Source organism: Pseudoalteromonas sp. OANN1 (genome assembly GCF_024124685.1).
GTDB classification, from domain to species: Bacteria; Pseudomonadota; Gammaproteobacteria; order Enterobacterales; family Alteromonadaceae; genus Pseudoalteromonas; species Pseudoalteromonas piscicida.
Window position 1 is genome coordinate 230686 of record NZ_JAMXSE010000003.1, and the last position, 57671, is coordinate 288356.

General features: G+C 43.9%; 56 protein-coding genes and 1 tRNA gene (2 of these 57 only partly in view). 30 read left to right on the forward strand and 27 right to left on the reverse strand.

The window, feature by feature from the left end:
* Together hflK and hflC are read left to right on the forward strand one after the other, a co-directional pair.
* Positions 1 to 794: the 3' portion of an FtsH protease activity modulator HflK gene (hflK, locus tag NH462_RS04390; protein WP_099030575.1), read on the forward strand. 382 nt of this gene lie to the left of the window's left edge; 794 of the gene's 1176 nt are visible here — the last part of the coding sequence; its start codon lies off the left edge, out of view; the stop codon is at positions 792 to 794.
* A 5-nt stretch (positions 795 to 799) separates the two neighbouring features.
* Complete coding sequence (gene hflC / locus NH462_RS04395; protein WP_253104374.1) at positions 800 to 1678, forward strand: protease modulator HflC; 879 nt, start codon at positions 800 to 802, stop codon at positions 1676 to 1678.
* Between the two features lie 310 nt (positions 1679 to 1988).
* On the opposite strand, the gene NH462_RS04400 is transcribed toward hflC, so the two are convergent.
* A complete protein-coding gene (locus NH462_RS04400) occupies positions 1989 to 3149 on the reverse strand; it encodes a DcaP family trimeric outer membrane transporter (protein ID WP_253104376.1) in 1161 nt (386 codons plus the stop codon).
* Between the two features lie 319 nt (positions 3150 to 3468).
* On the opposite strand from NH462_RS04400, the gene acs reads away from it, so the two are divergent.
* The gene (gene acs / locus NH462_RS04405) at positions 3469 to 5409 is read left to right on the forward strand and encodes an acetate--CoA ligase (RefSeq protein ID WP_253104379.1); all 1941 of its coding nucleotides are present in this window, start codon (positions 3469 to 3471) and stop codon (positions 5407 to 5409) included.
* Positions 5410 to 5495: 86 nt separating this feature from the next.
* Complete coding sequence (locus NH462_RS04410) at positions 5496 to 6149, forward strand: response regulator transcription factor (protein WP_010377395.1); 654 nt, start codon at positions 5496 to 5498, stop codon at positions 6147 to 6149.
* A 47-nt stretch (positions 6150 to 6196) separates the two neighbouring features.
* Here NH462_RS04410 and NH462_RS04415 read toward each other — a convergent pair whose 3' ends face one another.
* The 3 genes from NH462_RS04415 to NH462_RS04425 are packed head-to-tail and all read right to left on the reverse strand — an operon-like array spanning position 6197 to position 8500.
* Positions 6197 to 7381: a VWA domain-containing protein gene (locus NH462_RS04415; protein WP_010377399.1), complete on the reverse strand. Its 1185-nt coding sequence runs from the start codon at positions 7379 to 7381 to the stop codon at positions 6197 to 6199.
* 2 nt (positions 7382 to 7383) lie between these two features.
* Positions 7384 to 8220, reverse strand: coding sequence for a MoxR family ATPase (locus NH462_RS04420; RefSeq protein ID WP_253104483.1), 837 nt, complete (start codon positions 8218 to 8220; stop codon positions 7384 to 7386).
* A gap of 43 nt (positions 8221 to 8263) precedes the next feature.
* Entirely contained in the window at positions 8264 to 8500 is a 237-nt protein-coding gene (locus NH462_RS04425) for a DUF1653 domain-containing protein (protein WP_010377401.1), read from the reverse strand.
* A gap of 84 nt (positions 8501 to 8584) precedes the next feature.
* Between NH462_RS04425 and NH462_RS04430 the strand changes: the two genes are divergently transcribed.
* From NH462_RS04430 to rpoS, 10 genes are all read left to right on the forward strand, one after another.
* Positions 8585 to 9055 carry a DUF2947 domain-containing protein gene (locus NH462_RS04430; protein WP_045962078.1) on the forward strand — a complete coding sequence of 157 codons (471 nt, stop codon included), beginning with the start codon at positions 8585 to 8587 and terminating at the stop codon, positions 9053 to 9055.
* 84 nt (positions 9056 to 9139) lie between these two features.
* Positions 9140 to 9784 carry a hypothetical protein gene (locus NH462_RS04435; RefSeq protein WP_253104382.1) on the forward strand — a complete coding sequence of 215 codons (645 nt, stop codon included), beginning with the start codon at positions 9140 to 9142 and terminating at the stop codon, positions 9782 to 9784.
* Positions 9785 to 9816: 32 nt separating this feature from the next.
* Positions 9817 to 10110, forward strand: a complete 294-nt coding sequence (gene ftsB, locus NH462_RS04440) for a cell division protein FtsB (RefSeq protein ID WP_010605642.1) — start codon at positions 9817 to 9819, stop codon at positions 10108 to 10110.
* Positions 10094 to 10792, forward strand: coding sequence for a 2-C-methyl-D-erythritol 4-phosphate cytidylyltransferase (gene ispD / locus NH462_RS04445; protein ID WP_253104384.1), 699 nt, complete (start codon positions 10094 to 10096; stop codon positions 10790 to 10792). Before ftsB ends, ispD begins: the two co-directional genes overlap by 17 nt.
* On the forward strand, positions 10785 to 11261 hold the full coding sequence (gene ispF, locus NH462_RS04450; protein ID WP_253104387.1) for a 2-C-methyl-D-erythritol 2,4-cyclodiphosphate synthase: 477 nt from the start codon (positions 10785 to 10787) through the stop codon (positions 11259 to 11261). The genes ispD and ispF overlap by 8 nt, the downstream gene beginning before the upstream one ends.
* The gene (locus tag NH462_RS04455; protein ID WP_253104390.1) at positions 11258 to 12295 is read left to right on the forward strand and encodes a tRNA pseudouridine(13) synthase TruD; all 1038 of its coding nucleotides are present in this window, start codon (positions 11258 to 11260) and stop codon (positions 12293 to 12295) included. The genes ispF and NH462_RS04455 overlap by 4 nt, the downstream gene beginning before the upstream one ends.
* Before the next feature lie 35 nt (positions 12296 to 12330).
* Positions 12331 to 13071, forward strand: a complete 741-nt coding sequence (gene surE, locus NH462_RS04460; RefSeq protein WP_253104393.1) for a 5'/3'-nucleotidase SurE — start codon at positions 12331 to 12333, stop codon at positions 13069 to 13071.
* A 9-nt stretch (positions 13072 to 13080) separates the two neighbouring features.
* Complete coding sequence (locus tag NH462_RS04465) at positions 13081 to 13719, forward strand: protein-L-isoaspartate(D-aspartate) O-methyltransferase (RefSeq protein ID WP_253104396.1); 639 nt, start codon at positions 13081 to 13083, stop codon at positions 13717 to 13719.
* 124 nt (positions 13720 to 13843) lie between these two features.
* Positions 13844 to 14665 carry a peptidoglycan DD-metalloendopeptidase family protein gene (locus NH462_RS04470; protein WP_010377411.1) on the forward strand — a complete coding sequence of 274 codons (822 nt, stop codon included), beginning with the start codon at positions 13844 to 13846 and terminating at the stop codon, positions 14663 to 14665.
* Between the two features lie 63 nt (positions 14666 to 14728).
* Entirely contained in the window at positions 14729 to 15709 is a 981-nt protein-coding gene (rpoS, locus tag NH462_RS04475) for an RNA polymerase sigma factor RpoS (RefSeq protein ID WP_017217021.1), read from the forward strand.
* Between the two features lie 88 nt (positions 15710 to 15797).
* Here the strand turns inward: rpoS and NH462_RS04480 are convergent, their stop codons facing one another.
* From NH462_RS04480 to pepA, 3 genes are all read right to left on the reverse strand, one after another.
* Positions 15798 to 18647 carry a valine--tRNA ligase gene (locus NH462_RS04480; RefSeq protein ID WP_253104399.1) on the reverse strand — a complete coding sequence of 950 codons (2850 nt, stop codon included), beginning with the start codon at positions 18645 to 18647 and terminating at the stop codon, positions 15798 to 15800.
* A gap of 20 nt (positions 18648 to 18667) precedes the next feature.
* Positions 18668 to 19114, reverse strand: coding sequence for a DNA polymerase III subunit chi (locus NH462_RS04485; protein ID WP_010377414.1), 447 nt, complete (start codon positions 19112 to 19114; stop codon positions 18668 to 18670).
* Between the two features lie 747 nt (positions 19115 to 19861).
* A complete protein-coding gene (gene pepA, locus NH462_RS04490) occupies positions 19862 to 21373 on the reverse strand; it encodes a leucyl aminopeptidase (protein ID WP_010377415.1) in 1512 nt (503 codons plus the stop codon).
* Positions 21374 to 21569: 196 nt separating this feature from the next.
* Between pepA and lptF the strand changes: the two genes are divergently transcribed.
* Both lptF and lptG read left to right on the forward strand, forming a co-directional pair.
* On the forward strand, positions 21570 to 22682 hold the full coding sequence (lptF, locus tag NH462_RS04495) for an LPS export ABC transporter permease LptF (RefSeq protein WP_045988567.1): 1113 nt from the start codon (positions 21570 to 21572) through the stop codon (positions 22680 to 22682).
* Positions 22679 to 23746 (forward strand): LPS export ABC transporter permease LptG, encoded by a 1068-nt coding sequence (gene lptG / locus NH462_RS04500; protein ID WP_010377420.1) that lies wholly within the window; start codon positions 22679 to 22681, stop codon positions 23744 to 23746. The genes lptF and lptG overlap by 4 nt, the downstream gene beginning before the upstream one ends.
* Positions 23747 to 23839: 93 nt before the next feature.
* On the opposite strand, the gene NH462_RS04505 is transcribed toward lptG, so the two are convergent.
* Positions 23840 to 24337, reverse strand: coding sequence for an RDD family protein (locus NH462_RS04505; protein WP_253104402.1), 498 nt, complete (start codon positions 24335 to 24337; stop codon positions 23840 to 23842).
* Positions 24338 to 24654: 317 nt separating this feature from the next.
* Between NH462_RS04505 and NH462_RS04510 the strand changes: the two genes are divergently transcribed.
* The 3 genes from NH462_RS04510 (at position 24655) to NH462_RS04520 (ending at position 28518) form a co-directional block, all read left to right on the forward strand.
* Positions 24655 to 24739, forward strand: a tRNA-Leu gene (locus NH462_RS04510).
* Between the two features lie 540 nt (positions 24740 to 25279).
* Positions 25280 to 26671 (forward strand): diguanylate cyclase, encoded by a 1392-nt coding sequence (locus tag NH462_RS04515; protein ID WP_019647236.1) that lies wholly within the window; start codon positions 25280 to 25282, stop codon positions 26669 to 26671.
* A gap of 44 nt (positions 26672 to 26715) precedes the next feature.
* A complete protein-coding gene (locus tag NH462_RS04520; RefSeq protein ID WP_253104405.1) occupies positions 26716 to 28518 on the forward strand; it encodes a HAMP domain-containing sensor histidine kinase in 1803 nt (600 codons plus the stop codon).
* Between the two features lie 400 nt (positions 28519 to 28918).
* Here the strand turns inward: NH462_RS04520 and NH462_RS04525 are convergent, their stop codons facing one another.
* The 7 genes from NH462_RS04525 to NH462_RS04555 form a co-directional block, all read right to left on the reverse strand.
* Positions 28919 to 30751 carry a DUF885 domain-containing protein gene (locus NH462_RS04525; RefSeq protein ID WP_253104407.1) on the reverse strand — a complete coding sequence of 611 codons (1833 nt, stop codon included), beginning with the start codon at positions 30749 to 30751 and terminating at the stop codon, positions 28919 to 28921.
* 79 nt (positions 30752 to 30830) lie between these two features.
* Positions 30831 to 31967, reverse strand: coding sequence for a radical SAM family heme chaperone HemW (hemW, locus tag NH462_RS04530; RefSeq protein WP_253104410.1), 1137 nt, complete (start codon positions 31965 to 31967; stop codon positions 30831 to 30833).
* On the reverse strand, positions 31964 to 32557 hold the full coding sequence (locus tag NH462_RS04535) for an XTP/dITP diphosphatase (protein ID WP_253104413.1): 594 nt from the start codon (positions 32555 to 32557) through the stop codon (positions 31964 to 31966). The genes hemW and NH462_RS04535 overlap by 4 nt, the downstream gene beginning before the upstream one ends.
* 7 nt (positions 32558 to 32564) lie before the next feature.
* On the reverse strand, positions 32565 to 32999 hold the full coding sequence (locus tag NH462_RS04540) for a DUF4426 domain-containing protein (protein WP_253104416.1): 435 nt from the start codon (positions 32997 to 32999) through the stop codon (positions 32565 to 32567).
* A 10-nt stretch (positions 33000 to 33009) separates the two neighbouring features.
* The gene (locus NH462_RS04545) at positions 33010 to 33543 is read right to left on the reverse strand and encodes a YggT family protein (protein ID WP_010379021.1); all 534 of its coding nucleotides are present in this window, start codon (positions 33541 to 33543) and stop codon (positions 33010 to 33012) included.
* A 9-nt stretch (positions 33544 to 33552) separates the two neighbouring features.
* Positions 33553 to 34374, reverse strand: coding sequence for a pyrroline-5-carboxylate reductase (proC, locus tag NH462_RS04550; RefSeq protein WP_039494449.1), 822 nt, complete (start codon positions 34372 to 34374; stop codon positions 33553 to 33555).
* Positions 34375 to 34387: 13 nt separating this feature from the next.
* Positions 34388 to 35071 (reverse strand): YggS family pyridoxal phosphate-dependent enzyme, encoded by a 684-nt coding sequence (locus NH462_RS04555; RefSeq protein WP_253104419.1) that lies wholly within the window; start codon positions 35069 to 35071, stop codon positions 34388 to 34390.
* A 30-nt stretch (positions 35072 to 35101) separates the two neighbouring features.
* On the opposite strand from NH462_RS04555, the gene NH462_RS04560 reads away from it, so the two are divergent.
* Genes NH462_RS04560 through NH462_RS04570 form a run of 3 tightly spaced genes read left to right on the forward strand, consistent with a single transcriptional unit; the run spans position 35102 to position 38149 of the window.
* Entirely contained in the window at positions 35102 to 36148 is a 1047-nt protein-coding gene (locus NH462_RS04560; protein ID WP_010379026.1) for a type IV pilus twitching motility protein PilT, read from the forward strand.
* 14 nt (positions 36149 to 36162) lie between these two features.
* Entirely contained in the window at positions 36163 to 37284 is a 1122-nt protein-coding gene (locus NH462_RS04565; RefSeq protein WP_253104422.1) for a PilT/PilU family type 4a pilus ATPase, read from the forward strand.
* On the forward strand, positions 37262 to 38149 hold the full coding sequence (locus tag NH462_RS04570) for a hypothetical protein (protein WP_253104425.1): 888 nt from the start codon (positions 37262 to 37264) through the stop codon (positions 38147 to 38149). Before NH462_RS04565 ends, NH462_RS04570 begins: the two co-directional genes overlap by 23 nt.
* 12 nt (positions 38150 to 38161) lie before the next feature.
* On the opposite strand, the gene NH462_RS04575 is transcribed toward NH462_RS04570, so the two are convergent.
* From NH462_RS04575 to NH462_RS04605, 7 genes are all read right to left on the reverse strand, one after another.
* Positions 38162 to 39202, reverse strand: a complete 1041-nt coding sequence (locus NH462_RS04575) for an alpha/beta hydrolase (RefSeq protein WP_253104429.1) — start codon at positions 39200 to 39202, stop codon at positions 38162 to 38164.
* Positions 39203 to 39420: 218 nt separating this feature from the next.
* The gene (ruvX, locus tag NH462_RS04580) at positions 39421 to 39870 is read right to left on the reverse strand and encodes a Holliday junction resolvase RuvX (RefSeq protein WP_017217006.1); all 450 of its coding nucleotides are present in this window, start codon (positions 39868 to 39870) and stop codon (positions 39421 to 39423) included.
* 42 nt (positions 39871 to 39912) lie between these two features.
* Complete coding sequence (locus NH462_RS04585; RefSeq protein WP_010379034.1) at positions 39913 to 40470, reverse strand: YqgE/AlgH family protein; 558 nt, start codon at positions 40468 to 40470, stop codon at positions 39913 to 39915.
* Positions 40471 to 40489: 19 nt separating this feature from the next.
* Complete coding sequence (gshB, locus tag NH462_RS04590) at positions 40490 to 41449, reverse strand: glutathione synthase (RefSeq protein WP_010379037.1); 960 nt, start codon at positions 41447 to 41449, stop codon at positions 40490 to 40492.
* A 57-nt stretch (positions 41450 to 41506) separates the two neighbouring features.
* Complete coding sequence (gene rsmE, locus NH462_RS04595; RefSeq protein WP_253104431.1) at positions 41507 to 42241, reverse strand: 16S rRNA (uracil(1498)-N(3))-methyltransferase; 735 nt, start codon at positions 42239 to 42241, stop codon at positions 41507 to 41509.
* A gap of 62 nt (positions 42242 to 42303) precedes the next feature.
* Positions 42304 to 42801, reverse strand: a complete 498-nt coding sequence (locus NH462_RS04600) for a hypothetical protein (protein ID WP_010379041.1) — start codon at positions 42799 to 42801, stop codon at positions 42304 to 42306.
* An 11-nt stretch (positions 42802 to 42812) separates the two neighbouring features.
* The gene (locus NH462_RS04605) at positions 42813 to 43706 is read right to left on the reverse strand and encodes a hypothetical protein (RefSeq protein WP_029215930.1); all 894 of its coding nucleotides are present in this window, start codon (positions 43704 to 43706) and stop codon (positions 42813 to 42815) included.
* 79 nt (positions 43707 to 43785) lie between these two features.
* Between NH462_RS04605 and glnE the strand changes: the two genes are divergently transcribed.
* Positions 43786 to 46584, forward strand: a complete 2799-nt coding sequence (gene glnE / locus NH462_RS04610; RefSeq protein WP_253104434.1) for a bifunctional [glutamate--ammonia ligase]-adenylyl-L-tyrosine phosphorylase/[glutamate--ammonia-ligase] adenylyltransferase — start codon at positions 43786 to 43788, stop codon at positions 46582 to 46584.
* Positions 46585 to 47025: 441 nt separating this feature from the next.
* On the opposite strand, the gene NH462_RS04615 is transcribed toward glnE, so the two are convergent.
* From NH462_RS04615 to tolC, 5 genes are all read right to left on the reverse strand, one after another.
* Positions 47026 to 47514 (reverse strand): hypothetical protein, encoded by a 489-nt coding sequence (locus NH462_RS04615; protein WP_145957339.1) that lies wholly within the window; start codon positions 47512 to 47514, stop codon positions 47026 to 47028.
* Between the two features lie 41 nt (positions 47515 to 47555).
* Positions 47556 to 48401 carry a hypothetical protein gene (locus NH462_RS04620; RefSeq protein ID WP_010379046.1) on the reverse strand — a complete coding sequence of 282 codons (846 nt, stop codon included), beginning with the start codon at positions 48399 to 48401 and terminating at the stop codon, positions 47556 to 47558.
* 269 nt (positions 48402 to 48670) lie between these two features.
* On the reverse strand, positions 48671 to 49279 hold the full coding sequence (locus NH462_RS04625; protein ID WP_010379047.1) for a TcpQ domain-containing protein: 609 nt from the start codon (positions 49277 to 49279) through the stop codon (positions 48671 to 48673).
* A gap of 19 nt (positions 49280 to 49298) precedes the next feature.
* The gene (gene lpxL / locus NH462_RS04630) at positions 49299 to 50222 is read right to left on the reverse strand and encodes an LpxL/LpxP family Kdo(2)-lipid IV(A) lauroyl/palmitoleoyl acyltransferase (RefSeq protein ID WP_010379048.1); all 924 of its coding nucleotides are present in this window, start codon (positions 50220 to 50222) and stop codon (positions 49299 to 49301) included.
* A 105-nt stretch (positions 50223 to 50327) separates the two neighbouring features.
* Entirely contained in the window at positions 50328 to 51674 is a 1347-nt protein-coding gene (gene tolC / locus NH462_RS04635; RefSeq protein ID WP_010379049.1) for an outer membrane channel protein TolC, read from the reverse strand.
* 247 nt (positions 51675 to 51921) lie between these two features.
* Between tolC and NH462_RS04640 the strand changes: the two genes are divergently transcribed.
* From NH462_RS04640 to parC, 7 genes are all read left to right on the forward strand, one after another.
* Positions 51922 to 52524 (forward strand): NUDIX domain-containing protein, encoded by a 603-nt coding sequence (locus NH462_RS04640; protein WP_010379050.1) that lies wholly within the window; start codon positions 51922 to 51924, stop codon positions 52522 to 52524.
* A 22-nt stretch (positions 52525 to 52546) separates the two neighbouring features.
* Positions 52547 to 53002 (forward strand): DUF1249 domain-containing protein, encoded by a 456-nt coding sequence (locus NH462_RS04645; protein WP_010379051.1) that lies wholly within the window; start codon positions 52547 to 52549, stop codon positions 53000 to 53002.
* The gene (locus NH462_RS04650; RefSeq protein WP_010379052.1) at positions 52989 to 53762 is read left to right on the forward strand and encodes a metallophosphoesterase; all 774 of its coding nucleotides are present in this window, start codon (positions 52989 to 52991) and stop codon (positions 53760 to 53762) included. The genes NH462_RS04645 and NH462_RS04650 overlap by 14 nt, the downstream gene beginning before the upstream one ends.
* Positions 53747 to 54310 carry a YqiA/YcfP family alpha/beta fold hydrolase gene (locus NH462_RS04655; protein WP_010379054.1) on the forward strand — a complete coding sequence of 188 codons (564 nt, stop codon included), beginning with the start codon at positions 53747 to 53749 and terminating at the stop codon, positions 54308 to 54310. The genes NH462_RS04650 and NH462_RS04655 overlap by 16 nt, the downstream gene beginning before the upstream one ends.
* 65 nt (positions 54311 to 54375) lie before the next feature.
* Positions 54376 to 56265 carry a DNA topoisomerase IV subunit B gene (gene parE, locus NH462_RS04660; RefSeq protein ID WP_010379056.1) on the forward strand — a complete coding sequence of 630 codons (1890 nt, stop codon included), beginning with the start codon at positions 54376 to 54378 and terminating at the stop codon, positions 56263 to 56265.
* A gap of 1 nt (position 56266) precedes the next feature.
* On the forward strand, positions 56267 to 57376 hold the full coding sequence (locus tag NH462_RS04665; RefSeq protein WP_253104437.1) for a PQQ-dependent sugar dehydrogenase: 1110 nt from the start codon (positions 56267 to 56269) through the stop codon (positions 57374 to 57376).
* An 8-nt stretch (positions 57377 to 57384) separates the two neighbouring features.
* Positions 57385 to 57671, forward strand: partial view of a DNA topoisomerase IV subunit A gene (gene parC, locus NH462_RS04670; RefSeq protein WP_010379058.1) — the beginning only. It continues 2017 nt past the right edge of the window; the window shows 287 of its 2304 coding nt (coding positions 1–287); it begins with the start codon at positions 57385 to 57387; its stop codon lies beyond the right edge, outside the window.

The following is a 57671-nucleotide window of genomic DNA, read 5'->3' on the forward strand; positions in this document are numbered from 1 at the left end:
TTATGCTTACGGAAGACGAAAACGTAGTAAGCGTTGAGTTTGAAGTGCAATATCGTGTTGTAGATCCAACGCTTTATCGTTTTAGTGTGACCGATGCTGACCACAGCTTACAACAAGCGCTAGACAGTGCACTGCGTTACGTTGTGGGTCATTCTCGCATGGACCAAGTGTTAACTACAGGTCGTGAAGTGGTTCGTCAGCGCACTTGGGAAGAGCTAAACAGTATTATCGAACCATACAATCTTGGTTTGATTGTTACAGACGTTAACTTTAAAGACTCGCGTCCTCCTTCAGAAGTAAAAGACGCATTTGATGATGCGATTGCTGCGCAAGAAGATGAAGAGCGCTTTATCCGTGAAGCAGAAGCTTATGCGAAAGAAATTGAACCGCGTGCGCGTGGTCAAGTAACTCGTATGACGCAAGAAGCAGAAGCTTATCGCGAACGTATTATCCTTGAATCTCGAGGTGAAGTGGAGCGCTTTGAAAAGCTACTGCCAGAATACCAAGCGGCGAAAGAAGTAACGCGTAAACGCTTATATATTGATGCGATGGAGCAAGTTTTAGGTCGAAGCTCAAAGGTATTGGTTGATGTTGAAGGTGGTAATAACATGTTGTATCTACCGCTTGATAAGATTATGCAATCACATAACAATGCTTCGTCACCAGTTCGTTTACCAAATCAAAGTGAAATAGAGCAACTTCGTCAAAGAATTGAAGGTAACCAGCAGCAAAATAGTTCTGTCAATTCAGGCGGTGATAGATTTAACCGCGACAGATTTGGTAACGGGAGATAATCAATATGAAGAATTTTAGTCTACTTCTATTAGTCACTGCCGTGATCATGTCTTTCTCAGGTATCTTTGTAGTAAACGAAGGTCAAAGAGCGATCGTACTGCTATTTAGCAAGGTACAAAAAGATGAGAATGGCGATGCGTTGGTATATGAACCTGGCCTTCACCTGAAAGTGCCTTTCTTTAGCCAAGTACGCAAATTAGATGCACGTATCCAAACACTTGATGGTCAACCTGATCGCTTTGTAACGAGCGAGAAAAAAGACTTAATTGTGGATTCGTATGTAAAGTGGCGCGTAAACGATTTTAGCTCTTATTACCTACGTGCGCGTGGCGATAAGCAATATGCTGAAACGCTACTAAAACAAAAGGTCAATAACGGTCTAAGAACAAACTTCGGTTCGCGTACTATCAAAGAGATAGTATCGGGTGAACGTAGCGAGCTAATGGAGGAAGCGTTAGTTCAAGCGTCAGAAAGTGCAACTGAGCTTGGGATTGAAGTACTTGATGTCCGTGTTAAGCAAATTAACCTACCTAACGAAGTAAGTAACTCAATCTACCAGCGTATGCGTGCGGAGCGTCAAGCAGTGGCGAAAGAGCACCGTTCTGAGGGTCAAGAGAAGGCGGAGACCATCCGTGCTAATGTTGACCGTCGTGTTACCGTTATGCTTGCAGATGCTGAGCGTAATGCTCGCGCGGTTCGCGGTCAAGGTGATGCAACGGCGGCAAACATCTATGCAAACGCGTATAACAAAGACCCTGAGTTTTTCGGGTTTGTTCGTTCGCTTGAAGCATATAAAAATACCTTTAAAGATAAGAATGACGTTATGGTGTTATCACCGGACAGCAAGTTCTTTGATTATATGAAGGATGCAAAAGCACAATAAGATGATGCTTTTGAGATAATTGTAAAACCCCGCTAGCCAGCGGGGTTTTTTATTGGCGCGATATGGTCACAAACGTTAGACCATGAAATCCCACGAGTAGTCGCGACCTTTTATGCCGAAAAACACACCATAGCTGCGACGTTATGTCGCGAAAAAGCACACCGTAGCAGCGACTTTAAGTCGCCAAGAAACACATCGTAGCAGCGGACTTTATGTCGCGAAAAAGCAAATCGTGACCAACAATAAAAAAGCGGCCAATAGGCCGCAGTTAGGAAGTGAATTGGTACTAGCCTATTAAAATAACAAAACCTTAAAACACGTACTTCACTGAAAGTTGTAGTCTGTCTAAATCACCTTCAAAGCCACTTTCTGTTTCCCGAGTACCCATCTTATATTCAGCACCAAAGGTAAGTTTTTTCACAGGAGAATAAAGTAGGTTTGCGCTGTAACTCATACTTGATTTTGTCGGATCGCCAGTCACCGCCAGCAAACCGCTTTCGTTATCAGCATTAAAGAAAGAGTATAAGAATGTTGAGCGGAACTGTTCATTCCAGCTATGTTGATAAGCGATAAAGCCCGACGTCGAGTCAATTGCATGTAACGAGTTACCGTCGTATACCGCGCCATTAGCAACGTTTAGGCCTACGTAACGACCAAGCCCTTGACCTTGGGTCAGCATAAATTTCAAGTTATTGTCACCAAAATTAACACGACCGGACGCACTGACCCCAAATGAGCTTTCAGACTCATCAGCTCCACCGACTTTATAGGTAATTTGGCGCGCAAGTGCCGCTACCGCAATATGACCCCAATCAGCATTGTGTGTGTAACGTGCAGTGAAATCAGGCATGCTAGCGTCATCAGTGACGACACGGCCACTATCTGCAGTGGTAACTGTGCTTTCTGGGTTTTCAATAGAGAAAGACCAGTTTCCAGTGGTGTATTTAGCCATGGCTTGGCGTACGAAAACGGTGCCTTCAGCTGGGCCGACGAAGTCTAAAGTCTCTGGTAGCGCACTAACATTTTGGAAGTTTGACCAAGCTTGACCGAACAAGAAGCCCTTGTAGCTCACAAAGGCTTGGCGAATACGAGGTGAGTAGGAGTTACTAACACGCTCATTTCCTCCAGATGTAGAAATAAAGTCTAGCTCGATTTTAGTTTTGATACTGCTGCCATCATCGAGCTTAGTATCGGTCCCGAAGCTAAAGCGAGATTGGCGAGCGTGCATATCAAATACAGCGTCGCTATCTGAGTTAACCCCGACCGGGGTCGTACCAGGAACGTAAAAGTCTCGGCCGATATTTTGCGCCCCCAGCGCGCCGTCAGAAAAATCACTCCAAATGGCATCAAGCTTGATATAACCACCATAGTTAACTTTAGTATCGCCAATCTCAGCCGCAGTGGCAGGGAGAGTGCAGAGACTACTGATAGCAACTGCGAGCAGTTTTTTATTAATGTTATTCGTTGTCATAATCCAGTTCCTCAATAGCTGTGCTTTGCAGTTGGCAGCAGCTGACATTCATTTTAATCATCACTAACTGTTGTTTAAGGTTGGTTTTTACTCAATTACCTATTGGTCTATTAGACTAAGGTGGCATACGGTAAATGAGTGGAGGATAAGGCGAACATAACGTTTGTATCAAATTAGGTACGATTGGTAAGTTGTATGAAACTTTTACGTTTGCAGGTGTTCTACAACTAAGGTCTAATACTTAAACACCCAAGGCTGGGTGATCCTTAGGAAAAGCGTGTCTAGCAGACCTAGACCTCTAAATATAATGGAGATGACTATGTCACAGAGCATTTATCCAGTTCCTGAAAAAATCAAGAACGCAGCATTAATCAACGACGAGCAATATCAAGAACTATATCAAAAGTCGGTTGATGACCCCGCAGAGTTTTGGAAAGAGCACGGTCAACGTTTAGATTGGTTCAAACCTTATAGTAAAGTTAAAAATACCTCATTCGACAAAGGCCATATCAATATTAAATGGTATGAAGACGGCGTATTAAATGCCTCTTATAACTGTATCGATAGACACCTCGAAAAGCGCGCCGATAAAATCGCATTGATTTGGGAAGGCGATAACCCAGAACAAACAGAAAATATTACCTACCAACAACTACACGATGAAGTCGCAAAGCTTGCCAATGGCCTTAAGAGTCTAGGAGTTGCAAAGGGTGACCGCGTCGCTATCTACATGCCGATGACTCCACAGGCGATTTATGCCATGCAGGCCTGTGCAAGAATTGGTGCTATCCATTCCGTTGTGTTTGGGGGCTTTTCACCTTCAGCGATTGCAGACCGTATCAAAGATTCTGGCGCCAAAGTTGTCATCACCTCAGATGAAGGTCGTCGCGGTGGTAATTGTGTGCCGCTTAAGGCAAATGTCGATGAAGCGGTAGCGCAAGCTGGCGTCACCACTATCGAGCATGTGATTGTACATCAATTAACAGGTGGCGATGTTGAATGGAATGCTCACGATGTATGGTGGCATGAATTAGTTGCTGATAAACCTGCCGAATGTGAACCTGAAATGATGAATGCGGAAGATCCGCTCTTTATTCTTTATACCTCGGGCTCTACCGGTCAGCCGAAAGGGGTAGTGCATACTACGGGTGGATACCTAGTGTATGCATCAATGACCCATGAGTATGTATTCGACCTTCAAGAAGATGATATTTACTGGTGTAGCGCGGATGTGGGCTGGATCACGGGTCACAGTTATATTGCTTATGGTCCACTAGTAAATGGTTGTACTCAAGTTGTATTCGAAGGCGTGCCGACTTATCCAACGTCTGGTCGCATGGGTGAAATCGTTGATAAACATGGTGTTACTATTCTCTATACTGCACCTACCGCGATCCGTGCGTTGATGGCGAAGGGTGATGAGCCGACAGCAAGTTCTAAGCGTGACAGTTTACGTATTTTGGGTTCGGTCGGTGAGCCAATTAATCCAGAGGCTTGGTCTTGGTATTATGAGCAAATTGGTAATAGTGATTGTCCTATCGTAGATACTTGGTGGCAAACCGAAACGGGCGGCATCATGATCACGCCACTACCTGGCGCTACTGCACTTAAGCCGGGTTCTGCGACCCGTCCATTCTTTGGTATTGCTCCTGCACTATTTGACGCGGAAGGTAATACGCTGACAGGCGCGACCGAAGGTAATCTGGTGATTTTGGATAGCTGGCCTTCACAAGCCCGTACGGTTTATGGCGACCATGAGCGCTTTGAACAAACGTACTTCTCGGCTTATCCTGGCGTTTATTTTACGGGCGATGGTTGTCGCCGTGATGAAGACGGTTACTACTGGATCACAGGTCGTGTGGATGATGTACTTAACGTTTCAGGTCACCGCCTCGGTACTGCTGAAATTGAAAGTGCGCTAGTCGCTCACGAAGCGGTTGCTGAAGCGGCTGTGGTAGGCTATCCACACGACATTAAAGGCCAAGGGATCTATGTCTATATCACGCCAAATGAAGGGGTAACGGTATCTGACGAGTTAACTAAAGAGGTGAGAAATTGGGTGCGTAAAGAGCTAAGCCCAATTGCAACCCCTGACATGATCCAATGGTCTCCAGGTTTACCTAAAACCCGCTCTGGTAAAATCATGCGCCGTATTTTGCGTAAAATTGCAGCCAACGAGTATCAACAGTTAGGTGATACTTCTACACTTGCCGATCCAAGTGTGGTTGATGAATTAATCGAGAATAGATTGAATCGTTAACTGAATAACTTGAATTGCGACCTAATATAAACATACTATAACGGCTGTTATCTTTACGATAACAGCCGATTTTTTAGGAGCATAGCATGTATCAGTTTTTAATCGCGGATGATCATCCTCTATTTCGAGAGGCGCTTAAGGGGGCTCTAAAAGCGCAGTTTGAAGGACTAGAGGTATTCGAATCTGAAAACTTTGACACTACGCTCTCGGTCTTACAACAACAAGAAGAACTAGACCTACTCCTGCTCGATTTACATATGCCGGGCAATGGTGATTTATATGGACTAATTCGGATCCGTGAGGATCACCCAAGTCTTCCAGTTGTTGTGGTTTCGGGAAGCGAAGACCTCTCTATCATTTCTAAAGTGATGGGATACGGCGCGATGGGTTTTATCCCAAAAGCGGCGTCAGTAGAACAAATTACCGAAGCCATAGAGCAAGTGCTCGAAGGTGACACGTGGTTGCCTGAAGGCATGAAAGACAAAGTGGCTGAACTCGAAGGGGAAGACAAAGAGCTTGCCCAACAAGTGGCCTCGCTCACGCCACAGCAATATAAAGTGCTGCAATATTTACACGAAGGCTTGCTGAATAAGCAAATTGCCTATGAGCTAAATATTTCAGAGGCAACGGTGAAAGCACATATCACCGCTATCTTCAGAAAGTTGGGTGTCTATAACCGTACTCAAGCCGTATTGATTGCTTCAAAACTACAACTAGAACCTATCGAAGCGAATGACTAATTTCGCATCATTGCTTGCAAGGTGCTTACCTTGCAAGCAGCACTGCTTTAGCTCAATTCTTTAAACGCCTGACTTAGACCCTCTATTGTTAGCGGATACATTCTGTTTTGCATCAATTGATTTATTAGCTCTATTGAATGGTAATAAGACCAATAGCTTTGCGGCTGAGGATTAAGCCAAGCCACCTTACTGAAGTGATTGGTTAAACGATTCAGCCAAGTGGCGCCTGCTTCTTGATTCCAATGCTCTACGCTACCGCCGGGATAGGTGATTTCATAGGGGCCCATTGTCGCGTCACCAACAAATATTAGCCGATAGTCTGAGCCGTAACGGTTAATTAGCTGATAAGTATCAAGTAATTCGCTGTCACGACGGTCATTATCGTGCCAAACATGTTCGTACACACAATTATGAAAGTAAAAAAACTCAAGGTGCTTAAATTCACTGTGTGCGGCACTGAATAGTTGCTCACAAAGCTGGATATGGTCATCCATAGAGCCACCAATATCAAACAGCATCAATACCTTCACAGAGTTATGTCGCTCAGGAGCCATTTTCACATCCAACATGCCGCCTTGTCTTGCGGTTGCGCGAATAGTTTCATTAAGGTCGAGCTGATCACTTGCTCCGCTGCGCGCAAATTTACGCAATTGCTTGAGTGCAAGCTTAATATTGCGGCTGCTGATGTCGGTATTACTGTCGAGATTACGATACTGCCGCTTATCCCATACTTTTACGGCTTTCCGGTGGCGATTTCCATCTTGGCCAATGCGGATCCCTTCAGGATTATAGCCGTAAGCGCCAAAGGGGGAGGTGCCCCCTGTACCAACCCATTTATTGCCGCCTGCGTGACGTTTTTGTTGCTCAGCCAAGCGTGCTTTTAACGTTTCAAGGAGCTTATCGAGTCCACCCATGGCGTTCAGTTTGGCTTTTTCTTCTTCAGACAGTGATTTCTCAAACTCTTTACGCAACCAATCCTCTGGCAATTGCTGCTGTTGAAGTTGTGAGAAGAGGTCTATTGACTCTATTCCCTCAAAGTAATCAGCAAACGCACGGTCGAATTTATCAAACAAGGTCTCATCTTTCACGAAGATGGTTTTTGCCAAAAAGTAAAAGCCGTCTAGATCGGCAAAGCAAACTTCTTTATCCAGCGCCTCTAAACAGTCTAGTAATTCGCGCAGGCTCGCTTTGATACCGTAACGTCTAAGCGTGAGTACAAAATCGATGAGCATGATCAGCGGCGGCTCATAAAGGCGAGCTTCTCAACCAAAGAAACATCTTGCTCGTTTTTAAGTAGCGCACCAAATAACGGCATTAGGCCACCTTGGTTAGATTTGTCATGCAACGCGTCAGGGGAAATATCTTCAGCTAATAGTAGTTTTAACCAGTCGAGTAGCTCACTCGTACTTGGCTTTTTCTTTAGGTTTGGTGTGTCGCGTAATTGGAAAAAGCTTTCGAGTGCTCGTTGTACTAAATTCGCTTTAATATGTGGAAAATGCACGCCTACAATTTGCAGCATCTCTTCTTTGCTCGGAAAGTCGATGTAGTGGAAAAAGCAGCGGCGTAAAAAGGCATCTGGTAGCTCTTTTTCATTGTTTGAAGTGATAATAACGATGGGGCGCACCTTTGCCTTTACTTGCTCGTTAGTTTCGTAGACATGAAACTCCATTTTATCGAGTTCTAACAGTAGATCATTGGGAAACTCAATATCGGCTTTGTCGATTTCATCAATCAGCAGAACGGGGCGCTTTGTGGCGGTAAATGCCTGCCACAGCTTACCTTTGATGATGTAATTGCCAACGTCATTAACGCGAGGATCGCCAAGTTGACTATCGCGTAAACGCGAGACCGCATCGTATTCGTACAGGCCTTGCTGGGCTTTGGTTGTTGACTTTATATGCCATTGGATTAGTTCGGTATCTAAACTTTTTGCCAGTTCTTCGGCGAGTAAGGTCTTGCCTGTGCCTGGCTCACCTTTAATGAGGAGGGGTTTTTCTAAAACGATGGCCGCATTCACGGCCTGTTGTAGAGCAGAGGTAGCAATATATTGATCAGTACCTTTAAACATAATTCAACTTCTTGTGGTCAGATGAGATAGGGTCATCTTGCCACAATCAGCTTTTCGCTGCCAACCCCGCTTCGGTTTCGATTAAGGTGAAGCGAGGCACCGCTTCGCCTTCGACCATAACGTCTTCTAAAAACATTTCAAGTGGTCGAACCCAAAAACTCATATCTCCATATAGGGTTTGATAAACCACTTGCTTCTCTTGCGTTTCACTGTGCGTTGCCAAGGCGTGCACTCGATATAATTTTCCTTTGTAGTGGCGGTAAATTCCAGGTGTGATATCCACTAATTCAAGCTCCAAAAAATAAAAGCCGTACGTGACGGACTGAAATGTTATAATCCGTGCCATTAAGACTGAAGGTGTTTAAAGATGAATTATATTGCGCTGGACGATTATAAGAAAGCTTGGGTTTTCAAACATAAAGATCTTCCAATCGAAGAATCCGACCTGGCATTGATAAAACCAATGTCAGCGGCGCGCGCTGCGGTGCTTTGGAGCACTATGGTAAGCAACGAAAAAGATCACCCTGATTTCTTTGATAAAACAGATTGGGTTGGTAAAGCGGACTCATGGCAAGAAACCCTCAATTGGGAGCAGCCGTGGGAAGCAGGAGAAGCATTTCCTGAAACGATCGAGCAATTTCTTGATTGGCAAGCCAATACCACCGTGTATTTTTGTCTCTCTCGAGATGATGTGATCGAGACCCGCTTTGACGTGTTTAAGCGATGTTGGCAGAACTTTATGTTTTTGACTGACGGTAGTTTCTTAATAGGAAAAAAACGCAGTTCGGTAGTACAATTTATGGCTGAGGGGCAAGCAAAATTAGGAACCAAGCCGTAAGCAAGTACAACAGAGCGGTTTGCTTTGATTTGAAACATGGCTAGTGTATAAAGGATGTACACCAGTCTACTAAAGTAGATTGCATTGACGGGAGGCGTTTTGGAGCAACAGCAAAATACAATCTGGTATGACGAAGCATCTCGCCTTGTATTTGCCGAGCTTGTAAACGTATTTTATGCCAGAGAGTTGCCGAAACTTGCTGAACTCTCAGATCATACTCGCCTTCAGCGTTTGTTAAACAGCCTGCCGTATTATGTTGAGCGCGCGGCCACACATATTATTCATGGTGATGTCCCGCTTGAGCTAGATAGTTTCAATGGATGTTGGTTAGCAAAGCAAAAATCACAGCCTAAATGTGATGACGCTGCCAACGCAGCATTTTTTACCACTAAGGTGAAAGTGGGGCTGGTGGTTCCCGTGCTATATGCAGACTCGGCGGGGACAACCGTAAGGCTCGACAGTGTCGACCAAGTGAATGAGGCTGACAAATTGCACTGCAACCAATTTGGCTGGTTTAGTGTTAATGGTAATAGCTTACAAGCAAGCGACGAAGCGCGTGTACAGTTGCTAAAACCAACGAAAGCGTTAATGACAGCGGCTTGTTGTGGCCATACTTGGTATTTTGGTAAGGCGGTAGTACCACGAAGACTGACGCTAAGAGAAATGTTACTTGCCAGCGCGATTAATTGGCCACAAGTACAAAAAACAAAAACGAGTCAACTATCCTAATCGACTCAAAAAACAGAAGTTTGGATTAAGCAATGCGATTTTTTCAGTTAGCGCTGTTGGTTTTAGCGCTATTTATTCAGTACAGACTTTGGTTCGGCCACAATGGCGTGGAGGACTACACTCGGATAAAATCCGTGGTTAAATCGCACCAAGAAACCAATGCTAACCTCAGTAAACGAAATAAATTATTAAAAGCGGATATCGAAGATTTAAAACTCGGTCTTGAAGGGGTTGAGGAGCGAGCTCGTCATGAACTCGGCATGATTAAACCCGGCGAAACTTTTATCCGTGTATTACCGAAAGTACCTCATGAAAAGAAACGATAAACTTGCAGTCGTCATCCCCGCAGCTGGGGTTGGCAGTCGTATGCAGGCGCAGATGCCTAAACAGTATATTCCACTATTAGGTAAACCGATTTTAGTACACACACTGGAAAAACTAGCTGGACTTGAATGCGTCGATCAATTTATGGTCGCCGTTTCCAAAGAAGATGGATATTTTTCATCGGCGTTACTGCCTGATAGCCGTTTTAGCCATTGTGAAGGTGGACAAGAACGTGCTGATTCCGTTTTACTAGCGTTAAAAGCGTTAGCACCAAGTCGCCCTGACTGGGTGTTAGTTCATGATGCAGCTCGACCTTTAGTAGCGCTGGATGATATTCATCAGCTGATTTCACAATGTATAAATCAACAGCAAGGTGGCATACTGGCTGCCAAGGTTAAAGATACCATCAAACGTGGTGCGGAGTTGGTACAGGAGACCGTACCTAGAGCTTCGTTATGGCAGGCTTTTACGCCTCAAATGTTTAGGTATGAAGAGTTATTGGCGGCATTGGAGCTTGGGCTTTCTCAAGGTGCACATATCACAGATGAAGCATCTGCGATGGAATTACAAAATCGGCCAGTCCAACTCATTGCCGCGCGTACGGATAACATTAAGATCACGACGCCGGAGGATTTACCTCTGGCGGAGTTTATAATTCAACAACAAGGTAAACAGCATGATTAGAATTGGCCACGGATTTGATGTTCATAAATTTGGTGGAGCTGGCCCATTGACAATTTGTGGGGAAAAAATCCCTTACGAACAGGGCTTTATTGCTCACTCCGATGGTGATGTGGCAATTCATGCATTGTGTGATGCCTTGTTGGGGGCACTTGCGCTGGGAGATATTGGTAAGCACTTTCCTGATACCGCGAGTGAATTTGAAAATATCGACAGTCGTATTTTATTACGCCGCGTGATGGAACAAGTGAAAACGCTTGGCTATCAAATAGGCAATATCGACGTCACAGTTGTCGCACAAGCACCAAAGATGCGACCACATATTGATGCGATGCGCACTAACCTTGCTGCGGACTGTGAAGCGCAGCTAGACCAAGTTAATGTTAAAGCGACTACCACTGAAAAACTGGGTTTTGAGGGACGTAAGGAAGGGATCTCAAGCCATGCTGTGGTGCTATTGGTAAAAGCATGAAGACACTCAATTATCTTTATGGTAAACCGTTATCTGACGGCGATTATAAGTCACAACCAGAAGACTTTAGAGTCGAAGAAATTTTAGATATTCCTTTTACTGGCGAAGGTGAGCACGTTTGCTTGCAGATCATTAAAAAGGGAGAAAACACCGCTTTTGTCGCTAAAAAGCTTGCAGAATTTGCTCAAATTTCACCGCGAGATGTCAGCTATGCAGGAATTAAAGATAGACACGGCGTATGTACGCAGTGGTTTAGCGTGCCGGTGGCAATTAAAAAGTCGTTAGATTTTAGTGCATTAAATAGTGGCTCTATTTTTGTGGTGCAGCAAATACGGCACAATCGAAAGTTAAAAACAGGTTGTCACAAGGGCAATCGCTTTGCCATTACCCTCAGAAACGTGAATGCTCCACTTGATATTCTGTCGCGTATTAATGCCGTACGCCAAGGGGTTCCTAATTATTTTGGAGAACAACGTTTTGGTCATGATGGCCACAACTTAGCCATGGCAGATAGGTTATTTGACGGTGAAAATATCCGCGATAAAAAGCTCCGAGGGCTAGTGCTTTCAGCCGCTCGCTCTCATCTGTTCAACGAAGTCGTCAGTCGCCGCGTGGCAGAGCATGGTTTGGCAACGACTTGGCACCGTGAAATCTTTTTACTGAGCGGTAGTAACGCCTTTTTTGACTCAGAGATTGATTGCGAACTCATCGAGCGGTTACTGAATGGCGATATTTTGCTTTCGGCGCCATTGGTTGGTAAAGGTGAAAAGGGCTTATTGCCGCAAGAGCGTGAATGGTTGGCACCTTTTGCTAAATGGCACGAAGGATTGGCAGAATTTGGGATGAAAAATGAGCGTAGAGCACTTAGATTAATACCTGAAGCGCTAAAGGTGAGTATGGCTGACGACAGTACGCTAACCCTTGAATTCAGTTTACCAAAAGGAACTTTTGCCACGGCGCTGCTCAGAGAGCTTGTTAATCATAAAGATGCCAGTAAAAAGTTTAATAAACATGAAGAGTCGATACAGCAGTGAGATACTCATTGTCTAACAAGAAAAAGAGGTGAAATATGAAGATCCTATTGAGTAATGACGATGGTGTTCACGCCAAGGGCATTGCTATCTTGTATCAAGCGTTATCACAAATCGCAGACGTAACCGTTATTGGTCCAGATAGAAACTGTAGCGGTGCGAGTAACTCGTTAACCTTATTAAACCCGCTCAGAGCAACTACGCTAGATAATGGTTTTATCTCTGTGAATGGCACGCCAACCGACTGTGTTCACCTTGGAGTGAACAAACTGATGGATGAATTGCCGGATTTAGTCGTTGCAGGGATCAACAATGGCGCTAACCTTGGCGATGATACGCTGTACTCCGGCACTGTTGCGGCGGCCACTGAAGGTCGACATGTGGGCTTACCTGCGATTGCCGTTTCTCTTTGCTCTAAAAATGAAGCCCACTACGAAACTGCAGCACATGTCACGGTAGAGATCATTAAAAAGCTTGCAAACCATCCGCTACCAAAAGACCAAATCATTAATATCAACGTCCCTGATATTCCATTAAGTGACTTAAAAGGGATTAAAGTCACTCGACTAGGCTCACGTTATAAAGCGGATACCATGACCGAACAAATCGACCCATGGGGCCGAAGTGTGTATTGGTATGGCACGTTAGGTCATGAAAGTGACGCTGGTGAAGGCACGGATTTTCATGCTGTAAACAATGGTTATGCCGCTATCACACCGCTCAAGGTGGATATGACGGCTTACGAGAGCTTAGATGCTGTGGCGAGCTGGTTATCTTAAGAGGCGTATGTGCTGAATAATTATCAGGGCAGTGCCAACGCGCTGGTGGAACTGCTAAGAAAGCAAGGCGTAGAGGATGAAGTGGTACTCAATGCCATCGCTAACACGCCTAGACATATGTTTGTCGATGAAGTGCTTAAACATAAGTCATATGAAAATACAGCTCTTCCTATCGGACAAGGACAAACGATATCGCAACCTTTTATCGTTGCAAAAATGACCGAAGTATTAAAACAAGTGGGTGTTAAAGGGCGTATTTTGGAAGTGGGTACGGGCTCTGGTTATCAGACCGCCGTACTCGCGCAAGTGTTTGAACAGGTCTTTAGCATTGAACGGATCAAGTCACTGCAGTGGCAAGCGCGCAGAAGGCTGCATTTGCTGGATTTATATAATGTGACGATGAAACATGGAGACGGTTGGAAAGGCTGGGCTTCAAAAGCGCCTTTTGCAGGGATCATTGTTACTGCTGCGGCACAATCTGTTCCAGATGAGTTGTTGGCGCAACTAGAAGATGGCGGTGCTATGGTCATTCCCATTGGAGTTGAAGCGCAAACACTCACCTTGTTTGTTAAACAAGGGGAGCAGTTTATTCGTCACGCCCTCGCACCTGTACGCTTTGTACCTTTAGTCGCTGGCGAAGTCGGTTAATTTTGTAGCTTAAAAAACAACTCCATAAAATATAACTATTTTTTCCAGTTAAATGTGAAAACCAAGCAAAATTAAGTTAGATTGATATGATAGTCGTTGATAGTAGCACTGGAAAATATAAGTAATGCACAAGTCTCAGGTCATCATATCGATTTATTTAAGCGGCCTGCTTGTTGCCTGCTCATCGAATCATACGCCTGCGCCTGTAACAACTTTATACTCTGGTAAGACCACTTCGTCACATAAAATTAATATTAACGGAAGCAGTTACAAAGTAAAAAAAGGCGATACTTTATTTGCAATTGCATTTAGCGCGAACAAAGATGTAAGAACGCTCGCGAAAATCAATAAAATTAAGCCTCCGTACACGATCTACCCCAATCAGATCATTCGTCTAGAGTATCCCAAAAATAAAAACAAAAAGAACACAAAATACACGAAAGTAAACCACAAGTCTCAGTCTTTAAAACAAAAAAGTAACAAAAGCCCCAAAAAAGAGCTTGATAAGCCAAATCAACGAGAGTATGTTCAAAGACAAGCCACACAAAAATCTAGTAGTACCAAGGCTTTGTATAATAATAAGGTACTATGGAAATGGCCTGCTGAAGGCAAGGTGACTCGTCACTTCTCTGTTAAAGAGAATGGTTATAAGGGATTGGAGATCTCTAATAAACCGGGTACTTCAGTTAAGGCTGCTGCTGGCGGTGTAGTTGTATATGCAGGGAGTGCGTTGCGTGGGTATGGTAATTTAATCATTCTGAAACATACGGATGATTATCTAAGTGCGTATGCCCACAACGCTAAGTTACTCGTCAGAGAACAGCAAAAAGTTAAAGTTGGGGAAAAAATTGCCGAAATGGGTAGTACAGATGCTTCTAAGACGGCGCTTAGGTTTGAGATCCGTTTTAAAGGTCAAGCTGTAAACCCGGCAAAATACTTGCCATAAAGTAATGCGAGTACTTCGATTGGTTCGAGTACCCTTACTTTTATTCGCTTGGGGAGAATACTTATGGCTCACACTGCAAAATTACCTACAAAATCTACTCCAGAGTTAGACAAGTTCGAAGATGATAATATTGACGAACCGAAAGACGAATTACTTGAAGACCTCGAAGACGACGAAGAAGTTTTTGCCAAAGAAGAAGTGGTTAAAAACTTAGATGCTACTCAACTCTATTTAGGTGAAATTGGATTTTCCCCACTGCTCAGTGCAGAAGAAGAAGTTTACTTTGCGCGTAAAGCGTTAAAGGGGTGCGAAGCCTCACGTAAACGGATGATAGAGAGTAACTTGAGATTAGTGGTTAAAATCGCTCGTCGTTATAACAACCGTGGTTTGGCATTACTTGACCTCATTGAAGAAGGTAACTTAGGCCTGATCCGAGCGGTAGAAAAGTTTGATCCGGAACGTGGATTTAGGTTTTCTACTTATGCAACTTGGTGGATCCGTCAAACCATCGAACGTGCGATCATGAACCAAACTCGTACCATTCGTTTGCCTATTCATGTTGTCAAAGAGCTCAATGTTTACCTACGTACAGCACGTGAATTGACGCAAAAGCTGGATCATGAACCTACCGCAGAAGAAATCGCTGAATGTCTCGACAAACCCGTCGAAGAAGTCAGTAAAATGCTGCGTCTAAACGAAAGGATCACTTCGGTTGATACGCCTATCGGTGGTGAAAATGACAAAGCACTGCTCGATATTATCGCGGATGAAAAGGGCGGTGGTCCGGAAACCGAAGTGCAGAGCAACGATATTAACAAACACATTGTTGATTGGCTTGGAGAGTTAAATCCAAAACAGCGAGAAGTGCTCGCGAGACGCTTTGGTTTGCTTGGTTATGAGCCCTCTACGCTTGAGGATGTTGGCCGCGAAATCGGGCTAACGAGAGAGCGGGTAAGACAAATTCAAGTTGAGGCGTTGAGACGCTTAAAAGACATTTTACAACACGAAGGGTTAAGTACAGATAGCCTATTTGAGCAACAGTAAATCATACCAATTTACTCATTAAAAAAGCCGCAATATGCGGCTTTTTTAGTTCTTGAAATGGTATAAAACCAGCAAAGATAGAAAGCGATTACAAGCTTTCTATCTTTGCTTTTTGTTCAAGTAGCTTAGTTTTTGCATCGCTAAACTCAGCTAATTTTGCTTTCTCTTTAGCAAGTACTGCTTCAGGTGCGTTACTTACAAACTTTTCGTTTGCGAGTTTCTTTTCAACTTGCTCAAGACCTTTTTCTGCTTTTTCAAGCTGCTTAGCAATACGCGCAAGTTCTGCTTCTACATCAATCAAACCTGCCATTGGGATCATGATCTCAAGGTCACCGATAAACGCAGTCGCACAAGCTGGTGCTTCGTCTTTGCTTGCAAGTAAGTCTACCGTTTCCAGTTTTGCCAGAGCGCTTAAGAAAGCTTGGTTTTCTTCTAGACGACGTTTGTCATCTTCGCTTGCTCCGGTAAGTAACACGTTTAGCGGTTTGCTTGGACTGATGTCCATTTCACCACGAATGTTACGGATAGCAATAATAAACTGCTTCACCCACTCAAGATCAGCCATCGCTTGCGCATCAACTTTGCTTTCGTCGAATACTGGGAACGCTTCAAGCATAATTGTCTTCGCTTCGACACCTGAAATTGGTGCTACACGTTGCCAAATTGTCTCTGTGATATAAGGCATTAGTGGGTGCATCAAACGAAGTAAGCCTTCCAATACAGTGATAAGCGTATGGCGTGTACCACGCTGCTGCGCTTCATTACCTTTAAATAGAATTGGCTTAGTTAGCTCTAGATACCAATCGCAGAATTGGTTCCATGTGAACTCATAAATGGTGTTTGCCGCAAGGTCAAAACGATAGTTATCCAAGTGCTCAGAGAACACCTTAACCGTATTTTGGAATTGACCTAAAATCCAACGATCTGCAAGAGAATACACTTTTTCGTTATCGTTGAAGCCACAGTCTTGTTCTTCTGTGTTCATCAATACATAACGGCTAGCATTCCAAAGCTTGTTACAGAAGTTACGGTACCCTTCAAGACGGTTCATATCCCAGTTGATATCACGTCCTGTTGACGCCATTGCTGCAAGAGTGAAACGCAATGCGTCAGTACCGTGTGCTTCAATACCATCGACAAATGTTTTGCGCGTATTCTTTTCGATTTTTGCCGCAAGCTGTGGTTGCATCATATTGCCAGTACGTTTCGTCACTAGACTCTCAAGATCGATACCATCAATCATGTCTAGTGGATCTAACACGTTACCTTTTGACTTAGACATCTTATCGCCATTTTCATCGCGAATAAGGCCAGTCACATAAACGGTCTTAAATGGAACTTGAGGTTTACCATCTTCATCTTTGATGAAATGCATGGTCATCATGATCATGCGAGCTACCCAGAAGAAGATAATGTCGAAACCAGTAACCAAGGTATCTGACGGGTGGAATACCTTTAGATCTTCCGTGTTTTCAGGCCAACCTAACGTTGAGAAAGTCCACAGTGCAGAAGAGAACCAAGTGTCTAGTACGTCTTCATCTTGTGTCAGCGTCACATTTGCATCAAGGTTATGGTTTTGACGAACTTCTGCTTCGTCACGACCAACATATACATTACCTTCGCTGTCATACCATGCTGGGATCCTGTGGCCCCACCAAAGCTGACGGGATATACACCAGTCTTGAACATCACGCATCCAAGAGAAGTACATGTTCTCGTATTGCTTAGGTACAAATTGAATATCACCATCTTCTACCGCTTTTACTGCAGGCTCTGCAAGAGGAGCAACGCGAACATACCACTGATCGGTAAGTAGTGGCTCGATAACTACGCCAGAGCGGTCGCCATAAGGAACGGTTAGACTGTGATCGTCGATTTTCTCAAGTAGACCAAGCTGCTCAAATTCGTCAACGATTTGCTTACGCGCATCGAAACGGTCAAGGCCGTGGAAACGCTCTGGAATTGGTGCATCCATCGCTTCAAGTGGCTTACCATCAAAAGTAAAGCACTCACCCGTATTTAGAACAGCCGCGTCTTTGTTAAATACGTTGATCATTGGCAGCTCATGGCGCTTACCAACTTCATTATCGTTAAAGTCGTGTGCTGGCGTGATTTTTACGCAGCCCGTGCCTTTTTCCATATCCGCATGTTCATCGGCAACGATAGGAATGCGACGGTTGACGATAGGAAGTAGAATTTCTTTACCAATTAAGTCTTGGTAACGTTCATCATCCGGGTTTACTGCAACGCCAGTATCACCAAGCATGGTTTCTGGACGAGTGGTTGCTACGATAATGTAGTCTTTACCATCTTTAGTAGTTACGCCATCCGCAAGTGGATAGCGCAAATTCCACATATGGCCCTGCTTGTCTTTATTCTCAACTTCTAAATCAGAAATCGCAGTGTGTAATTTAGGATCCCAGTTAACTAGACGCTTACCACGGTAGATTAAGTCGTCTTGATATAGGCGAACGAATACTTCTTTTACAGCTTCAGACAGGCCGTCATCCATCGTAAAACGTTCTCTATCCCAATCTACAGACGCACCTAAACGACGTAACTGTTTGGTGATTGTGCCACCTGATTGCTCTTTCCATTCCCAGATTTTATTGATGAATTCGTCACGGCCTAAATCATGGCGTGATTTACCTTCTTCGGCTGCAAGCTTGCGCTCAACCACCATCTGAGTGGCGATACCAGCGTGGTCAGTACCCACTTGCCATAGCGTGTTTTTGCCTTTCATACGCTGATAGCGGATCAAAGTGTCCATGATAGTGTCTTGGAACGCGTGGCCCATGTGTAGACTACCTGTGACATTCGGCGGTGGGATCATAATCGAGTATGCGTCACCATTGCCTGATGGCTTAAAGTAGCCATTTGACTCCCAGTCTTGATACAAAGACTGTTCAATATCTTGTGGATTGTAGGTTTTATCCATTACACAGAACCCTAAAAATGCTATTTCTCAATGTCTTCAGTGGAAATTGTTGCGCCAAGTGCACGAAGTTGCTTAAAGCGTTCTCGTGCGGCTTGCTTAGCGCTGGCTTCAACAGGCACAAAATCTATCACCTGTTCAAAGCGACGAATAAAGTCAGGGACGACCCGTGCTAGATTAATGAGCACGGGGCGACGAGCAGCAGGAGGCATAGTGCCAATTTCCACCGGTGCGCCGCCTTTGGGGCCTTCGCCTTGTAAGTTGTGGGGCACAAACCTGTCTGCGTCAAAACACCAAAGGTGCTCATCGAATAAATGAGCGTCGTCAGTATTATCGACGTTAACAAAGATACGGTGTCCAGCTTGATATAAGCTCGCCGCAGTTTGTGCTGCCAGATCAAAATGAGCCGGAACGCTAATCCCCGGCTCATCGTTTTGTTTTAACACGTAAAAGCGCGCTTTGATAGTCATGATAATAATACCAATTGCGAGGAGTACTGAGGTTTGCCACAGGCTCCACAGCTGCTCAATATCTGTAATCTTGTTTACCGTGATAGCGTAGACGAAGAAAATCAGTATGCGCGGCTTAGTTTAAAACTAATTATAGCGCCACTTAAATGCACATAAATAAGCCTGTATTCTGCCATATAAAGGCAATACCATCAATCAAGAAGCAAGAGAAGAAGAATAAAATATGGCAAGTGGTGGGAAGTGCTTGCAGAGGTGGTTTAACTGCTCTGTAGTCTTAATTTGGCACGGGATATAGTCGCCGGGTAAACCCGCGGCTCCCGCTGCTACGGTTTGGTTTAACCTTGTGCAACTGCGATTTTATGTCGTGGAGTAAATCTGCTGCTACGGTTTGGGTTAATCTTGTGCAACTGCGACTTTATGTCGTGGAGTAAATCTGCTGCTACGGTTTGGGTTAATCTTGTGCAACTGCGACTTTATGTCGTGGAGTAAATCTGCTGCTACGGTTTGGGTTAACCTTGTGTAGCTGCGACTTTATGTCGTGGGGTAAATCAGCTGCTACGGTTTGGGTTAACCTTTTGCAGCTGCGACTTTAGGTCGCGGGGTAAACCCGCTGCTACGGTTTGGGTTAACCTTGTGTAGCTGCGACTTTATGTCGCGGGGTAAGTCTGCTGCTACGGTTTGGATTAACCTTGTGTAGCAGCGACTTTATGTCGCGACTTATGCTTGTTAAGTGTCGCGACTAGACTATTAGTCTTGCTGTGCGTCCGTGATATTGGCGCGGTTAAGTAAATATTGCATCAGCATAGGTACAGGACGACCTGTAGCGCCTTTGTTCTTGCCGCTGCGCCATGCAGTACCTGCGATGTCTAAATGCGCCCAGTTGTACTTTTTCGTAAATTTAGACAAGAAACACGCGGCTGTAATCGTGCCAGCTGCGCGACCACCTAAGTTCGTAAAGTCAGCAAACGGGCTTTCAAGTTGTTCTTGATAATCATCCCAAAGCGGCAGTTGCCAAGCTCTGTCTCCACTTTGCTCTGACGCTTTTAGCAAATCATGGGCAAGCGGGTTATGGTTAGATAAAAGACCTGTCGCATGGCTACCAAGCGCAACAATACATGCCCCTGTTAATGTCGCAACATCGACAACGGTTTCCGGCTCGAATGCTTCAACGTAAGTTAGAGCATCGCACAGTACTAAGCGGCCTTCGGCATCCGTATTGAGTACCTCAACGGTTTGACCGGACATGGTGGTTAAAATATCGCCCGGACGGTAAGCATCGCCCCCTGGCATATTTTCGCAGCCAGCTAATACACCAATCACATTAAGTGGCAGTTGCATTTGCACAACGGCTCGCATTAAGCCAAGTACGCCCGCGGCTCCGCCCATGTCGTATTTCATTTCATCCATCGCTTCGCCAGGCTTGATAGAAATACCACCCGAGTCAAATGTTAATCCTTTACCCACGAATACGATTGGTGCTTGGCCTTCGTCACCACCGTTATAGTGGATAACCGACATCACTGATTCGTTGCGACTACCACGGCCAACTGCTAGGTATGAGTGCATACCCAGCTCTTCCATTTCTTGTTCACCAACAAGGTTAACGGTAACGTTATCAAAGTCTTCAGCCAACTGTTGTGCTTGCTCGCCCAAATAACGAGGGTTACAGATATTTGGTGGCATATTCGCAACGTCTTTACACAACTTACTACCAGCGGCGATAGCAAGACCGTGCTCAATCGCGCTTTCACCGATTGTTAATTCACGTCGCGTTGGTACGTTAAAGACGATTTTACGTAGCGGGCGTCTAGCCTCACTCTTTTTGCTTTTTAGTTGATTAAAGGTATACAGGCAATCTTGCGTGGTTTCGACCGCTTGGCGAACTTTCCAGTAGGTATCACGACCTTTAACATGTTGCTCAGTCAGAAAACATACCGCTTCCATTGAGCCCGTTTCATTTAACGTATTGATGGTCTTAGAGATAATTTGTTTGTATTGTTTATCGTCAAGCTCTCTTTCCTTACCACAACCCACTAACAAAACGCGTTCGCTGAGTACATTTGGTACATGATGAAGAAGTAGAACTTGTCCTGGTTTGCCTTCAAGATCACCACGTCTGAGTAAATTTGAGATATAGCCTTCGCTTATTTTATCCAGCTGTTCACCAATTGGTGAGAGACGGCGTGGCTCGTATACACCAACAACAATACATGCGCTACGCTGTTTCTCTGGACTACCACTTTTAACGCTGAATTCCATTGCGACTCCTGAGTCTTTGTCATGTCATTTTGAACTTTTTATGCCAACACACTTTCCTACATTAAAGTCATGAATATGCTTTAACCTTAGGTAGGATATTCCGGCGCATTGACATATAATAAAGTGACTAAAATAATCAGTTTACTCAATTTTTCCCACTATTCCAGTGAAACAAGACGTTTTATAGGGACGAACATTGCTTATTTTCCGCTATTTAACGGGTGAAGTGCTAAAATCTCAGGTTGCGGTTTTTCTCACCTTAATGACAATATTTTTGTCACAAAAGTTTGTACTCATTCTGAGCTCAGCGTCTGAAGGGAGTATACCTGGTAAGTTAGTACTTGCTATGCTTGCGTTAAAACTGCCACAGTTGGCCGGTTATATTTTACCGCTTAGTCTCTTTCTTGGGATCATCTTAGCCTACAGTCGCATCTACGCCGACAGTGAAATGACGGTGCTGCGCGCTTGCGGGGTCAGTGAGTGGTATGTCGTTAGGGTGACTTTAGTCTCTAGTGTATTTTTTGCATTACTCGCCGCTTGTGTGAGTATGTACATTGCACCTTGGGCGAGTGAAAAAGAGTATCAATTAAGAGAGCAAGCCGATGCGGAATCGGGACTTTCTACTCTCAGAGCTGGTAGATTTCAGCAAACGGGCAATGAAAAAGCGGTGGTATTTGTTCACGGTATTAGCGAACAAGGCCGCGAATTAGACAAAGTGTTTGTCGCGCAATTGCCTGAGAAGGACTCAAATCAAGCCGCTCGTTTAGTGTATGCGCAAAAAGGAGAAGTGATTGAGCTTGATAGTGGTGAGCAGCAATTACTCCTTCATGAAGGTAAGCGTTACGAGACTGATGGCTTCAGCCAAGCACTTAATCGTACTGAATTTGGTACTTACCAAGTGCAAATTAAAGAACAAGAAATTGAACACCAGCGCCGTAAATTAGAGGCTATTCCAAGCTTACAGTTACTTGAAATGGATACGCCTGAAGCAAAAGCGCAATTTCAGTTGCGATTATCGGTGCCTATTTCCATTTTGTTACTCACTCTATTGGCTGTGCCACTGAGTGTGGTTAACCCAAGACAAGGCAAGTTTGCTAAGCTCGTGCCAGCAATTACGCTATATTTGGGTTATTTCATTCTACTCAACGCAGGCAAGTTTCTGTTAGCTGAAGAAAAAGTGCCAGCTTCAGTTGGTCTCTGGTGGATCCACTTAAGTGTGCTCTTTATTGGCGTTTACTTAATCGCGAAAGGAAGACCTTTTGGTGTATGGGTTCGCTCGGTATTTATGAAACGGGAGACGACGGCATGATGAAGACGCTTGATTGGTATTTAGGGCGTAGCATCTTACAAACCACAGGTTTCGCGCTATTAGTTTTTGTGGGGATCAATACGCTTATAAAGTTTATTGAGCAACTGCGCTCGGTTGGTCGTGGCAGCTATGATTTACTCGGTGCCATGCTCTATACCATTTACAGCATGCCAAGCGATATCGTCGTATTTTTCCCGATGGCTGCACTGATTGGTGGTTTGATTGGGCTTGGTGCACTTGCCTCAAGCAGTGAACTAATTGTTATGCAAGCGGCTGGGTGGTCGCGTTTTCAAATTATTATGTCGGTGATGAAAACGGCAGTGCTGCTTGCACTACTGATGATGGCGCTTGGGGAGTGGGGGGCACCAAAAGCGGAGCAAACCGCAAAACGGTTAAAAAACGAAGCAATTTATGGCGGTGAAGTTTACAGCGCTCAGCGTGGTGTGTGGGCGAAAGACGGCGGCAATTTTATTAACATTGGTAATGTTGAAAAAAACGGTAAGCTTAAAGATATCGCAATTTATTATTTCGATGACTCACTAACACTGGCAAAAATCGTACGCGCTCAGTCGGCGCAAAGCATATCTAACGGCTGGCAATTGCAAGACGTGGAAGAAGTACATATCGATCAACAACAAATTACAACGCATTATTCAAAATCAATGCTCTACGAGTCTGAATTAAGTGAAGACAGGTTAGGTGTTGTATCGATAGAGCCAGATGCTTTGTCTTTCACAGGATTATGGTCATTTCTCGCTTATCTAAAGCAAAATGAGCAAGATTCAAGTAGCTATGAACTCGCGCTGTGGCGTAAGGTGATGCAGCCGCTGACGATTGGGGTAATGCTGCTGGTGGCTTTGTCATTTATCTTCGGGCCACTGAGAACGGTGAGCATGGGCGCGCGGATTATTATGGGCGTGGTAACAGGCTTAGCTTTCCATCTGAGTAATGAAATTTTTGGCCCTATCGTGATGGTATATCAAGTTCCACCGGTGGTTGGCGCGTTAATGCCAAGCTTGTTATTTATTGGATTGGCTATCCATCTGCTGAAGAAACAAAATTAACGTTTTGAATTAAGTAACAATATAGGTCTCATTATGAGGCCTATATTTTTTATGGACATGGCTAATGGAATAGGCTGCTATTTGAAGCTTAGATTAGTCTAAGCTGTTATACACCTTTTTATTTTCCTCTTTGCTCAGTACCACTACCTCAGTACCACACAGCATATCCTGGAGCGATCTTTTCTTTTTAAAGTCTAACAACACTATTAGATTACCAAGCCCAAGTAGCGCGCATAGGCTACGAGCGATTGCTTTTGGCCAAGTTAACAGTGCTCCGTCGGGGGTTTGCACTTTTAGGCGCCATGCGCGCATACCGATAGTTTGACCGCTCTTAGTCCAAAAATAGGCAAAAAACAGCACCGAAACCAACACCAATAACGTGGCTCTAAGTGTATATAAGATAGGATCCGCTTGGATCAGCGCCGATACGTCTTCATGATTGCCAAGTGCGAGCATGTTAAATGAAATTAAGGCATTGATGGTTAGTAAAAATAACACGGTAGTCAGCATTGCGAACGCGACGACCACTAAGCTGTCGTATATAAGTGAAGCCAAGCGACGGCTGAAATTCGCTGGAGCAAAATGTGACATAACAACTCTCATAATTACAAGGTTGCGGAGTATTTTACACATAAACCGATAAAACGTTTACTGAATTACGTTAACTAATGGATTAGTAACATCTTGTCGTTACCGTTTTAGCAGGAATAAAGTTGACTTTAGGGTAATATTTAACTGCTTGTGCACAAATAACAGGCAGTTAACGCCTTATTGCAAAAAAATTACTTGCCGTTCTTAATCGCCTTTGTATAATGCAAAGCATAGAGACGAAGGCAAATAAAAAAAGCCTGAGCTCAAAGTGGTTTTTCTTTATTTTCTCTTGTTTTAGAAGATGAAAGAAAAATTATGCCAGTGTGATGGAATTGGTAGACATGACGGATTCAAAATCCGTTGCCTTCGGGCGTGGCGGTTCAAGTCCGCCCACTGGTACCACTTTTTATAACCCTTGCTTTCTAGCAAGGGTTTTTTTATGCCTGAATTGTAGGTCGAGATTTATCTCGACGAATTGGACGCCACGCGGGTGGCGCTAATACAGGTTAAGAGTCCGCCCACTGGTACCACTTTTTATAACCCTAACCGATTGGTTGGGGTTTTTTATGCCTCAAATTTATGCTTTGAAATTATGGTATTGGACTTGGGCGCCACGCGGGTGGCGCTAATACAAGTTAAGAGTCCGCTCACTGGTACCACTTTTTATAACCCTTGCTTTTTAGCAAGGTTCTTTATGCCTGAATTGTAGGTCGAGATTTATCTCGACTTATTGGGTTTATCTCGACAAATTGCTTTTAGCGTCACATAACAGGTGCTATTCGCCGTTACAAATCAAGCTACCTCCACGGTTCAACCCATTATTCTAAACTGACAGTTACTTTCTCACAAAACTGGCAGTTTTCGGTAAATTGCCTATGCTTTTGTAATTAAATTGGTTTATTGTAGATTTAAGCAACTAAATTTTACTAGGCAAGCGAGGCGATGAAGGTAACTGTAGAAAAGCAAACCATAGTGCTGTTATCGTTATTTACCATCGTGTTCTGGAGTTTGACGTTCTACGCGGTAAATCTTATTTCTCATTCCATTGTAGTTCAGGAGATCAGTGAAAGGACCGAGATAGTGAGGTCTAACGTATCGCTTGTTCGCGCAAAAATTGAAAATGCCATCTTTATGGATACCTATTTGGCTGAGAGCTTGGCTACTTTTGTTACAATCGATCCTGATTTTGCTATTGAGCATTGGTCGCATGTCGTATCAAAAGCGGTTGAAAAGTCGACGCTAATTCGTCATGTTGGTCTTGCTCCGAATAATATCATTAGTCATGTCTATCCTGTTGAAGAGAATCGAGCAGCTATCGGTTTCGATTTTCGTACTAACCCTGAACAATTTCGCACCGTTGAAATTGCCAGAACCTCTCAAAAGGTGTTTATCGCCGGTCCATTACAGCTAGTGCAAGGCGGTGAAGCCTTGATTGCGAGGTTTCCTGTGTTTTCAGATTATCCGAGGAATGAAAGCTACTGGGGCGCAATTAGTGTAGTTTTAGATTATCAAAAGTTGCTTGAATATAGTGGCATTAACGATTTGGACAGCGCCGTTTTAGCTATTCGAGGTCGAGATGGATTAGGTGAACAGGGGGATGTCTTTTATGGCTCTGCTACCTTGTTTGAAACACCAGATCTAGTCATCCCAATCAATTTACCATCTGGTGAATGGCAGCTTGTGGCTGATTATCAAATAGACGAGAGCACTTATGCAAAAGCAAGACAGCAAGCACAGATTTTGGTTACTGCTGTTGCTTCAATATTATTTCTCTCGTTATTAGTACTCTATCGAGCGTATCACTTAGCACATACAGCCTCGCTGCAAGACGACTTAACTAAGTTGCCTAACCGTCGCTATGCGATTAGGCAACTCAATACGTTACTTGGTCGTTCAGAGCAACCGTCATTTGTGCTGCTTAACCTCGATCTAAATAATTTTAAACAAGTAAACGATAAGTTTGGTCATGAAGTGGGAGATAAGCTGTTGCTTCATGTCTCGTCAATTTTGATGAACTCAGTGCGTGTGTACGATTTTATCGCACGCTTAGGTGGGGATGAGTTTGTTATTATTTTACACAGAGTGTCAGAAGACGCTTTGGTTAACTCAATTATAAAAAATATTAAGGAGCAGGTTGAAAAGCAACCGCTGCAAGTTGATAGGCACACTATTCAAACGACGGTAAGCGTTGGCTATGCTTTCCCTACAGCAAACCAAGATAGTGTCTCAGAACTCATGGCTCGCGCCGACCACAACATGTATTACGATAAAAATCTGTCGCAACGACAGCAAAACAAAAGTGAGGTTTTGGAAACAAATCAGGAAACCCACTAGAACTATACTAAGCTTACAGAGTATCAATTAAGTGAGAATGTGCCGTGCAGCTAAAGCAGTCAGTTCTATTTTTCAAAATTGCCGCGTTGACTTCTGCGATTGTGATCATTTTCGTCAGCTGGTTTTTGTATTACGAAGTGAGTCGTAGTGCCCGCCTTACCGCACAACTTACTCAATTGCAAACCGCTCTACAACGAACCATGGATCAAGAAGAGCATATTCTTATTCGAGCACAAAAAGATGATGTTTCTGCCATCCCACAATTAAAGTACAGCTATCAGGATAGCTTTAGTAACTTACTTAATTCTATGGCCAATGAAGAGGCCTTGCTGCCGTTGCTATTACAACTCGATGAACTGTCAAAAGCCTACTTTGGTAAACTAGATGAACTTATCCGCTTACATGAGCAGCTCGGCTATGACGAAAATGCAGGCATTTATGGTGAGTTCAGACGTAGCGCTCATGCTTTACAGGATCGAATTTCTGGTAAGGCTATGCCTCGGTTGGAAATTGCCATATTGGAATTAAGGCGTAGAGAAAAAGACTTTTTGTTAAGAGCTGACTTAAGTTATTTGCAGCAGCATGAACAACTCGTCATGCATGCTGAGCAACTAATCAAAGACAATGCGCTCAGTGAAGAGATAAGCAATTTGCTTAAACGTTATGAAGCGGGTTTTGCAAGCTATGTTGCTATTTTGCGAAAGCTAGGTTTGCACGATGGTGAAGGCGTACGTGCGGAGCTATTCACCGAGAAGCAAAAATTACGAAGCCAGTTTGAGCTAGTATCAATCCGTACCCAAGCCGTTACGCAAGAACGTAAAGAAAGTATCATTTTATATGGCCTCATTTTAATTGTACTGATGAATATTGCTGTGCTTATCTTACTGAATTATCAAAATAGCAAAGTCACACGGCATATACTGGCTATCAATAAAGTACTCGTAAAAGTTGCTAAGCTTGAAGACTTTAGTTTAAGGGTGAATATTGACGGTAACGATGAGATTGCACAAATTGCTCATCAACTCGATGACCTATTAGCATTTATTGAAACCTTGCTTGCGCGCCTAAGCGCAGCGCAGCAACGCTTAATCGAAGAAGCCAAAATGGCGAGTTTAGGAAATATGGTGAGTGGCTTTGCCCATGAGCTTAATACGCCGCTTGGTGTTGCTATTACCAGCCAATCGCATTTAAAAGAGCAAGTCGCGACACTAAAATCGCAACTTGAACTTGGTAAGTTACAGCGGCAAACCTTGACGACACTAATTACTGAGGCAGAAGCCGCGCTATATTTATTAGAAAATAACCTCCACCGCACAGCCTCGCTGGTAGATGATTTTAAGCTTGTGGCAGTGAATCGAGAGTTTGAAGAAAAGAGCACGTTCAACCTTAAGCATTTAGTTAAAAATGTCTTTGATTGCTACCAATCAGAATTAAACCAAGAAGACTATGCCATTGAACTCGAAATCCCCGAAAACCTAACTTTGATCAGCTACCCGTCGGTGTTTAGCCAAGTTGTTGGGTACAGTATTAACAACTGCATCAAGCACGCCAAGATTGACGGGCAAAAGCTGAATATTGTGGTATCTACCGTATTAATTAATGATTATATCCATTTTTATTTTAAAGATGACGGCGCGGGAATAGATAAAGAGCTATTGCCCGCTATCTTTGAGCCTTTCGTTACTTCGAAGCGTTTTTCGGGAGGTACAGGGCTTGGCTTGAGTATTGTATATAACTTAGTAACACAGAAGTTGAAGGGCGAAATCAAAATGCAAAGCCCTGCGCATGGCGGTGCCTGCTTGCATATTATTTTAACCGGAACAGAGTTTAATTTTACAGAAGAGTAAGTAACCTGAGCTTTGGATAATTAACGCCTTTCTAGCAGCCAGTTTTTGTGCTAACTGCGTTGAATTCACTTCCAATAGCTAGCTATTGGTGAATAAATTCGCCTTGCCTACAGGATGTAGGTACCAGGGCGGTAGCAGGACGCGAGAGCGGGGTTATCCCCAAAACTCTCTGGCTAGATAAGGAAATAATTTAATGTGAATTTAAAAGCAATTAGTTAGCTCATTCCTTATCCAAACCTCAGGTTAAGTAACCTGAGCGCGGAATAACAACTCGCTCTCTAGTGGCCGTTATTTCTTATACCGATTTGCTTATCTGAATACAGCTTATGTAAGGTAAATAAAGTAAAAAGCCAGCATGCATGATCATGCTGGCTTTTATTCGATTCATTGGCAGTAGGTATTAGCCTTTTTTACTTGCTACCCATTCATCAACAAATGATTCAAGCACGTTTAGTGGAACAGGGCCATTTTTCAGTACGACGTCGTGGAACTCACGAATATCAAACTTATCGCCTAGTTCTTTCTTAGCGGCTTCACGAAGTTCTAGGATCTTCAACATCCCCACTTTGTACGCAGTGGCTTGTGAAGGCATAACAACATGGCGCTCTACCATCTTCACAGCGTCTGACTTAGCATTTGGTGTGTTGTTTACGTAGTAATCAATACCTTCTTGACGTGTCCACTTCATTGCGTGGATCCCCGTATCTACCACTAAGCGGCACGCACGCCATAATTCCATCGCTAAGCGACCAAAATCTGAATAAGGGTCTTCGTATAAACCCATTTCTTTTGGTACAAGCTCAGAATATAAACCCCAACCTTCGATGTATGCAGTGTAGCCACCAAACTTACGGAATTTAGGCATATCTTCTAGCTCTTGAGCAATCGCGATCTGCATGTGGTGACCCGGAATACCTTCGTGATAAGCCAAGGCTTCCATTTGGTAAGTAGGCATCGCTTCCATGTCGTAAAGGTTTGCATAGTAAACACCAGGACGTGAGCCATCAGGCGCGGGTTGCTGGTAGAACGCTTTACCTGCAGATTTTTCGCGGAATGCCTCTACGCGTTTTACTATCATGTCCGCTTTTGGCTTAACGATAAACAGCTCATCCAAGCGTGACTTCATATTATCGATCATCGCTTTGGCTTCGGCTAAATATTGTGCCTTACCGGCTTCTGTATTTGGAAGGTAAAATTGCTTGTCGGTTTTCATGAACTCCATAAAGGCTTTTAAATCGCCTTTGAAGCCCACTTTCTCTTTAATTGCTCGCATTTCGTCATGAATACGCGCCACTTCAGATAAACCGATTTCGTGAATTTCTTCAGCGCTTAATGCTGTGGTTGTCGTACGTGCTAGGGCGTTATTATAAAACTTTTCGCCGTTAGGGAACTTCCATGCACCATCACGATTGTCTGCTTTTTTCTCAAGTTTATGTAGGTAGCCAATCAACTTGTTATAAGCAGGTTTTACTGCTGTTGTTAGCGCGTCTGTTGCTTCTTTAACCAGCGCTGATTTCTCGTTTTCACTGATTTCAAGTGTTGCTACTTTGCGTTTGAAGTCAGCCAATAATGTTGAGTCGTCACCAGCTACAAATGGCGCACCTTTGATAATATTTTCGCTTGATTCAATGACGTGAGGGAAAACGAATTTTGGTGCAATAATACCTTTATCTGCACGCGCTTTTAAGTCAACGATGAGCTGATCAAATACAGCCGGTACACCGTTTAAACGAGAGATATATGCTTTGGCATCTTTCACATCGGTAATTTGATGCTGGTTGATTAAAAATGCAGGCACCATTGAGTGTGTACCATACATCTGATTGACCGGATAAGAATGATAACGCCATTTAAAATCTGCAATGGTGTTTTCAAGACCTTGCTTGAATAAGTCGTAGCTCACTTGCGTATTGGCATCTAGTTTATTTCGATCAATTGCATTAAGTGCAGCTAAGTCTTGTTTCGTCAGTTCAAGATCTTCAAGTTGGCGCGCTTCGCTGCCGTCATCCCACTTGTCGTAGTCTTGTTTGATACCCATATAAGTTTGGTAAACTGGGCTACGCATTACGCCACGGGTAAACGACGCTTCAAAAAGTGCGTTTGCCTTTTCTACTTCACTTTTTACGACTTGTTGTTCAGCTTTTGGAGCAGGTGCTGGAGAGTGTGTGGTTTGTTGACAGCCAGCAAAAAGCGCGACGCTTACCGCTGCTGCTAAAATGGTTAATTTACGCATTTTATACCCTTTTATTATATGTTGCCGAATGGCGGTTTTCATGCGGGTTGCAGTGAATATCACCCGCATAATTTCTATATTAAACAAATAACTCTAGCAGATCGTTGAGGTATCGGTGGCCTTTATTTGTAACTAGCCATGAATCGTTAGTTTCCTCAATCAAACCCTTATTTACGGCCTCAGCAATTTGCGTTGCAATAGCGCTAAGTTCAAGACCAGTGTAGTCAATAAACTGTTGTTTTGATGCGGCAGTTTTTAAACGGAATACATTCATAAAAAACTCAAATGGTCTGTCATTGTTTGCAACATGCCACTGCTCATACAAATAGGGTTTACTCAGATCCATATAGCCGCGAGGGTGTTTTATCTTTACGGTTCTTAAGATCTGTTGCTGCTCAGGCAAAGTGATTTTGCCATGTGCACCACAGCCGATCCCGAGATAATCGCCAAATTGCCAATAATTCAAGTTATGTCGACATTGAAATCCCGCTTTGGCATAGCCTGAGATCTCATATTGCTGGTAGCCGTGCTCTGCAAGTAATGCCTGACCTTGTTCTTGGATGTCCCACAGTGTTTCATCCTCAGGTAAAACCGGAGGCTTAGAGGCAAACTGCGTATTTGGCTCAATGGTTAATTGATACCAAGAAAGGTGTGGCGGTGCCATCGCAATGGCTTTTTCTAAATCACCTAAGGCATCGCTAACAGATTGATTGGGAAGGCCATGCATCAAATCAAGATTAAAGCTGTTTAACCCAGCTTGGTGGGCTTCTTGAGCGGCGTTTAGCGCTTCTTGCTCGCCATGAATGCGACCAAGTTGAGTAAGCTTTTCCTGTTGTAAGCTTTGCACACCTATCGAAATACGATTGATGCCAGCCGCAACATAATGTTTAAAACGATCTGTCTCAACTGTGCCTGGATTTGCTTCTAAAGTGACTTCAATGTCATCCTCAAAACCAATTAGCGCCTCAATTTCACTGAGTAAATAGCGGTACGCTTCACCTGAAAGCAGGCTAGGGGTGCCACCGCCAATAAAGATACTACTGAGTTTACGGCCCTGAACATAGTGAAGATCGGCTTTGATATCGTGGAGCAAATGTTGAATATATTCCGTTTCAGGAATATCGCCCTTTTTACCATGGCTGTTGAAATCACAGTAAGGACACTTTTGCACGCACCAAGGTACGTGCACATAAAGACTTAATGGAGGTAGTTTCACGCGAGGCCTTGAAAGTGACTGACGAGTTGTTTAAGTGCCTGTCCTCTATGGCTGATTGCGTTTTTTTCTTCCTTGGTTAGCTCTGCTGATGTGCAGTCTAAACCTTGTACCTTAAAGATTGGGTCGTAACCAAACCCTTCTCGGCCTTGTTGTGTTGTGGTGATTTCACCTTCCCAACTCGCCTGACAAATAATCGGCGTTGGGTCGTCAGCGTGGCGCATATAAACTAAAACACACCAAAAACGGGCGCTGCGCTCAGTTTGTTCACCAAGCGCTGCGAGTAAGTGATCAATATTTTTTTGGTCGTCGGCGTTTGCGCCAGCATAACGCGCTGAATATACACCAGGTGCGCCGTTTAATGCGTCTACCTCAAGGCCTGAGTCATCGGCAATGGTAGGCAAGCCAGAAATCTTAGCAGCATGACGAGCCTTGATAATGGCGTTTTCCACAAAGGTCGTGCCGGTTTCTGCAACCTCTGGCACGTTGAAATCACTTTGCGGTAATACCTCAATGTCATACTGATTTAGCATCGCGCTAAGCTCTTTGACTTTACCTTGGTTGCCCGTGGCAAGTACCACTTTATTTGACATATTTTCTCTACTCTACATAAAACTTCTGTGAGAACGCGAGTTTGCGGCTTTGCTTACCTTCACTGATCTCAATGTCGAAACGAAAAATATCTTCATCGTCGTAATCTAATTGGGCAAGGTAGTATATCGCCTCACCTTCTACGACTTCTTTAAACTCTAACTGTACGGTTTTACCAAGTAAGTTTTTGGCGCTACCTGCAACGCGTGCCTTAACCGCTGGTTTTCCTGGCTTGTCGGCCAAGACCGAGATATTCACAATCGCTTTGTTACCACTACGAATTAAGCCATACGCTTTTGCAATTGTGGGCTGAACAAAAGTAGACGGGAAGGCGATGTAATGCACTTCCCAAGGACCTAAGTCTTTAAATTGGCCGCCTTGTTCATCTTGAGCGAATGCGATTGGTGCAAGCAGCATCATTAACGCAATAATAAATGGTTTCATTGGGATGCTCCTATCTCAGTAAATCCATCATTAGGATCTGCAAAAATTGCATGCCGATAATTAAGACTAAAATAGATAAGTCCAGTCCACCTAGTGGTGGTATCACTTTCCGAATAGGTCTTAGCATCGGCTCTGTTAATTGCTCGAACACGGCGGCAACTGGATTGTAGCCTTGCGCTACCCAACTTAAGATGGCGCGAATAATAAGGATCCAGAACACCAAACTAAATGCTTCTTTAACTACGGTAATAGCACCACCAATCAAGGCGCCTAAAGCGTCAAAGTAACCACCGAATAACGCCATCAGCGTCGCCATTTTGGCAAAGCCAATAATGAATGCCAGCACCAAAGAGGCAAGATCTAAACCGCCCACACCCGGAATGATTTTTCTCAGTGGGTTCACGGCAAAAGAGGTTGCTTTAACAACCGCTTGGCTTAGCGGGTTATAAAAGTCCGCTTTGACAAGCTGCAACCAGAATCGTAGTAATACGACCATTAAAAATAGATCAAATACGATCCCGACTAAAAATTGCATGGCATTCATTGGTCACCTTTAGATTTCTTTTTCCATTGCTTCAGCGCGCGCGATACATGCATCCATCGCGTCCGCTACGGTTTTTGGTAATTGTTGTGCTTTTAAGTGCTCAACGGCTGCGTGGGTTGTGCCACCTTTAGAGGTGACGTTGGCGCGTAGCTGAGCAATGCTAATTTCAGGTTGCGATAATGCCATTTCAGCCGCACCTAGCGCAGTTTGCTGCACAAGCTTTCTGGCTTCCTCAGGACTAAAACCTAGGGCTTTAGCCTTTTCTTCAATGGCTTCCATAAATAAGAAGAAATACGCTGGAGACGAACCCGTTACCGCAATAACGTCGTTGATTTTCGACTCTTCATCAAGCCACAGGGCAATCCCCGTGGATGAAAATACTTGCTCAACATAGTCTTTTTCTTCATCGCTGATGTCGACGCCATACAAGCCAGACACACCGCGTCCAAGCAGTGATGGCGTGTTAGGCATACAGCGCACCATTTTTACCGGTTGGCCGAGCATTTCTCTCAGTCGTGCAACGGTAATTCCGGCGGCGACAGAGATAAACAGTTTATTGCTAATATCAATATCTGCATCTTGAAAGGTCTGACACAGCTCGGCCATCATCTGTGGTTTTACAGACAAGACAATGACGTCAGCCGCGGCGACTGCTTCTAGATTATCTTGTGTTGTTCTTACCGATAATTGCTCTGCGACTTTGGCAAGTTTCTCTGCATTGCGGTTGGTGGCAATAATAGACTGCGCGTCAAAGCCACTTTTGATCATGCCACCGATAATGGCATAGCTCATATTTCCCGTTCCAATAAATGCAATTGTCTTGTTTGACATTGTGTTATTCACCTCACTGTCGTTTGCCAAAAATATCAGTACCAATGCGAACCATAGTGGAACCTGCTGCAATCGCAGTATCTAAATCGCCACTCATTCCCATCGATAAGGTATCTAGCTGTTGATATTGGTCCTTTAGTCTATCAAAGCAAGCGCGCATTTGCTGGAAATATTGTAATTGCTTTTGTTTATCATCGGTTTGCTCAGTGATGGTCATCAAGCCTCGAAGCTCCAATTGACGACAGTCATTTATAAACTGCGCGAGCGTATCAACCTCATTGAGATGACAACCTGATTTGTTATCATCACCGCTAATATTGACCTGCAACAGCACCTTGAGTGGCTTTAAGTTCGTTGGTCTTTGTTCATTTAGCCTGCGTGCGATTTTCTCTCGATCCACGCTTTGTACCCAATGGAAGTTTTCGGCGACTAATCTTGATTTGTTGGACTGGATTGGACCAATAAAGTGCCATTCAATCGCTTTGTTTTGTTTGAAGTAGGCAACTTTATCAACGGCTTCTTGTACGTAAGATTCACCGAATCGGGTTTGACCTGCCGCAATCGCAGCCTCAATATCGGCGATAGGTTTGGTTTTAGAAACCGCGAGTAATTGTACTGTTTCGCTGAATTGACAGTTTTGCTTGGCTTTTTCTATCCTGCCGTAGGCGTTATCTAAGCGTTCTGCTATTGTAACCATATAGTACTAGTGCTCATTGTGGAGTTATAAATGGATATTACAGAATTATTGGCTTTTAGTGTTCAACACAAAGCATCTGACTTACACCTTTCTTCAGGTGTTTCCCCTATGATCCGTGTTGACGGGGACGTACGTCGGGTGAATATCCCGCCGTTAGAAGCAAAAGACGTCAGCAGCCTCATCTACGATATTATGAATGATAATCAACGTCGTGACTATGAGCAAAACCTTGAGGTAGATTTCTCGTTCGAAGTGCCAAATCTGGCGCGTTTTCGTGTTAACGCTTTTAATTCAAATCGTGGTCCTGCAGCGGTGTTCCGTACTATTCCAAATCAAGTGCTGAGCTTAGATGATTTGGGGGCACCAGACATTTTTACCAAGATTTCCGACAACCCACGTGGCTTAGTATTGGTAACCGGCCCGACAGGTTCTGGTAAATCAACCACGCTGGCTGCGATGGTGGATTATATTAATAACAACAAACATCACCATATTTTAACCATCGAAGATCCGATTGAATTTGTTCATGACAACAAGCAAAGCCTTATTAACCAACGTGAGGTACATAGAGACACGCACAGCTTTAACGCGGCGCTGAGAAGCGCACTCCGTGAAGACCCAGACGTTATTTTGGTCGGTGAATTACGTGATCTTGAGACCATTCGTTTAGCGTTAACTGCCGCGGAAACAGGTCACCTAGTATTTGGTACTTTGCATACTACCTCTGCGCCTAAAACTATCGACCGTATTGTGGATGTGTTCCCTGGTGAAGAAAAAGACATGGTGCGCTCTATGCTGTCAGAGTCGCTACAAGCGGTGATTTCACAAACGCTGGTGAAAAAAGTTGGCGGCGGGCGAATTGCGGCACATGAAATCATGCTCGGGATCCCAGCTATTCGTAACCTTATTCGTGAAGACAAGATTGCACAGATGTATTCGGCAATTCAAACCGGTGCAATGCACGGTATGCAGACCATGGATCAATGCCTTACAAATCTATTAAACCGTGGTTTGATCACCCAGCAGGATGCGCGCGCAAAAGCCCATGACAAAAATCAGTTTAATAGCGGCTATTAAGTAGTGGTGTAGCGATGAATATAGAACCGTTTTTGCAAACGATGGCCAATCAGCAAGCATCCGACTTATTCGTCTCGGCAGGGCTTGCGGTGAGCGCCAAAATTGATGGCGAACTTAGAGCGTTAAGTGAAGAAAGCTTAGATGCCGAGCAGGCACTGAACCTTGTTACCTCAATTATGAGCGACAAGCAAAAGCAAGAATTCTTTAACACTAAAGAGTGTAACTTTGCGATTGCTAACGATATTGGGCGTTTTCGTGTTTCAGCATTTTGGCAACGGGATTGTGCGGGCATGGTTATCCGCCGTATCGTTACTGCTATTCCAGATGTCAATGAGCTCGGTTTGCCGTCGGTACTGACCGATGTGATCATGTCCAAACGTGGCTTGGTGTTATTTGTGGGTGGTACGGGCACGGGTAAGTCAACCTCGCTTGCGGCACTACTCGGCTATCGTAATCGTAACCAACGTGGCCATATTTTGACCATTGAAGATCCTATTGAGTTTGTGCATCAACACCAAAAAAGTATCATTACTCAGCGTGAAGTGGGCATTGATACTGACAGTTTTGAATCTGCCCTAAAAAGCTCATTACGCCAAGCGCCAGATGTTATTTTAATTGGTGAAATTCGCTCGCAAGAAACCATGGAATATGCATTGAGTTTTGCTGAAACGGGGCATTTATGTGTTGCAACTTTACACGCCAATAATGCTAACCAGGCCATCGATCGTATCATGCACTTAGTCCCTAAAGAAAAGCACGATAAACTGAAGTACGATTTGGCGCTGAACTTGCGCGCTATTGTGGCGCAACAACTAGTGCCTTCTTCAAAAGGCGAAGGTCGAGAGGCGGCCATTGAAGTACTACTGAACTCCCCACTCGTTGCCGAGCTTATTAAAAAAGGCGATATTGGCTCAATTAAAGAGGCAATGGCAAAATCGAAAGACATGGGCATGCAAACCTTTGATCAAGCGTTGTTTGAACTTTATAAACAACAGCGGATCAACTACGCCGACGCACTACATCATGCTGACTCGCCAAATGATCTGCGCCTCATGATCAAGCTTCAAAATAACGAACAAAAAGGTGCGGGCTTCCTACAAGGGGTTACGGTAGATGGGTTGGATTCGAAGAACTAAACGCAGCTATCTATTCTTCGCTTTTGTGCTGAGCTTTGCTGGTGTACTTAATGCCAGCGAAGCACTTAATGTCTTTATTAGAGATGATGTCCTCGCTGATTATCAACGTTTTGTTGGTGAACGCGACGTCAAAAAAGTCACCGATTTTAGTGGCCAATATTTACGCCGTGATGTTGTCGATATGGTGATAGCACAGCAAGCTTTGCAAAAAGGTGGCTTCGACAAAGCATTTATTTTTACGCCTGGTTTTGTCAGTTTTCGTGAATCCAATTTGCTTGAAAAAGGGGAACAACTACTTCACTTTGATAGTTATTGGAAAGCAGATCTTGAAAATAAAGGTCGGCTGCTTTTTATCAGTGAGCCTGTTATTCAAAAAGGTCAGTATTTTGCTGGTATTTATCACGGGATAGATAATCAAAAAGTAAAGCAGCTAAAAGAGGAGCAAGGGCTCACCCAGCTAACTTCGGTATCCAACCCTAAGTGGCAGACCGATTGGCAAACCTTGGAGTCACTTCCGCTTAAACAGCTTTATGCTGAACCCGATTGGATGTCACAAGCGCGTATGGTGAGCAAAGGTTGGGTCGACTTTATGTTGATGCCGCTTATGCCTAAGCTAGATAATCGTTTTGTTTTGGAAGATGTTGAGCTCATTGCTAATGAGCATCTAGTTGTGCTGTTAAACGACAGCAGACATTTTGCGGTGTCTCGGCTTCACCCAGAAGGTGAGCGAGCGTTTGCTGCATTACAAAAAGGCCTAGCAATACTACGTGAGCAAGGCCGGATCACTAGCGCGTATCAGCAAGCAGGGTTAATACCTGATTTGAAGAAGTACCAAGTCGTAAACCCTACACGGGAACTACGCTAGTCATTCATACAGCTATTCGCGGGGAGAACTACTTTGCAACTTCACCCACTTGACGATAGTTTCGATTGCATTGGGAGCAAAGTGGTTTTTTTTAATCGAGAAAATCGCATCAAGTGGCAGCTCTGGTTTCATTAAACTGTGTGCAGCATCGGTAATAGTGATTTGTTCTAGCTTGGCGTTTGTTTGACTTGAGTTTGCAAAAGCGCGTGCAAACTCTAATTGGCTATGTTCTATGTCGACATGAAAATCGCTGTCGCCATAAATTGCTAGCATTGGTAAGTTTAGTCGAATAAAACCTTCAAATACATCTGCCTCAATATTTTTTCTGACGAAATTATAGCGTGCTTCATCTTCAATAGGCTTTGGCATAAAAGGGTCTTGATGTAACGCCGCGGAAATATATTGGTCGTATCCTGCTTTGATAAGTTGCATCTCTTCAATGCTCAGCTTCTCGATACGTGCTATCGCCGCATCATCATCTGCACTGATCTTTTCTTCCTCTATCAATCGTACCCACATACTGTATTGACTCTGGGCCTGCCAGTTTGCAGCCCCTCCAACCAGTACCATAAACTTGATATTTTCCTCGTCGTACAAGTTCGAAAATACCCAACTTGCTTGACTAAATCCTAGCACGGCTATTTTATTTTGCCGATAACCGGTGTTGCGCAGGTATCGAATTGCATCTTTTACTTCGGTAGCTCTATCATCCATAGATTGCGATAACCAGTTGCCTTGTGAGTTACCTACTCCTGGTTTGTCCCACGAGAAAGTAGCAATATTTGCACTTACTAAAGATTGTATTATGGGTAAATAATAGCCTTTTGCCGTAGTGTCCATTGCTCCATCACCATGAACAAAAATAACGATAGTATCTGTTTCTGTGAGGCTTTTAGGAGTATAGAGTCGTCCTTCAAGCTGGTGCTCGAAGGAATCGAAGGTATGCGTTGTATATTGAAGTTTGCCTTGTTCTGACTGATTGTTACAGGCAGATAATATACAAGCTAAAAAACAAGAGAATATTGTTACTAAGAGTTTGTGCTGTACTACCATGAGTTTTTCCTTAACCGGATGAGTCAGCAAACTATATGAGAATTTCATGTTAGAAACTGTGAGTAGTCGTCAAATTATTAGATTGATATTGTTTGAAGGGGTTAGAGTAAAGAAGCACTAATAGGTGCTCGATATGGCGAATTTTTACAGTTAGCTGCGCCTTTAATATCAATTATATAATTGATATTAAAGGTCAACAGAATAAAGAGTTAGGCTAGCTATTCCCACATTGCTTCAAAGTAGCTTTCGAGAATAATACAAGCAGACATGCCATCTACCTTACCTTTTGCAAGGTTCTTATAGCCACCTTGTTCAAATAAACGTGCTCTGGCGTCTGCTGTCGTCAAGCGTTCATCTTGTGTTTCTACCGGCAATCGGAAGTGGTTATGCAGGCGGTTGGCAAACTTCTTTGCTCTGAATGTTAAATCTTGATTGGTACCATCCATATTCAGTGGTAAGCCAACCACCAATAAATCAGGCTGCCACTCGTTAATGAATACGGCGATGTCATCCCAATTTGGAATACCATCGTTTGCCTTAACAGCACCTAAACTTGATGCGGTTGCAGTGATTTCTTGACCGATAGCCAAGCCGATACTTTTAGTGCCAAAGTCAAACCCGATGACGCTACGTTTACCTTTAGGCACTTTTTCTTTTTTGTTTTCCATGAATACTTCGTTTATTAACCTAAGCTCAAAATGACAGGCTAGTTACGCATGACCCGCTTGCGAGCTTAATTGTGCAACGTCGATACCAAGCATTTGCACTGCTTTTTCCCAGCGCTTTTCAGGTGGTGTATTAAATATGATTTCGGGGTCTGCCTCGACGACTAACCAAGTGTTTTCTTTCAGTTCTTTCTCTAGTTGACCACTTACCCATCCGGCGTAGCCCAAGGTGATGATAAATCCTTCGGGAGAGTGTGATGACGTTAAAGAGGCTAAAACATCTTTTGATGTGGTGATCATAATTTCAGAGCTAAGCTCTTGGCTTGAGGCGTAACCAAACTTTGGCGTATGTAATACAAAGCCTCTGTCGGTGTGAACAGGACCACCAGCGTAGATATTTACCTTAGCCGCTTGGCTAGATTTGTCGTTATCGATATCAATTTGATCAAGCAATTCGCCCACGGTGATATCGATAGGATGGTTTACCACCAACCCCATCGCGCCATCTTCGCTGTGTTCACAAAGATAGGTTACCGTATGATTGAAAAAAGGGTCGTCCATGCTGGGCATTGCCACTAAAAAGTGATTAGCGAGTGATTTCATAACCAGACCCCCTTAATGGTTAGTTTTTAGTATGGTCGAGTTTTCGCTCGATCGCATCATAAAACTTATCCATAATTGAAATGTCATATGCCGCTTCAATTTCTTTCACGCAAGTTGGTGCGGTCACATTGATTTCGGTAAGCTTATCGCCAATGATATCTAGGCCAACGAATATCAGGCCCTTTGCCTTTAACGTTGGGGCAATGGCTTCGGCAATTTTCCGGTCCGATTCGCTAATCGGTCTTGCTTCACCACGGCCACCTGCCGCGAGATTACCACGAGTTTCACCGCCTTGTGGAATGCGGGCCAAGCAGTACGGCATCACTTCACCATCTACCACTAACACGCGCTTGTCACCGTCTTTAATGGCTGGTATATAGTTCTGCGCCATAGCATAGCGGGAACCATGCTCGGTAAGTGTTTCGCAGATCACGCCAATATTTGCGTCATCTTGTTTCACTCTAAAAATAGACGCGCCACCCATCCCATCCAAAGGCTTGAGAATGATATCGCCATGTTTAGCTAAAAACTCGCGAATTTGTGATTGATTACGCGTAACCAAAGTATCTGGAGTATGTTCGCTAAACCACGCAGTAAAGAGCTTTTCATTGGCGTCGCGCAGGCTTTGTGGTTTATTTACCACAAGCGAACCTGCAAGTTCAGCGCGCTCAAGAATATAAGTGGCGTAAATATATTCAGTGTCAAAAGGCGGATCTTTACGCATTAAAATAACGTCAAGGTCGCCTAAATCGATTTCTTGTTTCTCAGCTAGTTCATACCAATGGGAAGTATCGTCAAATACCTGCGCTTTTGCTGCTGTCGCTTTGGCAACGCCTTGGTACAAGAAAAGGTCATTCATTTCCATGTAATACAATTCATAGCCGCGCTGCTGTGCCGCCAGCATCATGGCAAACCCGGTGTCTTTTTTAATGTTAAAGCCACTGATTGGATCGGAAATGATCCCTAATTTAATCGTCATAGACGCTCCCATTGCGCTTGCTGAGTTTACCCATGATATGGGGGTTACTCTATGTATTTAAAGTGCTAAATCGCCGAATTGCAGCTGTAGTGCGCTTAGTACTGTTAGAGCCGCGGTTTCAGTACGAAGTACACGTGGGCCTAAACGGACATCAACAAACCGCTGTTGAGCGGTGGCGTCAAGCTCCTCATCGGTAAAGCCGCCTTCAGGCCCCACTAAAAAGCGGATCCCAGACTGGGTATACGGCAGTGTTTTTATTGAATGTTCGGCCCGAGGATGTAGTGTGATTTTTAACTCGTCGCTTTGCTGTGCAAGCCATTCAGACAACTCCATCGGCGGGTGAATAACAGTGATGGTATTACGTCCGGATTGCTCGGCTGCGGCAATTGCTATCTTTTGCCATTGCTGGTGTTTTTTTGCTAGACGCTCACCACTTAATTTAACGCCGCAGCGTGTGGTAAACAAAGGAGTAATTTCGCTCACACCCAGCTCTACCGACTTTTGAATTGTGAAGTCCATTTTATCACCGCGAGAAATCCCTTGCCCAAGATGTATGGCAAGTGGAGATTCTACATTTTTGTCTTCAAATGACTCAGGTACAGCAACGACTTTCTTTTTCCCAACTTCACTTAATTGACATAGGTACTCGCCACCTTGTCCGTTGAACAGGCTGACTTTATCTTTGGTTGTCATTCTAAGCACTCGGCCTATGTGTCCTGCGGCGTCATCATCCAAAGTAACTGGAACGCCAATGACCAAGGGCGAGTCTTGATAAATATGTGGAATACGCATAATTCGATTATTCAGTTGCTGTTTTGTGGCAATGGTAAGCGCTCGCGCACGGTTAGTCTATATCATCCTGCCACTTTAGCTTTACCGCATAGTAACCCGGTGAGCTTGGCAAGCATCAAGTCAGGGTCGGGGAGGCCAGCGGTATCCGGATGACAAGATAAGTGATTGATTAATGCTTGTGAGTGCAGTTTAGTGATCTGAAAACCTTGCGGGGATTGTTCGATTAAAAACCGGTGGGGGTGAAGAGAATCAAAAATAAAGCGCTGCTCCTCGGTGGCTAAATGATAGTCCAGAGAATAGAGCAGCACGGCATGAATGTTATGGTGACGATGCAAATAGCTGGCAAGTTCAGAGACGCTGATTTCATTGTCAAAGTCACAATAACAGTAGTCTTTTATTTGCTCTTTAAACATCATCTTAAGCATGTGTTTGGTATTGTCACCCGCGATAATAATGTTGCTGGCTTGGCTAGAGCGCACGTTTTGCAAATGCTCGACGAGTTCTTGGCTAAAATCCCAATTGCTATCTACCAATAAAAATCCATCACTTAAAGCGTTCATGCAATATTGCGTTACACCGAAAACAAGTTAATAAGTAAATAGCCTATGGAGCAGAAAACCGCAAACTCCAAACATGCGATACCAACGTTATCTTGGTGGTCTACCTCTAAGCCAATATTGACCTTAGGTAAGGATAAATGCAGTAATACGTAGCTACCAATGTAAAGAAAAAGCCACATTACACCGCAATGCATGACAACCGAAAACAAGTTTTCTACCACTTTTGCACCATGGTAGGGAGCGCTGTGCAGCCCCGCATACATGGCTAAAGAGAGGCCGATGGATTTGCCCGCATAACGAATACCAATCGAAGTGTTTCTGAGATTAAAGTTTTGTTGTAAAGAAGCCCCTTGGTTAAACTTGGCAAAACGACTTTCTCTGATTTTACTATCTAGCGTATAAAGTAGCTGCAATAGCATAAAGCCAAGGGCTACGACTAATAGATCGCTCCAGCCTTTCGGGTGCACCCAATGATATAAACCAAGCACCAATATGGTGTTACCGAGTAACATGCCAGAGTCCACCATCGCGGCGCAGATATTTTGCTTTAAAATCGCTTCTTCTTCGTCAAACTGATACAAAATCCATTTGCGATGGATCCATTGGCCGAAGTATACAAAGGCAATGATCAACCCAATATGTAAGGCCACTTGCAGAGGGTGTGCCTGCGCTCTTACCACGCCTAAATCATTGAATAAATATGCAACACAAATACACAGCATCGTCACTTGACTGGCATAGCTGATCCCAAGTGCAAAGTTGTCACGTTGTGCGAGCTCGTCATCCAGGAGATTGTTGGCGCTACGCTGGATCATTAAGCGCAGCAAAATAGTCAAACCGCAGACAATGACAAAGCAAATCAAAATCGCTAAAAAGTTGATATTGTTTAAAGACAAATAACTCATACTCGGTGTAAGGTTGTGTTTTAGATAGAGTTACTATAACACTGCTCACAAAGAGAGCCAGCCTACCGTGGAGTTTTTTATGTCGGAATTGTTTGTTCAAGCAGCGCTGAATACGCTTGCTCAAGAGCGTTACCAAATGATTTATGGTGATGCGCCGATGGAGCCCAAACTGGCACGGTTACTGGCGCTGAGTGATTTTGCCGAGCGTACACTTGCACGATTTCCTGAGTGGGGAGCTTGGCTGCTCGATGATACGCAGATGCAAATGCGCGATTGTCCTGATGTGTTTGACTTCTCCGCGCCATTGGTTGAAGAAAAACAAGCTTGGCAGAAGCTGCGTCACTATCGATTAAAGTATTGGCTTAAAGTGATGTGGCTGGATTTGGTTGCAGGCAATGAGATTGATGACAGTATTCGCTATGTTTCCCAGCTGTCCGATACTTTGGTTTCAAATGCTTACCAATGGGCGTACTTAAGCGTAGAAGCGCAATCAGGCTCACCAAAAGATGAGGCTGGTAACTCGATACCTATGACGGTATTAGGCATGGGAAAGCTTGGCGGTAAGGAGCTGAATTTTTCCTCTGATATCGATTTGATCTTTGCCTATCCAAGAAGTGTCGACACATCCGGTGGCCGGCGTAGCATTGAGGCGCAAGTTTTTTACACTCGAGTGGCACAAAAACTTATTTCAGCGCTTAATCAAGTTACCATTGATGGCCAAGTATTCAGAGTCGATATGCGTTTAAGACCGTTTGGGGATAGTGGTCCTTTGGTGATGAGCTATGCCGCGATGGAAGACTATTACCAAGACCAAGGTCGAGAATGGGAGCGCTATGCGATGTTAAAGGCGCGGCCAATTGGTGAGTTATCGCCGTATTGGCAAGAGTTTTACGATCTAATCCGGCCGTTCGTCTATCGCCGTTATATCGACTTTTCTGTGATAGATTCACTGCGAAAGATGAAAAACATGATTGCCCAAGAGGTGAGACGCAAAGGCTTAACGAATAACATTAAGCTAGGCGCTGGTGGCATTCGAGAAGTAGAGTTTATTGTGCAGGCTTTGCAACTGATACGCGGCGGTCGCGAAACGCCATTACAAACACCGTCATTGTTACAGGCGTTAGAAGAGCTTGAAGCGCTTGAGATTGTCCCTATCGAGGTCAAAAATCGTCTGCATGAGAGCTATTTAGTGCTGCGTAAAGTTGAGCAATATCTACAAGCATTTGACGACAAACAAACGCAAACTTTACCCGACAACAACTTAGACTGCCTGCGCCTGAGCCACTTATTGCAATGTAACGATTACGCTGAAGTCGAGCGAATGCTAAAGGTTGTGACGCAGCATATCCGGGCTGAGTTTAGCCAAGTTATTGGTGAATCGCCCGAAGAAGAATTAGATGAAGACGATAGCGCGGTTTATGCATGGCAAACGGGAGAAATTGCGCAGCTGGGCCAGTGCCGAGCTGCGCCGTGTTTTGAGACTTGGCAAACTGACTTGATGGAGTTTAAACAAGGGCTAAGTAAAAAGCAGGCAGGCACCCGTGGTCGCGATATTCTCGATAAGTTAATGCCAGCTTTGTTACGAGAGCTCAGTAAACAAAACATGGCGCCAGCGCTCGCTCGTGTGCTCAGTGTGATCAATAAAGTGGCGTCTCGTACTGCATATTTGGAGCTACTTTACGAAAATCACGGTGCGTTGACTCAACTTATCAAACTTTGTTGTCATAGCGCGTGGATTGCTGAGCATATTGCGAAATATCCGATCCTCCTTGATGAGCTTATCGATCCACAAACTCTCTATAAACCTTTACCATTAACGGCCTATAAAAATGAGATCCAGCAAGCATTTTTGCGTATAGATGAGCAAGATGTTGAGCTACAGATGGAAGCGCTGCGACAATTTAAACAAACGCATCAGCTAAAAGTCGCGGCTGCAGACGCCACTGGTGTGCTGGATATTATGAAGGTGAGCGATCATCTAACTGCGCTTGCTGAGGCGATTATCGCAAAAGCCGTCGATATTGCTTGGGGGCACATGGTGGCACGTTTTGGTGTGCCTGAAGGTGCAACAATAGAAGAAAAAGGCTTTGCTGTAATAGCGTATGGCAAGGCGGGGGGTTATGAGCTTGGTTACAACTCAGATCTAGACTTAGTGTTTGTGCATAATCGTGACGGCGAAAGTCAAACTCAGGGTGATAAACCTATCTCTTCAAGACAGTTTTATATGAAGCTGGCACAGCGCTTAATGCATTTGTTCAATACCAAAACGCTCTCTGGCATGCTTTACGAATTAGACACTCGACTTCGCCCTGAAGGAAACTCGGGCTTACTCGCTATCAATCTAGAAAGTTTTTACCAATACCAGTTAGAGCAAGCTTGGACATGGGAGCATCAGGCGCTGGTCAGAGCTCGTATGGTGTTAGGTGAGCCGCAAATGGCTGCACGATTTGAGGAAATACGCCATGCAATACTAATGCAGCAGCGAGACGTGCCTAAATTGGCGGAAGATGTTCGCAATATGCGTGAAAAAATGCGAGCCCACCTTAACCAAGATAGCGACACTCACTTTGACTTAAAGCAAGGAGTGGGTGGAATGACTGACATTGAATTTATCAGTCAGTTTATCGTTTTGCGATATGGGAATCAGTACCCGGAACTTTGTATCTATCCAGATAATATTCGTATTTTAGAGGCTGCAAAGCTGGTCTCAGTTATATCAGAGGATGAGTGCAAAAGTTTAGTGGATGCTTATTGTTTCTACCGTGATACTTATCATTATCAGTGCCTAAATGCGGGCGCACGATGTATTGATTTAACGGAATGCGAAAGCATGAGAAATGCTGTAAGCGATATTTGGCACACAACTTTAAGTATTTAGTGAAACTGGTATAAGATTCTTTAGTTGTTAGTTTTAGCGTCGAGTGTCCTAAAGAAGGATAAAAATCAGTATTTTAGCTTTTATCTGGGCTTCACCATTATTCAATGGGAGAAAGCAAACTACAGTACTGTGGTAGCGAGGTAAATAACCTGAGGTTTGGATAAGGAATGAGCTAACTCATTGTTTTTTAGTCACCTTAAACTATCTTCTTATCTAGCCTGAGAGTTTTGGGGATAACTCCGCTCTCGCGTCCTGCTACCGCCCTGGTACCTATATCCTGTAGGCAAGGCGAACTTACGCACCAATGCCTGGCTATTGGAAGTGAATTCGACGCAGTTAGCGCTAAAACTGGCTGCTAGAAAGGCATTAATTATCCGAAGATCAGGTTAAATATAAGGCCAATACAAATCGAGTGATTGGCCTTATTTCAAGTATTTACTATTAAGGGATCATACCACAGCGCCACACTCTCACTGTTTGAGTTTCCGTGCGGCAGTTGGTCTTAATTGTCTCTGTTGATGTTGTAGTTACTAGCTTGTTGTTAGTTAACCCTATATTACCGCTGTAAGTGTAATTGCTAATCCACCTTCTTCCTTCTGGATCTGTGTACCAATAAGTTCCAGTTCTTGAAGTGTAAACGCTAGAAGGGCAAGTATTAGACTGTTCAATGATCCTCAAGCCTGTTTCATAGCTTGTCATTGGTAGTGGAAAGTCTGGTTCATGCCATAAATGGCCTAACCAGGTGACACCCCCATAGCTACAATGTCTTTTTGTCGTTTCAACCGTTCTCGTTTCAGTGTCACAAACTTGAACTTGTCGTGTTTGATAATCCCAATAACCTTGCCCTCCTGGGCAGTCGATTCTGGCTTCAGAGACTGAGCTACATGCGAGTAGTGTAGTTCCTAATACGGATAGATAAAAGTTCTTCATTTTATTCCTTTATTATTAGTTATAGTTAAATGCAACTTTAATCAGTATGTAAACTGTAGGAGCTGCTGTTCATTGAAAAGTGACTTTATTTCAGCCAGCTTTTCAAAGTCGGTGGAAACTTGTTGCTTGGCATAAGGGCTGCCTGCGGTACCTAGCGTGATATCACTTGGCGTACTAAAAACAGATTGACTTAATCGAGATACCTCTTGTTTTTGATACTCTGATAATTCAATTTTATTTAATTCATTTTGTAACATGGCTAACTTTTGACTTGCTAACAGCTTTTGCTCTCTTAATTCAAAGGCTTGATATTGCTTAATTTGATCTGCGCTTAATAAGCTGCTAACGGTTGTTGCGAAAGACTTGGCATTATTTTGTAGTTTATACTCGAAATCAGCTCGAATTTGAGGAACATTCGTAGGATCTAATGATGCTGTCGCTTGATAATGCTCCCAGATCTCATAGTCTTGATTTGCCTTTGCCATTAAGGCTTCTTGTAATTCGACTTTTTCAACATCATCAAGCTCCATCTCAGCAGACAAGTGACTGACCGTGGGCATAACATTGACAACCTTCAAGTTATCAAGTGAAACAGCGCGAGGCGCTGATAGTTCAGGTTTTGGCAGTTGAGAGAAGGTTGATTGAAGCTCGTCTGTGTTATCTAAGTTCGTAAAGTTTGAGTCTCTCTTTGTTTGGCTTTCAACTAATCTCTTATGCAATTCACTGTTTTTAGATTCGATCTGCGCTAACTCTGTTTGAAGTGTATTAATAGTTTGTAGATGAGTGTCATTAATTGACTCTGCAACCTGTGGCTGATTAGTGGAGAAGATAAAATAAGCAGAAGCTAAAGTAATGCCCGTAAAAAAGGAAATCAAAGAGTTAAACATGATGCACATTGTTTTTTATTTTTATTATTTGTTTCTATATTTGATCCTTTGTTATTTTTTGTAAAGTTTTATTTGTGCTTTTGTTGAGCTAAACGATATAAATTAACTTTTAGGAATGCGCTTGAAATTAGGTATTTGTATGAAGAACAATCGTACTTTCTAAATTTAGTTAGTTGATTTTTATTCTTATTTTTTAATTCTATGGAGGAGGTTGCTTTGGTGTAATTGCTTCCTTTAAGCATAGTGGACTAAAGGAAGCTTGTATTTTGTTAGCCCGCTAGCTTACGACAGTTTTCACGTACATAGATTGGTGGGTTTTCGGTGATAACCGCAGCGCGCTCTCGTGGGCAGAAAAATGTGTAGACTTGAAATTCAAAGTCGTCGTTTATCGCCGTTCCAACCTGATAGAGTGCAGAAACAAAGTCGGTATCGAGACGGAAGTTATATTTCACCACGTAATCTCGCTCTAGATACCAAAATAGTTCCACACCTTCTTCTTTGGCTTGCTTTGTAAGCACATCTTTAAGTGTGTCTCCCGTATCGAAGCGTCTTGGTTGCTTCTCACCGGTCCATTTGGGGTTAGATGGTTTAACTGCAAGCGCTCTTTGTGCTAGCGCATCATCGAGCGGATAGGTGGGCTTTCCGAGTGTGATAACGTATTTTTCACGATCAGTATCACGATTGCTCATGCTATTTCTAAAGCTTTCGTAAAATTGCGACAGGCCTTGCGCTGCAACATTGGTGGTTTCTCTAAAGTTCATGTCTTTGGAGGCACCAAAAAGAAAATAGTAGGCAGCCCAAATGAGTAACACACCCAGTGACAGATGTTTAGCCCAAAACCAGATTGATGATAATTTATTTTTTTTCTTCTTAGCCATTTCAAACTACTCCAAGACCCTAGTAAAACGAAGGTGCCTTTTCATCAGGTCGCGTTTTAAAGCGACGATGCACCCACATATATTGATCCGGCGCACAATTGATTGCTTGCTCCATTCTCTCGTTGACGCGAGTAACATCCGCAAGGTCATTACCACTTGGGAATGATTCTAAAATAGGTTGTATGTCTAAATGATACATCCCTTTTGCGTCTCTCGTACAGTGTAAGCTTAAAGTCTCAGCCTTTTTACTAGCAGAAAACAATAAAGTACCAGTTGTGGTTGCAGCATCAGGGACGGCGAAGAAAGGTGCAAACTCACAGCGTTTACGACCATAGTCTTGGTCCGGTAAGTAATAACAAACGCGTTTGCTTGAGAGCGTTTTCAATAATCCTTTGACGTCTCGCTTTGTCACTAAGTACTCATTTGAGCGCAGTCGCCCACGGGTCATAAAAAACTCCATTAGCGGATTGTTATGCGGGCGATAAAATCCAACACCCTGCATTTTAGTGCCCAGCACTCGACTGGCCATTTCAAGGTGCAACATATGGGGGACCAGCATAAGCACGCCTTTACCTTGTTTTTGTACGGCTTCAATATGCTCTAAACCTTTGATGGAACCCACCACCTTATTAATACGCCACTGCGGCCACCACCATGCCATTCCTGTCTCAAGTGTTGCTATGCCGGTATTTTCCATATTCTTTAGTAGCATCGCTTTATGTTCTGTTTCACTTAGGTGTGGAAAGCAAAGTTTCAAATTAACATCAGCAATATGGCGGCGACGTTTCATATATTTATGGACTAGACGTCCAAGGCCTTTACCCAGTGCAAATTGAATATTTTGTGGGAGCCATGAGATTAAATACAGGGCGAAAACACCAAGCCAAGTCAGCCAAAATTTAGGTGCTAAGAATGACCATTTGAAAGGTGAATGAGTAACCAAAGTAATATACCTGAGACTTTATTGAAGAGGCTAGTTTATCTATATTGCTGTAAAAATACAAAAAGCCAGCATAGCTGGCCTTTTTAGAGGTGATGACCGAAGTACTTAGCCTTCAATCAAACCTTGGTTGATTGCTTCAAGATCGGTACGAGATAGCGTACCTGCGGCTTGTTTTAAGCGTAGCGACGATAGTACATAGCGATAACGAATATCAGCTAAGTTGCGTTTCGCGTTATAAAGGTTTTGCGTGCTTACTAGTACGTCAACGATGGTACGAGTGCCTACATCAAAACCCGCTTCAGTTGCTTGTAATGCACTTTCTGCTGAAACAACCGCTTGCTCTAGTGCACGGTATGTTGCAACATCTGAAACCACTTGGTTATAAGATGTAATCACCGAGCGTGTCATGTTACGCACTGCTGCTTCCATATCCTCGCTGCTAGCAACGAAGTTTGCGCGAGCTTGATCGGTCGCAGCAACTGTTTGGCCACCAGTGTAAATTGGTACGTCTAATGTTAAGCCAACAGAGGTTCTGTCACTACGAGGTGCGTGCTGTCTACCCGCGCTATCAGCCAGAGAATCAGAATAGGTGGCGTTTAATTTTAGTGTTGGATAGTGGCCAGCCTTCGCTAAATCGATTTGATCTTTTGCGATGTCAACCGCGGATTTTGCAACTTGAAGGTCTAAGTTCTTCGCTTTTGCAATCTCGATAAAATCGTTTGTATTCTGCGTAGGCTTAACTGTTGAGAAGGTTTCAGTATTTAATTTATCTAGTTTAGCGTGATACTTACCTGTAATCGTACGTAACGTTTCACGCGCAGTTTCAACTGCATTACTTGCAACAATTTCGTCTGCAACCGCGCGGTCAAACTGCGCTCTTGCCTCATGTACGTCTGTAATTGCAGTCAAACCAACTTCGTAGCGCTGTTTAGTCTGCTCGAGCTGACGTTCAATTGCGCGTTTCTCTGCTTGTACAAACTCTAGGCTATCTAATGCGCTTAGCACGTTGAAGTAACCTTCAGCTATTCGGACAATCAAAGTTTGCTTTTGCTGTTCATACTGAGTTGCTGCTTGCATTGCACGCTTTTCGGCAATCGATAGTCCTTGCCAAGATGCCATATTAAAGATGGTTTGGTTCAAAGAGATTGAACGCTGAAAAGTATCAGTGTCAGACTCATGTAAAGTGTAGCCGGTGCCATCATGTTGCTCGTTCAGGGCGCCTTCTGATGTAACGTCTGTATAGCTCATTTGAAAGCCAAGCTGAGGTAGTAATACCCCTAACGCTTGGTCTTGTGCATATTTTTGTGCATCTGCCTGCGCTTTAGCCTTTAATACGGTAGGATCGTTAACCGTTGCAATGTCGTATACTTGCAGTAGATCTTCCGCGTGGGACAGGCTGCTTGAAAGTGCGCACGACAACCCAACAACTAATGATAGTAGAGTTTTTTTCATTTTTCGCTCAGTCCTTAGACAATTTTTATACTGTCAGCATGTTACCCTGTTTTTGCGGCCCAATTAAAGACCAAATGCGTAAAACATCGCCAACAAGTGTAACAGAATATATTAATACCACTTGGGTATTGTAAAGTGGAAAAAGTTAAAGGTAAACGACTTCGTTTACTTATTCAGATATGACCCTACTATAAGGGCGATTGGTTAGCTTTTAAACCGTTGCTATTAAAAAATACAGGATTATTTTATGAAACCTTTGAGTCAGTTCAACAAAGACGACGTCAATGTTTCTTCAATAGAAACAATCTTCAATGGTTTTTTTACCATTCACAAGTACCAATTTACCCACGCTTTGTTTAATGGCGGGGTATCAGAGCTAATAACTCGCGAGATATTAGAGCGTGGTCATGCGGTTGCAATATTACCGTACGATCCTATTACAGACAGCGTGTTGCTTATTGAGCAAATTCGCATAGGGGCGTTGGCTTCAAAAAATTCCCCTTGGCTTTTAGAGTGCATTGCAGGAATGGCAGAAGGGAGCGAAGATTACGAGTTTGTTGCAAGAAAAGAAGCCAAAGAAGAAGCTGGGCTTGAGCTTGATAAGCTCATTTATATGCGCTCTTATTTATCAAGCCCTGGTGGTACAACAGAGCGACTATATTTGTATTTAGCGCTTGCTGATTTATCTGAAGCGGGTGGGGTTTATGGATTGGCTGCAGAAGGTGAAGATATCAAAGTGCATGTGATGCCACTTGATGAAGCTCTTGCACGTCTTGATAATGAGGAAATCGATAACGCTGCCACTGTTATTAGTCTACAATGGTTGGCATTAAATAAAGCGCGGATATAGAAGCAGTTTAGGAGTCGTATTTTTGTCACAAGTGCTGAGCTCAAAGCAGTATATTCAATCTCTGCCCCGTTACATCACGCTGTGCGAACGTAATTATTTACGGGCGCTAAAATTGCTACCTGAAGAAGTGGTCGGTGAGAGTCGAGTGATTGACTTAGCCTCTGCGCGATACAGTTTGAGCGTAGCTGGAGTCAGTAAATACACAACGGACATTCACATCGAGCAGATGGCGACAGTAAGCGCCCATCTACCTCACTTCTCTTTGTCTGTGCGCCTCTACCATGATGCTAAAGTGGCTGAAGTAATTCATCGTGATTATCATCGTCGAATAAAGCCATCCTATGGTTACCCAAATCCTGACATGCACCAAAAAGATGAAAAATATCAAATAAATGCGTTTTTAGCTGACTGGCTTATGGTGTGTTTAGAAAAAGGCCGCGTGCATTTAAACTGGGATGTAAACAATGGCTTGGTTTGATCTCGAGCTACAACTCGATAAAGCGCAAATTCGTATTGGTCATTTTACGGATTGTCATTTGTTTGCCATGCCCTCTGGGGAATACTTTGCGGTAAATACCGCCGCTAACCTTGAACGCACCCTCGCAGCAATGGCAAAAGAGCATTTTGATTGTGTGGTGTTTGGCGGTGATTTAACACAAGATCACAGTGCAGCTTCTTATCATGAGTTTGCCCGTATAGTGAGAGAGAGTGAGTTGCAATGCCCGGTTCTTTGGGTGCCGGGTAACCACGACGAGCTAGCTTTACTCGAAGAAATAAGTGCTGGGCAAATCGTCCGCCAAAAATGCATCACAGGCCCGTTTGGGCAGGTGTTACTGTTAAACTCAAAGAGTGAAACACCCGCCGGATGGTGTGCTAAGTCACATTTAGATGCGCTCAAAGACAAGCTTAACAATAAGATCAACAATACGATTGTTTTTGCTCACCACCATCCTAGACCGATTGATGGCTATTTAGATAAACATATGCTCGAAAATGGTCCTGCACTTTTAAACCTGTTGGTAGACTCAGAGCAAGTCTTAGGGCTATTTCATGGTCATGTGCATAATGAATATCAACAACAATTTCGCACTTTACCTATCTACGCTACGCCTGCAACATCAATCCAATTTGATAAGTACACAAAGGACTGGGAACAGTCTGATTTGGGCCCCGCTTATCGTGTCATCGTATTTAGTAAAAGCGCTATAACAACAGAGGTAAAATGGCTCGGAAAGTAGTTTATATTCACGGCTTTAATAGCTCTGAGCTATCCTATAAAGCGACGGCATTTGGTGAATATATGTTGGATAAACAAACGCCATACATTGTCCCAAGGCTGCATTATGACCCGAGAGTCGCATTGGCACAGTTGGATAGCGTCATTGATTCTGATACTGTGTTATTAGGTAGCTCGTTAGGTGGCTATTACGCCACCTACTTTTCGCAACACCTTGGCTGTAAAGCAGTGGTGATAAACCCTGCAGTGAGGCCTTTTTCATTATTAAATGACTACCTTGGACCACAATACAATCCTTATCAGGATTGTCATTATGAGCTGCAGCATGCGCATATTGATGCGTTAAAATCCTTGTATGTCGAGCAGCTTAGTAATCCAGAAAACTTGCTATTATTGCAACAAACGGGCGACGAGGTGCTGCCTTTTGAAGAGGCGGTGCGTTATTATAGTCATTGTCGTCAAATTATTGAGTTTGGTGGGGATCATAGCTTTGTTGAATTTCCACGCTATTTTGACACCATCACCAAATTTTTAACTATCAAAAATTAGAATCTATGCACAAAGCAGTACGTTGTGCATATACTAGCGGATAAAAAGATAACTAGAACTAGCCTATGAGTCAGCAAAACTATAATGCCGAAGCTATTGAGGTACTCAATGGCTTAGAGCCAGTTAAGCGCCGTCCTGGCATGTATACCGATACCACCAGACCTAATCATTTAGGCCAAGAGGTTATCGATAACAGTGTCGATGAAGCCTTAGCCGGACATGCCACCAAGATTGACGTGATCTTGCACGAAGACAACTCCTTTGAAGTTATCGATGACGGTCGAGGAATGCCTGTGGATATTCACCCAGAAGAGGGTGTGCCTGGGGTTGAATTGATCCTGACCAAGCTTCATGCCGGGGGCAAGTTTTCCAATAAAAACTACCAGTTCTCCGGTGGTCTTCATGGGGTGGGTATATCGGTTGTTAATGCGTTGTCGACTCGGGTCGAAATTAGCGTTAAACGCGATGCGCAAATCTATGAAATGGCATTTGAAAACGGCGATAAAGTCGAAGACTTAAGAGTGACAGGCAGCGTTGGTAAGCGTAATACCGGCACCTCAGTACACTTTTGGCCCGACGCGAGTTATTTTGACTCGGCTAACTTCTCAATTACTAAGTTAAACCACTTGCTCAAAGCCAAGGCTGTATTGTGTCCTGGGCTTAGAATTCGTTTTGTAAATAAACAGACGAAAGAAACGCAAGAATGGCACTACGAGGCAGGTCTTGAGGATTACCTAAAAGACAGCGCTGAAGGCTATGAAGTGCTGCCGAAATCTCCATTTACAGGCAGTTTCAGTGGCTCAACCGAAGGGGTCGATTGGGCGCTTCATTGGTTGCCAGAGGGCGGCGAATCTATCGCTGAAAGCTATGTAAACCTAATTCCAACGGCACAAGGTGGGACTCATGTAAATGGGTTACGCCAAGGCTTACTTGAAGCGATGCGAGAGTTTTGTGAATTCAGAAACCTGATCCCGCGTGGCGTGAAACTGACGCCTGATGATGTTTGGGACCGCTGTAGTTATGTCTTGTCGGTTAAAATGCAAGATCCACAATTTGCCGGGCAAACCAAAGAAAAGCTGTCATCACGTTCGTGCGCTACCTTTGTGTCTGGCATTGTCAAAGACGCCTTTAGTTTATGGTTAAACGAACACACCGAAACCGCAGAGTTACTTGCTGAGCTATGTATCAGCAATGCGCAAAAACGTTTGCGTGCTGCGAAAAAAGTGGTTCGTAAAAAAGTCACTTCTGGTCCTGCTTTACCGGGTAAATTAACCGATTGTTCTGGAAGTGAAACCGAACGCTCAGAAATATTTTTGGTGGAAGGGGACTCAGCAGGTGGCTCGGCAAAACAAGCACGAGACCGTGAGTTTCAAGCAATCATGCCACTGCGCGGTAAAATCCTAAATACCTGGGAAGTGGAATCTGGACAGATCTTAGCCTCGCAAGAAGTACATGATATTTCAGTTGCTTTAGGTATTGATCCAGACTCTGAAGATTTATCAGGCCTGCGCTATGGTAAAGTATGTATCCTCGCGGATGCGGATTCTGACGGACTTCACATTGCAACTTTGTTATGCGCACTTTTTGTGAAGCACTTCCCTGAGCTTGTTCGTAAGGGCCATGTTTTTGTTGCCATGCCGCCGCTATTTCGTATTGATGTTGGTAAAGAAGTTTACTACGCCCTTGATGAAGATGAGAAAAAGGGCATATTAGACCGTATCGAGGCTGAAAAGAAACGCGGAAAAGTCAACGTACAACGCTTTAAAGGGTTGGGTGAAATGAACCCGTTGCAATTGCGTGAAACCACCATGGATCCAAATACTAGACGTTTAGTTCAGCTGACATTAGATGAGCCTGAACAAACCCTCGAAATGATGGATATGCTGTTAGCTAAGAAGCGCTCTGGCGACCGTAAAATTTGGCTTGAGCAGCACGGAGATAAGGCAGAGGTTTAACATGAAAATACATAGTAAATTGACCACGGTAGCGACGACGCTGGCAGTAGCGTTATTAAGTTCACCAGCACTGGCAAACGATATGCTTTCGCGCCTTTCAGTACCTAAAGGGTATGAGCTGAGCTATTTTGCGAAAGATGTTGAAAATGCAAGACAAATGGCGGTGGGCAAAGATGGCACTGTGTATGTTGGCTCTCGCAAAGCGGGTAAAGTTCACGCACTCATTGACAACAACCGTGATGGCGTAGCCGACAAGAAAATCTTGGTTGCAGAAGGGCTGAATATGCCCTCCGGTATCGCCCTAAAAGACGGTGACTTATATGTTGCTGAAGTTGAGCGTATTGTGCGTTTTAAGCAAATCGCAAAAAACCTCAAGGCACCGGTAAAAGAAGTGGTGTTCGATGATTTGCCTGACAAACGCCACCACGGCTGGAAGTACCTAACAGTATCGCCTGAAGGCGAACTGATCATTCCTGTTGGCGTGCCTTGTAATATTTGTGCCGAAGACCCTAAGTTTGGTCGTATATTTTCACTAAATCTTGAGACCAAAAAGCTTTCGACGATTGCTAAAGGCGTGCGTAATTCAGTGGGTTTTGATTATCACCCAGTAACCGGAAAGTTATGGTTTAGCGATAACGGTCGTGACATGATGGGAGATGACATTCCACCATGTGAAATCAATCGTGTTGACGAAATTGGTCAGCATTTTGGCTTCCCGTATGTTCATGGTGGCAGTGTGCTTGACCCTGAATTTGGCGAGGGTAAATCGGTGACTGACTACGCCATGCCAGCACTTGCACTTCAAGCGCACGTTGCACCGCTGGGCATTCACTTTTACCGTGGCGAGCAATTTCCAAAGGCAATGAAGCATCAGCTTTTTGTTGCTGAACATGGTTCTTGGAACCGCAGTAAAAAAGCGGGCTATCGAGTAATGCGAGCAAACGTGCAAGATGGCCAAATTAGAGGCTATGAGCCTTTCCTTACCGGCTTTATGGAAAACGAAACAACCTATGGTCGACCAGCCGCAATTGCAGAGCTCGACGACGGTAGCCTGCTCGTTTCCGATGATTACGCCAATGCGATATATCGCATCAGCTACAACAACAAGTAAGGTGTAACATGACAGATCCTCAAGCCTTGTCCTTGCAAGGCATTGAACAACTTCCGATGGGGCGTTTTACTGAAGACGCCTACCTGAACTACTCCATGTATGTGATCATGGATAGGGCGTTGCCGCATATTGGTGACGGCCTGAAGCCTGTACAACGTCGTATTGTATATGCGATGAGTGAGCTGGGCTTATCTGCTCAAGCAAAATACAAAAAATCTGCCCGTACCGTCGGTGACGTATTGGGTAAATATCACCCTCATGGCGACAGTGCTTGTTATGAGGCCATGGTACTCAT

Excerpts from the sequence above, each read along its gene's own strand:
- NH462_RS04655 (WP_010379054.1), top strand. The coding sequence starts at position 53,747 with ATGGCTCGGAAAGTAGTTTATATTCACGGCTTTAATAGCTCTGAGCTA.
- rpoS (WP_017217021.1), top strand. The coding sequence starts at position 14,729 with ATGGCTCACACTGCAAAATTACCTACAAAATCTACTCCAGAGTTAGAC.
- ftsB (WP_010605642.1), top strand. The coding sequence starts at position 9,817 with ATGCGATTTTTTCAGTTAGCGCTGTTGGTTTTAGCGCTATTTATTCAG.
- NH462_RS04525 (WP_253104407.1), bottom strand. The coding sequence starts at position 30,751 with ATGCGTAAATTAACCATTTTAGCAGCAGCGGTAAGCGTCGCGCTTTTT.
- NH462_RS04640 (WP_010379050.1), top strand. The coding sequence starts at position 51,922 with ATGAAACCTTTGAGTCAGTTCAACAAAGACGACGTCAATGTTTCTTCA.
- NH462_RS04615 (WP_145957339.1), bottom strand. The coding sequence starts at position 47,514 with ATGAAGAACTTTTATCTATCCGTATTAGGAACTACACTACTCGCATGT.
- glnE (WP_253104434.1), top strand. The coding sequence starts at position 43,786 with ATGTCGGAATTGTTTGTTCAAGCAGCGCTGAATACGCTTGCTCAAGAG.
- pepA (WP_010377415.1), bottom strand. The coding sequence starts at position 21,373 with ATGGAATTCAGCGTTAAAAGTGGTAGTCCAGAGAAACAGCGTAGCGCA.
- NH462_RS04555 (WP_253104419.1), bottom strand. The coding sequence starts at position 35,071 with ATGGTTACAATAGCAGAACGCTTAGATAACGCCTACGGCAGGATAGAA.
- NH462_RS04665 (WP_253104437.1), top strand. The coding sequence starts at position 56,267 with ATGAAAATACATAGTAAATTGACCACGGTAGCGACGACGCTGGCAGTA.
- ruvX (WP_017217006.1), bottom strand. The coding sequence starts at position 39,870 with ATGGAAAACAAAAAAGAAAAAGTGCCTAAAGGTAAACGTAGCGTCATC.
- ispD (WP_253104384.1), top strand. The coding sequence starts at position 10,094 with ATGAAAAGAAACGATAAACTTGCAGTCGTCATCCCCGCAGCTGGGGTT.
- parE (WP_010379056.1), top strand. The coding sequence starts at position 54,376 with ATGAGTCAGCAAAACTATAATGCCGAAGCTATTGAGGTACTCAATGGC.
- NH462_RS04515 (WP_019647236.1), top strand. The coding sequence starts at position 25,280 with ATGAAGGTAACTGTAGAAAAGCAAACCATAGTGCTGTTATCGTTATTT.
- NH462_RS04540 (WP_253104416.1), bottom strand. The coding sequence starts at position 32,999 with ATGAAACCATTTATTATTGCGTTAATGATGCTGCTTGCACCAATCGCA.
- NH462_RS04625 (WP_010379047.1), bottom strand. The coding sequence starts at position 49,279 with ATGGCTAAGAAGAAAAAAAATAAATTATCATCAATCTGGTTTTGGGCT.
- NH462_RS04470 (WP_010377411.1), top strand. The coding sequence starts at position 13,844 with ATGCACAAGTCTCAGGTCATCATATCGATTTATTTAAGCGGCCTGCTT.
- NH462_RS04560 (WP_010379026.1), top strand. The coding sequence starts at position 35,102 with ATGGATATTACAGAATTATTGGCTTTTAGTGTTCAACACAAAGCATCT.
- NH462_RS04535 (WP_253104413.1), bottom strand. The coding sequence starts at position 32,557 with ATGTCAAATAAAGTGGTACTTGCCACGGGCAACCAAGGTAAAGTCAAA.
- NH462_RS04455 (WP_253104390.1), top strand. The coding sequence starts at position 11,258 with ATGAAGACACTCAATTATCTTTATGGTAAACCGTTATCTGACGGCGAT.
- NH462_RS04505 (WP_253104402.1), bottom strand. The coding sequence starts at position 24,337 with ATGTCACATTTTGCTCCAGCGAATTTCAGCCGTCGCTTGGCTTCACTT.
- NH462_RS04480 (WP_253104399.1), bottom strand. The coding sequence starts at position 18,647 with ATGGATAAAACCTACAATCCACAAGATATTGAACAGTCTTTGTATCAA.
- NH462_RS04545 (WP_010379021.1), bottom strand. The coding sequence starts at position 33,543 with ATGAATGCCATGCAATTTTTAGTCGGGATCGTATTTGATCTATTTTTA.
- NH462_RS04570 (WP_253104425.1), top strand. The coding sequence starts at position 37,262 with ATGGGTTGGATTCGAAGAACTAAACGCAGCTATCTATTCTTCGCTTTT.
- acs (WP_253104379.1), top strand. The coding sequence starts at position 3,469 with ATGTCACAGAGCATTTATCCAGTTCCTGAAAAAATCAAGAACGCAGCA.
- NH462_RS04400 (WP_253104376.1), bottom strand. The coding sequence starts at position 3,149 with ATGACAACGAATAACATTAATAAAAAACTGCTCGCAGTTGCTATCAGT.
- hflC (WP_253104374.1), top strand. The coding sequence starts at position 800 with ATGAAGAATTTTAGTCTACTTCTATTAGTCACTGCCGTGATCATGTCT.
- gshB (WP_010379037.1), bottom strand. The coding sequence starts at position 41,449 with ATGACGATTAAATTAGGGATCATTTCCGATCCAATCAGTGGCTTTAAC.
- proC (WP_039494449.1), bottom strand. The coding sequence starts at position 34,374 with ATGTCAAACAAGACAATTGCATTTATTGGAACGGGAAATATGAGCTAT.
- tolC (WP_010379049.1), bottom strand. The coding sequence starts at position 51,674 with ATGAAAAAAACTCTACTATCATTAGTTGTTGGGTTGTCGTGCGCACTT.
- NH462_RS04485 (WP_010377414.1), bottom strand. The coding sequence starts at position 19,114 with ATGACTATCAAAGCGCGCTTTTACGTGTTAAAACAAAACGATGAGCCG.
- NH462_RS04430 (WP_045962078.1), top strand. The coding sequence starts at position 8,585 with ATGAATTATATTGCGCTGGACGATTATAAGAAAGCTTGGGTTTTCAAA.
- surE (WP_253104393.1), top strand. The coding sequence starts at position 12,331 with ATGAAGATCCTATTGAGTAATGACGATGGTGTTCACGCCAAGGGCATT.
- NH462_RS04620 (WP_010379046.1), bottom strand. The coding sequence starts at position 48,401 with ATGTTTAACTCTTTGATTTCCTTTTTTACGGGCATTACTTTAGCTTCT.
- NH462_RS04600 (WP_010379041.1), bottom strand. The coding sequence starts at position 42,801 with ATGAACGCTTTAAGTGATGGATTTTTATTGGTAGATAGCAATTGGGAT.
- ispF (WP_253104387.1), top strand. The coding sequence starts at position 10,785 with ATGATTAGAATTGGCCACGGATTTGATGTTCATAAATTTGGTGGAGCT.
- lptG (WP_010377420.1), top strand. The coding sequence starts at position 22,679 with ATGATGAAGACGCTTGATTGGTATTTAGGGCGTAGCATCTTACAAACC.
- NH462_RS04650 (WP_010379052.1), top strand. The coding sequence starts at position 52,989 with ATGGCTTGGTTTGATCTCGAGCTACAACTCGATAAAGCGCAAATTCGT.
- NH462_RS04585 (WP_010379034.1), bottom strand. The coding sequence starts at position 40,470 with ATGAAATCACTCGCTAATCACTTTTTAGTGGCAATGCCCAGCATGGAC.
- NH462_RS04605 (WP_029215930.1), bottom strand. The coding sequence starts at position 43,706 with ATGAGTTATTTGTCTTTAAACAATATCAACTTTTTAGCGATTTTGATT.
- NH462_RS04410 (WP_010377395.1), top strand. The coding sequence starts at position 5,496 with ATGTATCAGTTTTTAATCGCGGATGATCATCCTCTATTTCGAGAGGCG.
- NH462_RS04575 (WP_253104429.1), bottom strand. The coding sequence starts at position 39,202 with ATGGTAGTACAGCACAAACTCTTAGTAACAATATTCTCTTGTTTTTTA.
- NH462_RS04415 (WP_010377399.1), bottom strand. The coding sequence starts at position 7,381 with ATGCTCATCGATTTTGTACTCACGCTTAGACGTTACGGTATCAAAGCG.
- NH462_RS04565 (WP_253104422.1), top strand. The coding sequence starts at position 36,163 with ATGAATATAGAACCGTTTTTGCAAACGATGGCCAATCAGCAAGCATCC.
- rsmE (WP_253104431.1), bottom strand. The coding sequence starts at position 42,241 with ATGCGTATTCCACATATTTATCAAGACTCGCCCTTGGTCATTGGCGTT.